This window comes from Bifidobacterium cebidarum (assembly GCF_009193305.1).
GTDB classification, from domain to species: Bacteria; Actinomycetota; Actinomycetes; order Actinomycetales; family Bifidobacteriaceae; genus Bifidobacterium; species Bifidobacterium cebidarum.
Window position 1 is genome coordinate 1 of the sequence record NZ_WBVS01000013.1, and the last position, 53,939, is coordinate 53,939.

A 53,939-nucleotide genomic window follows, 5' to 3' on the forward strand; every position below is an offset into this window, starting at 1 on the left:
CAGGCCATCCAGAACCTGGTGATCACGGGCTCCCTGATCACGATCATCCCCTTGGTCATCGCCTTCCTGTGCCTGCAGAAGTACTGGCAATCCGGCCTCGCCGCAGGCGCCGTCAAAGAATAACCGAATAATTCACCATCGGCTCCCCTGGCATAGCGAGGGGAGCCGGCAACAACGACATACGAGGAAACATCATGGCAGCACGTAGACCGTTTCAGTGGCCGGCACTGTTGACGAGCGACGGTCGAGGCATCGCTTACGGCGGTGATTACAATCCCGATCAATGGCCGGATAGCGCCATCGATGAAGATATTCGGCTCATGCGCTTGGCACACGTCAATACCGTGGCATTGGCGATTTTCAGCTGGGATAAGATTGAACCACGCGAAGGCGAGTTCACCTTTGATTGGCTTGACCGCGTCATCGCCAAGCTTGGCAAGGCCGGCATCGCCGTCGACCTTGCATCCGCCACCGCTTCCGCTCCGATATGGCTGTATGTCAAGCATCCGGAAGTACTGCCCATCGATAAATACGGGCATACCGTCAATCCCGGTTCCCGTCAATCCTGGCAACCCACAAGCCCGGTATTCAGGGAATACGCGTTGCGACTGTGCCGCAAGCTCGCCGAGCGCTACAAAGACAATCCCTATGTGACCGCCTGGCACATGGGCAACGAATACGGCTGGAACAATCGGTACGACTATTCAGACAACGCCCTCAAAGCGTTCCGCTCATGGTGCAAGAAAAAATACGGCGACATCGAAACGCTGAACGCGGCATGGGGTACCGCGTTCTGGTCCCAGCATGTCAATGATTTCAGCGAAGTGCTGTTGCCGCGCCATATGGGCGGCGATGCGATGGTCAACCCCGCCCAACAGCTCGACTATGAGCGTTTCGGCAATGACATGCTGCTCGATTTCTACAAGGCCGAGCGCGACGCCATCGCCGAAATCTGCCCGGACAAGCCATTCACCACGAACTTCATGGTCTCTACCGATCAATGCTGCATGGATTACGCCCAATGGGCGGGTGAGGTGGATTTCGTGTCCAACGACCACTATTTCCACGAGGGTGAATCCCACCTGGACGAACTGCTATGTTCGGATGCGCTGATGGATTCGCTTGCCTTGGGCAAACCTTGGTATGTGATGGAGCATTCCACATCCGCCGTGCAATGGAAGCCGCTCAATACTCGCAAACGCCACGGCGAACTTATGCGTGACGCCTTGGCGCACGTGGCCATGGGTGCGGATGCCATCAATTTCTTCCAATGGAGGCAATCCGCATCCGGTGCTGAAGCATTCCACTCGGCGATGCTGCCGCACGCCGGCGAGGACTCCAAGATTTTCCGCGGCGTATGCGAGCTCGGTGAAGCGTTGCAGACCTTGTCGGCAGCCGGCATACAAGGCAGTGAACTCGAGCGGTCGGATACGGCGATTCTGTTCAGCGCCGAATCGGAATGGGCCACGCGCAGCCAGACGTTGCCGAGTATGAAACTCAACCATTGGCATGATGTGCGCGACTGGTATCGGGGTCTGCTGGATGCCGGACATCGAGCCGATGTAGTGCCGCTGGCCTATGACTGGAGCGACTATCGCACCATCATTCTGCCCACGGTGCTGATGCTGTCCGATAATGACGTCCAGCGTATCGCGGCCTTCGCGCAAGCTGGCGGCACGGTGATCATCGGCTACGCTACAGGCATCATCGACGACTTGTTCCATGTTGGTCTCGGCGGCTATCCAGGCGCCGGGCAAGGGCTTCTGCGTGACATGCTCGGCATTCGCAGCGAGGAATTCAACATCCTTGGAGACGAAGCGGAAGATGAGCCCCATGAGATACGGCTCACCAACGGAATCACGTCAAGGCTCTGGCAGAACGATGTGACCTTCATAGCCACCGATACTGCGGTCGTTGCCGCGTATACGGGTACCGAAGCCGCCGACTGGGAATTGGATGCCGTTCCGGCCATCACCAGCCATCCATACGGCAAAGGAACCGCCATCTACGTTGGTTGTGATATGGACCGGCATGACATCGCCTTGTTAGTAGGCGCATTCGGTATCGAAGCCGATGACTCACGTGCCGTGCACACTATTCGCCGCACGGCGGATGGCGTCAGATTCGATTGCTATCTCAACCGCGATACGCAGCCGGTGAGTGTAACGGACATTGACGGTGACCCCATCATCGCCTACCGGTGCGGGAACGGTTCGACGCACGGCGAATATGTGCTTCAGAGAAATTCCATACTCATCACCAAACGGGTAGAATGACGCTATTGTCGAATCAACGCATGACCTAGCGAGGAGATTCACGTGAGCGAGGCGCATCCTGGGGCGAAAAAGCGCGTAACGTTGCGCGACGTGGCTCAGACGGCCGGTGTCTCACTCAAAACCGCCTCGAATGTGATTAATGGCTCCGGGCGCATGAGCAGCGAAACCAGAACCAAGGTAGAGGTGGTTATCAAGGAACTCGGTTATCAGGTGAATGTGGCAGCCCGTAATTTGAGCCGCAACCATACCGGGTTCATCACGCTCGCAGTGCCTTCGCTTACTCCGCCATACTTGGCTGAGCTTGCCAATCGCATCATTGACGCCGCACGCCAGCATGATTACTCCGTATATGTGACCACCTATGCGGAAGGGTCGGCCAAAGGCGCTCGGGATTTGCTGAAGAAATTCAATTCCACCGTGTCCGACGGCATGATTTTGTCCATGAGCGAGGTGGAGAACATCAGCAAGAAGGATTTGGCCGTTGACTTCCCCCTGGTGGTGGTCGGTGCTCGCACCACATGGGGTATCGCCGATCATGTGACCCCGGATGATGTGAATGCCGCGGCTCAGGCAGCAGGTTATCTGTATGATCATGGATCGAATAGGTTGGCGGTTATCGGAGCTCGTGACGCCTATGACGAGGCCGCATTATTGCAATCGGTGGAAGGCAACGCACAGCTGCGATTGCGCGGTGTGATTGAAGAGGCGCATCGCAGGGGACTGGCCATCGATGCGCGATTGGTCGGCACCACCGATCAGGATTGGACCATTGGCGCCGGTGCCCGCGTAACCCAGAAACTGATTGACTCAGGTGTGCCGTTCGACGGGGTAGTGGCGTTGAACGATCAATTGGCCATCGGCGCGCTGACGGCGCTGCGCATATCGGGGTATGCCGTGCCGGAACAAGTGCAGGTGATCGGCTTCGACAACATCGAGGAAGCCCCATATCTGCAGATTCCGCTGACCACCATGGACTCCCGCCTGGAATGGACTGCGCCGACCGCTGTGGAGCGTATTTTGGGCCGCATCCGAGGCGGGATTACTCAGCCGGAACTATTGACCTGCTCCTCCAGGGTGATTGCGCGAGCCACGACGCGCTAGATTGCGTGTGCTTGCACATGCAGGGATTGGTTATGCGTTGCGCTTGCGTTCTCTGCTACCTGCAAAGCGCCAACAAACCGCGAATAGCAGTGATCCCTCCGACCGCCGGCCAGGGGGATCACTGCTCTATTGTTCGTCCGATACCGATCACAGGGCGCCGAAGCCCACGGCATGCTTGGTGTCGGAGCCGATGATGGCGTAACCCAGAGCCTTGGCGGGAACGATGATGCGACGACCCTTGTCGTCGGTCAGGTCGATGGTTGTTCCCTCGGCAACGGCCTGAGCGATGGCGCTGCTTACCTCATCGGCGGACTGCTCGGTGCTGAAATTCACCGGACGAGCTACATTCTCAATGCCCAGTTCGATATCCATAATGCTCCTTGATATATGAAATGGTTCTCTGCTCTATTGTGCCGTACGCTCACAGGTTACGCCTGTGGCGTGGAAACCTGTTGATTGGCGATGGTATTGCCCTCATGGTCGTAACCGTTTAACCCGGCCCGAGCGTCGCGCAGAGCGCGTTCCTCACGCTCAAGCAACGGAATCACCGTGGTCTCCGCGGAATTGAACGCCTGAGGCTCATGCTCGCCCGTATCGTCATCGTCCACATCTGCGTCAGGCTTTTGCTGATGGGCCTTCATGCTCTGGCTCTCGGCAAGCGCATCGCTGATGGCCTTACGGGAGGCTTTCTCACGTTCGTTCAGGTCGATCAGTTCCCTCAACGTGATGGTGGACGAGGAGCTCGGGCGTGCTCCGTCTACGGGCTGTGGCTTGGTGGAACCTGTAGCCGTCACCGGACGATTGGCGGTCTGGTCGTCGCTGTCCGCAGCGACTTGGGAGGCATTGCGCACCGCCGCCGTGGTGAGCTTCGGCGTCACATCCACACTGCCGGCGGCAACGATGTCAGCGGAACCGGTGCGGTCCGGATCCTCGGCGTCGTCGTTGCCCTTGATGCCGTCGCCGGCCTGTTGGGGTGCGGACGCCGCAGTTGAAGCGGCAGAGGTTTTCCGCGCGTCATCATTGAGCAGAGTGCCGACCGTGATAGTGGACGGATTGTTGCTGGGCTTGCTGGCAGAGCTCGACTGCGAGGATGTGGTGGCCGACTTATGACTGATCACACCCAACTGATGCGCGAGACGTTCCACCTGCGCCTTGAACTGCACGATACGGTCGTTATCGGCGCGGTTCAACGCCTGGATGAATTCGCCCACCTGTTCCATCTGCAGCCAGAGGTTGGCGCGCAGCATGATGAGGTCGTCCAAACGGGATCCCATCATGCGGCCATAGGCGGAAAGCACGGCGTTGCGGTGAGACTCATCCAGTTTGCCGAAAATCCATGCCAGATCACGAGCCGGATCATTGACCTGCATATCCTGCCAATTGGTGATCGCCGTGATGGTGGAGCCCGAGAACAGCAGGTCGCCATCGGAGAAACCGCCATGCACCGTGCAGGTGGTGAACGACCATAAACCTTCGGTTTCAATGATGCGAGCCCAGCTGTTCGTAATCTCCTGAGGCACATGGCCCGCCGAACGCAGACGGCGAATCCAGGCGATGAGCTGGGCGCGAATCTGCCCGGTGGAGAACACGGGATACTTGGCGGCCTTGAGAAAAGCGGTGGGAAGCCGATGAATCGCACCTAACGCGGTACCCACCGCGGTGCAGTCATCCAGCGTGAGCAGATCAAGAGGGCGAACCTGACCCTCATTATGCGCGGCGATCATCACCGTCGTCTCACCGGTGGGGCTTGGCTTCTGGTTCGGCTTCGTCGCAGCGGCGGCAGGGGACTGGTCCAACGCCTGCGCCGTTGAACTCGCGCCCGGCTGCGGCACATTGCCTGGTGCGAACGCAATGACATGATCCAATCCGAAGCCGAGACCGCCCGGCTCGCGAGCGGCATCCAGCGTCTGGGCCGCCTGCACGCGCCGAATCAGGCGGGCACGGCCCTCCTTGGTATCGGTGGCGTATACGTCGTACAGTTTGCCGGAGGCGTCCTGCACAACCGCCTGGTCAATGCCTTTCGCCTGATCGGTGGCGCTTTGCTGGGTGCTCTCCCGCACTCCGGCAACGGCCAGGTTCGGCAGAACGGCCGAGCTCAATGCCGCCAACATGTAATTGCTTCGTCTCATCACCCTTCCACACTAATACATGCCTTGCGCTTCAGGGGCATGACGCGGGGCGAAAAGTTCGTGAAATGGACGCCGCTGCGTCTCGCACGGCAACGTGCCACAATGGAGGGCATGGAACAGGCGCAGAAAATCCTTGAAGGGCTCGACGAACGGCAACGTGCCGCGGCCACCACGCTCAATGGGCCGGTGCGTATCATCGCCGGTGCCGGCGCCGGTAAAACACGCACCGTCACCCGCCGCATCGCCTATGCCTGCGCCACGGGAGCGTGGAAACCGGAGCGTGTGCTCGCCGTAACCTTCTCCGTGAAGGCCGCCGCGGAAATGCGTGCACGACTCGCGCAACTGGGGCTCGCCGAGGGTGCAAGAGAAGGCTCATCCAAGGCTGCGGGCCATGGTGCTGCGTCCGCGGCGGTCACCGCCGCCACATTCCATTCCGCGGCGCTGCGTCAGCTTAACAGCGTCTGGACGGACGTGTGCGACGCCCCCTTCCCCCATCTGATCGAAGACCAACGTGATGTGGTGTCCCGCGCCGTCACGCGAGTCACCGCCGTCGGCGATACCGATCCACTAATGGTTCGTGACGTACTCGCCGAAATCAACTGGGCCAAAGTCTCTCTCGTGTCGCTTGAGGATTATGCCCGGGTATGCGCAACCGCGCATCATATGCCACCCGCCGGATTGGAACCCGCACGATTCGCCGATATCTATGGCGAATACGAGAAGGAGAAAACCTCTCGCGGGGAAATCGACTTCGACGACATCCTGCTGCTGGTATGCCATATCATGGATGATTTTCCCGAAGCCGCCGCACGAATCCGTTCCTCCATCGGCTGGCTGACCGTGGACGAATACCAGGATATTTCCCCGCTGCAACACCGTCTGATGATGCTGTGGCTCGGTGCAGGGCCGGATGGGAAAGCCGCGATGAATCGCAATGTGTGTGTGGTGGGGGACCCGGCGCAGACCATCTATTCCTTCGCCGGCGCCTCAAGCTGGGATTTGCTGCGATTCTCCGAAGAATTCGGCCCGCTTGCCGCGGACATCGATCTCAATACCGATTATCGATCCACGCCGGAAGTCGTATCGCTCGCCAATGCGGTGCTCGACAAGTCGCCAAACCGCGAGGACTACCTCAAACTGGTTTCCGCCCGGACGTCCGGTCCTCGGATCAGCAGAACGGTATACGACACCGATTTCGAGGAGGCGCAGGGAGTGGCCGCACGCATACTGCGACTGATTCGCCAAGGGGTGAAACCATCCGAATGCGCTGTTCTGACACGTATCAACGCCCAACAGTCCGTGTTTGGTGTCGCACTGCGTCAAGCAGGATTGAAGTTCCGCGTACGTCGAGACGCCGGGTGGCAATCATCGGCGCTCACCGATGATGCTGCATCGAAACGGGCCTTGCTCGAAGCCATGGGACTCAATGCCAACGGTATCGAGTCCGCTGATGATCCGGGCGTGACCATTTCCACGATTCATGCATCCAAAGGTCTTGAATTCAATCACGTATTCCTTGTCGGATGCTCCGAAGGTCTGCTGCCGTATGGCGCACCGGGATCAGGCGACGCGCTGGAAGAGGAACGTCGCCTGATGTATGTGGGCGTCACTCGTGCCCAGGATTCGCTGCATGTCTCATATGCCAGGACCAAGGACGGCTATGGCGCCCAGCAGCGCCAGCCGTCCCGGTTCCTGTGACCCCAGAGCCACGGTTGACTATTGATGACTTTGACTATTGAGCGCCGTTGCCCGTGTCGTTGTCGGAGGTGCCGCCATCACTGCTGCCATCGTCGCCTTCGTCAAGCAGCTTCGACAATTCGGCGTCCCAGTCAATATCGGAGGTCTTGCCGTCCGCTGCCGGATGCCCGGGATGAGCGTCACGGGAAGCGTCGGAGGCGTCACTGGCCGTCGTATTGGAAGACTGCGGGCCAGCTGGTGCGTCCGAAGGCAAACTCGGCAGCAGATCGGGGTGCGACCATTTGGCGTCGCGGCCTTCGGCGCCTTCCGCAGCCGTGATCATCTCCCATAGTCCTGCGGCTTCGCGCATACGCTTCGGGCGCAATTGCAGGCCAAGCAGGCTTTCGAATGTGCGTTCGGCAGGACCGCCCATGGCACGTTCGCGACGCATCATTTCACGAAGCTGTTCGATATGCGGCAGATGCGCCATGCCGGCACGCCACACCACGCAATCGACCCAACCTTCCACCATGGCCAGCAGGGATTCCAGCGAAGCCAATGCCTCGCGCTGCTCAGGCGTATCTGGAATGCCCACCTTGGTAAGGTTCACCGCACCTGAAATCGACTCGGGATCCATGGAAGCGGCGTCACGTAGCTGCTCTTCCATGGCATCCAAGTCAATCGAAATGCCGCGGGCGTATTTGCCGATCAATGCCTCGAATCGCGGCATCAGCCATGGCACGGAAGCGTATAGGCGCGCATGCGCCATCTCCTGCAGCGCCAGGAAGGAAAGTACCTCAGCCTCAGGAATCTTCTCGGTGGCGTTGAAGTCGGCGAACGCGGCCTCGAACTGCGCGTTCAGCTCGGCATCCTGCGCATTGGCGGTATCGGTGGAATCAGACGTGCCGCCCGCTGCCGGGGCCTGTGCGGAGGTAAAGCCAATCGGGTTGCCGGTGACGGAATCAGACGCATCCGTGGCTCGCGCGTCGCCGGGTGCCTGGCCATTCAGCATTGCAGCGTATTCGGTGGCGTTCTGGGCGATGAGCCCACCCGCCGGGTTTTTGAGCAGTGCAATGCCCTGATCGAAGCTGCCGTGCACCTCATGGCTGAGATTGCCGGCGGCATGGCCCAGCTGCATGGCAAACGAGGTATTGCCCAGCAGCTTCATCAATTGTGCAGGGTCCTTCATGCCATCGGGGATCGGAATCGGCACCGGGCCGGCGAACATGCCGGCGATTTCGCCTTCACCATCGCCCAACATGCCGCCGAGCCGTTCGGAAATCACCGAAGCAAGGGCATCGTTCATGGATTCGGCAACTGGAGCGGCGAACTTGGCCCACTGATCGATGGTGCCTTCCACCCAGGCGGCGCGGGTGAGTACATCCGGCTCGCCGGGAGCGGGATTGAATTCGCAGGCGGTATCCAGCCACAGGTTCGCCTCGCTCATCGCGCGGCGTGCCGCATCGCCGTCCACGGCGGAGACACTGGAATCGGAGCCGGAGGCATTGGCCTGCTGCAGTGCGATGGATTTGGCCAGCTTCACATTGATTGGCCCTTCCTCGACCGTTCGCTGCATGTCGGACATGGTGTTGAGCCCGCCTGCGGTGAACGCCGCCATCATCTGCTGCACTTCGCTTGGATCGGGCAGACGACTCGGATCCTGGCTCATCAATTGTTCGCGGATCTCTTCAGGCAATTGGCTGATCTGCTGCCATGCCATTTCGCCTTGAATCGGGCCGAAGCATTTGATCAGCCATTCGTGAATCGCGTTCTCGTCCATGCGTATCCTTCTTTACCGCGGTATGGGTACCCCAAGATGTGATTACCACAAGTGTAGGCGGTACCCGCGCCGTTCGCCGCGGGCCAAGCGCCGATGATGCCGATAAGGGTCGCGGCTTCCACCCCTTGCCTACACTATTGGATATGTTCGCACGATTCAGGAAGTATGTTGCCTCCCGCTCGCCGCAATATTTCGCAGGGGCCTTGGCCGTGATTGTGGCCATTGCGGTGCTGTTGCTGCCAAGCCCGTATGTTATCGAAATGCCTGGGCCTACTCAGGATGTGCTCGGCAAGGCAGACGGCAGTGATGTCATCGCCATCTCAGGCGACTCGGTCGCCACTTATAAGGACTCGGGCAAGCTGCTGCTGGTCACTGTGAGCGCTTCCGGCGTGCCGGGGTATCCGATCATCAATGCGCAGGCGGTGTGGGGATGGGCGAATCCACATGTGGAGGTCATGCCACGCGAAGCCGTGGTGCCTATCGGGCAGACTGCGGACGAGTATCAGAGCAAAGTCGATGAAGATATGTCCGGCTCACAGAACAAGGCCAGTGCAGTGGGGCTGAAGTATGCGAAGCAGCATGCGAATGAGCTCGGTATAGATGCTGAGGCTCTTGCCAATGCGCATGTTGAGATGCATGTCGATAAAATCGGCGGCCCTTCAGCCGGCATGATGTACACATTAGGGCTCATCGACAAGTTGACGCCCGCCAAAGAAAGTGGTGGAGCGATTATTGCCGGCACCGGCACGATTAACGCCAAAGGCAAGGTCGGCAAAATCGGTGGTATACGGTTGAAGATGCTTGGCGCCAAGCGCGATGGCGCCACGTGGTTTTTGGCGCCGGCGGGCAATTGCGGTGAAGTTGCAGGCCATGTGCCGCAAGGTGTGAGGGACGTGCGCGTCTCCACGTTGGATGAGGCCTACCAGGCGCTGGTGGCCATAGGAAAAGGGCAGGGCGAACGGTTGCCGCACTGCAGCGCATGATGGCTGTGCATCAGATTGCGTGGTCAATCAGCGAGATTTTTTATGAAAGTTAACGCGATTGTTCGCTAAGGCTTGCTAATGTGTGCTCTGTGAATCAAACGGCATCACAGAACGCTGAAGAATTTGGGTTTGAGCCTGGCGACATCGTCCAGGAATGGCTATGGGACGACGACGTGGATGATTCCATCCGCGCCAAGATCGAAGACCTCACGGGCGAAGACCTCGTGGACGAGGATTACAACTCCGCCGTGGATGGAGTCATTCTGTGGTGGCGCGATGGCGATGATGAGGATGAATTGTCCGACACCATCGTCGACGCCTGCGGTGTGCTGGATGATGATGCTCCGCTGTGGGTGCTGACCCCCAAGCCGGGCCGTCCGGGGGCTGCAAGCTCCTCCACCGTGCAATCCGCGGCCCAGACCGCTGGCATGAATGCCGCCACTCCGCTGACCGTCAGCAAGGATTGGAACGGCATCCGCCTGCGCGCATTCGGCAAAGGCCGCTGATTTTCCTTAGCGCTTCAGTCCGCAAGCCAGCGCTCCGTGCGGCACGCCCGAACAGGGGAAGTTGACAGACTGTGCCTGCCATGCGCTATTGTGGACACCCGCGGGCAATTAGCTCAGTTGGTTAGAGCGCCACCTTTACACGGTGGATGTCGGGGGTTCGAGTCCCTCATTGCCCACAATCGAAGACCATTGGAAACAAGCCGCTTTGCCTTACGGGAGTAGGGCTGAGCGGCTTTTTCGTATTTATAAATATTTGCCGATATTGAGCATTATTTCGAAAAAATGTGGGCAAAATGTGGGCAAGACATGCCCCAATGTGGGCCATGCCTTTTGCATCATGCCCGTGCCGACATAACCGGTCCAGCGTGGAGTGCAATAAACTGTGAAATTCCATCAAGTGGCAAAGGCTGAGTCGTAACAGTCACGTAGAGTGGTGGGCAGAGTGTTTTATCCAGCAGGAGGTTGACCAACCGATGGCGAAGGAAGTTCGTGAAGGGGACGGCAAGACCGGAATCGCGCGTGCCGGCAAGCGCAAGCTGGGGTACGATACCGCGCAGGTGGACGCTTTTTTGGAGCGCGCGCATGCCTTATATGACAGCGAAGGCATCAATCTCACCCAGCAGGACATTCAATCTGTTTCGTTTGATTTAGCCAAAGACGGTTATGTGATCAGCCAAGTCGATGCGACGTTGAACCGCCTCGAGCGCGCGGTGGTCGATAAGCAGACCGCATGGGAGATTGCGCAGCAGGGCCGTGTGGCGTGGAAGGCGCAAACGGAAAAGCTGTACCAGGAAGTCGCCTCGCATGTGGAGCGCGCTCCGCGCGAGCGATTCAAGCCCGGTGAACCTAAGCATCCCTCATACGACAGGAAGCAGGTCGACCGTATCGCCGACCAGGTGGTTGATAAGGCGGCAGCGTCACTCGGCGTTGATGGCGTCACCCAAGATGACGTGAAGGGGCTGGCCGACCTCAACGCCAGCGCAGTGAACAATGTGATTTTCACCCAACGCAAAGGCAAGAAAGGCTATGACGAGCGTCAGGTCGATTATTTCCTCAACGTGTGCGTTCAGCTACTCAGCCGTCTGGAATCCTATGCCCGCGTGGGTGACTATGTGACCGGTGGCGCCGCATCTCCGGAGCAGAGCGCTCCCGTCGATTCGGCCGCAACTGCTGTAGTCGCCGCTGACGGTGTCTCCCCATTGATTGCCACAGGCGCCCAGCGTGCCACTGCACAGGCGCCCGTCGATGCGGTTCCCTCCGGCGAGTCCTTCGATGCGTTGCGCAAGGCTGAACAGAATCTGTTCCCGGCCCCGGCTGCTCCTCAGGCAGCGGTGGCCCCGGCTGCTCCTCAGGCAGCGGTGGCCCCTGCCGCTGTCAATCCCGCTCCTGTGGCATATGCCCCCGCCGCTGCGGCGCCGACGGCCGCGACCGAGCAAACCGCGTTGACGGCCCCTGCTGCCGTTGCGCCGCAGGCTCCGGCATACCAGCCGGCTCCGGAAGCTGAATCCTTGCCGTCGTTCCAACCCTCAACCCATCCGGTTTCCACGGCTGAGGCACCGGTTACGGTTTCGGCTTCCGATGCCGCGGCCGAGAGCGAGACCACTGCCGCCGCATCTGCACCGGCACCTGTGATCGTGGACGCGACCGAAAACAACTCGTCCCTGGCCGCGCTGGCCCATATGGCTGAGGTCTCCCAGGAGCTGCCGACTGTGGATGTCTCCTCGTTCACGCCCAAGATGCCAAGCCTCGATACCCCGAATGCGCTGAAGCTCAACGATACGCCGGCCGTAATGCCCGCATCATTCGCTCCGGCAAGCAAGCCCGCGCGCATGACGAACGCCACCCCTTCACCTGTTCCGGAAACGCTGCCACAGCATCCTGCGGCGGCGGCAGCACAGCCGGAACCCGCGCCGGCGGCACAGTCGCAAACACAGCCTCAGCCCCAGTCGGTACACGAACCGGCTGAGCCGAAGAAGGATGCTGAAACCAACAAGCCCGGCAACCTCTTCCCGCTTATCCCCAACCTGGACGATGATTTCGGCGTATCGATTCCGGACCTTTCATTCCCTACTTTGAACGATGACGATATGAAGAAGGAACAGTGAGCGAAGTCTCTCATCGTAATGTCGTACTCCTTGGCTCCACAGGCTCCATCGGCACCCAGGGTCTGGATGTCATCAAACGCCATCCTGAACGTTTTACCGTAACCGGTTTGGCTGCGGGCGGCACACATATCGAGCTCCTGGCCCAGCAGGCGGCGCAATTTCACGTGCCCCAGGTCGCCGTGTTCGATGCCTCCAAGGTCAAGGCGCTAGAAGAAGCCCTGATCCAGGCCGGTGCATCGCATACACAGGTCAGCGGTGGCCCGCAAGCGGTGATCGCATTGGCCGCGTCCGGAGCCGACGTGGTGTTGAACGGCATCACCGGATCAATCGGGCTCGAACCGTCAATCGCGGCGCTGCAGGCAGGCTCCCAACTGGCTCTGGCCAACAAGGAGTCCGTGGTCGCAGGTGGTCACTTGCTGTTTGGCTCGCAGGTTCGCGACAACCAGATTAACCCGGTCGATTCCGAGCATTCCGCGATCTGGCAGTCCCTGCGTTCCGGCACCCACGGCGAAGTCTCCAAACTGGTGGTCACTGCTTCAGGTGGCCCGTTCCGAGGCTGGAAGCGCGCGGATATGCAACATATCACCCCCGAACAGGCGTTGCATCACCCCACGTGGAACATGGGCCCTGTGGTGACCATCAACTCCTCGACGCTGATGAACAAGGGTCTTGAGGTCATCGAGGCTTCCCGGTTGTTCGATATTCCTCCGGAGCGCATCGATGTGACGGTCCATCCGCAGTCCATCGTCCACTCCATGGTTGAGTTCGTGGATGGTGCCACCATCAGCCAGGCCTCACCGCCGGATATGCGCCTGCCCATCGCGTTGGGACTTTCCGCCCCGGACCGCATGAATCATGTTGCTGCGGCGTGTGATTGGACCAAGGCCGCCACATGGACGTTCGAGCCGTTGGACAATGAGGCGTTCCCCGCCGTGCAGTTGGCCCGCCATTGCCTGGCCGCATCCGAAAAGCATACGGCGGTGCTCAATGCTGCCAATGAGCAGGCCGTGCATGCGTTCCTTGATCATCGGCTGCCATACTTGGGCATTGTGGACACGGTCAAAGAGGTTCTGAACGAGATGGACGCCGAACTGCGCGGCAACCCGTTGTTCGCCGACGTGGAGGAAATGAACCAACTGGAGCTTGAAGCCCGCAGACGCGCGGATGTTCTGATAAGCAAGTAGCAGTTTCTTCTCGGTATCCTCCTTTGCCAGCGTGCGGGAGATCCAAGAACATGAAAGGCATCAGCTTGAATCCTGTAGAGAAGCCGTTCCGTAAAACCGGCGATCCGATTGCGCTCACCAGCGAGTCGCCGCTGCACCCGAGGCGTAAATCCCGCCGCATCATGGTCGGACCTGTGCCGGTCGGCGGTGGAGCCCCCATCTCCGTGCAGTCGATGACCAATACGCTCACCGCCAACGTGGGCGCCACCTTGCAGCAGATCGCGGAGCTTACCGCAGCCGGTTGCGATATCGTCCGTGTGGCCGTACCAAGCCAGGACGATGCCGATGCGTTGCCGGAGATCTGCAGGAAGTCACCGATTCCGGTTATCGCCGACATCCATTTCCAGTCGAAGTATGTGTTCCAGGCCATCGATGCCGGTTGCGCGGCCGTTCGTGTGAACCCGGGCAATATTCGCAAATTCGACGAGGTGGGACCCTCCATCTGCAAGGCGGCGACCGATGCCGGCATTTCGCTGCGTATCGGTGTGAACGCCGGTTCGCTCGATAAGGAACTGTATGCCAAATATGGCGGCCCGACTCCTGAAGCGCTGGTGGCCTCCGCGCTGAAGGAAGCCCACATGTTCGAGGATGTCGGCTTCCATGATTTCAAGATTTCCGTCAAACACCATGATGTGATCACCATGGTGGAAACCTATCGACTGCTTGCTTCCAAGGGCGATTGGCCGCTGCACCTCGGCGTCACCGAAGCAGGGCCGGCATGGCAAGGCACCATCAAGTCCTGCTTGGCCTTCGGCGCATTGCTGGCCGAGGGCATTGGCGACACGATTCGTGTATCCCTTTCCGCCCCGCCGGTGGAAGAGGTCAAGGTTGGCTGCAAGCTGTTGGAATACATGGGATTGCGCCCACGCAAGTTCGACATCATCTCCTGCCCGAGTTGCGGCCGCGCCCAGGTGGATGTGATTCAGCTGGCCTCCGCGGTGACCGAGGGGCTCAAGGACATCACCGCACCGATTCGCGTGGCCGTCATGGGCTGCATCGTCAACGGTCCGGGCGAGGCTCGAGAAGCCGACCTCGGTGTGGCCTCCGGCAACGGCAAGGGACAGATCTTCATCAAGGGCAAGGTCATCAAGACAGTGCCGGAAGACCAAATCGTCGATACCTTGCTTACCATCGCCAACGATATCGCCGCGCAGATGGAAGCTGAAGGAAAGGTCCCCGCAAACGCCACCGGCCCGGTGGTCGTACCCATCCAACACCCCGGCCGCTGACGTCATTCGAGTGTCCGATCAGAAGCAACAGCATGCAGTAAAGCCGTGGACCCGTGGCCACCGGCTTATGGTGAGCCTGCCCATTTTCATCATTCTGATCGGCATTCTGGTCTCGATTTCAAACCTCACCACGGTGCCATGGAACATCGAGCCCACAGGCCAATCGATGGCCACATTGAGCAGCGATACCGATGTGACATTCGATGTTCCGGACGGGCGAACAATGCCCGCCAAAGGGACGTACAAGGTCGCCGAACGATCGGTAACGCTGAACATCGCTCGGGACGGTTCGCTGGCCAAGCGGCAAGGCGAGAGGAACACTGCCGGTGCCGACGGCGTGCAGGCGGTCAAAGTGCTGATCCGCGAGCCTCAGGGAGCTGCGGACGCACATCCGGCGGTGGTGTTCATGCATGGCGCAGGCTATGGTACCGCCGACAACTCCTTCGGGGATGTGGCATCCGATCTTGCTTCAGCCGGCTTCGTGACAGCAGTGCTGGATAAGCCGGTGTGGAACACCACCGACATCAACCGCGACTATCCGGCATCAGCCAAAGCCTACGATCAGGTCATCGATTATTTGCGTGGACTTGATACCGTCAACGCGAACCAAGTCGGCATCTACGCCACGTCGGAATCAACCTGGATCTCCTCGTATCTGCTGGGACTCGACCATCACATCGCATTCCAGATTCTCTTAAGCCCGATGGTATTTTCGCCTCGTCAATCATTGGGTTTTTTCGTCACCCAGGATTTCACGTTGGTCGGCGCGAACGATGGGTACCAATCCATTGTGCAGCGCCTGTTCAGCGTTGATGCGGCATTGTTCGGCCTGACCAACCTGGATTTGAGCACACTCAATCCCACCGCCTACTCCATCCCCACCTATGTGGCATACGGGTCCAAGGATGTGATGACGGCCCAAGTGGAGGGGGTGCGCGCGATTTTATACAACGCGCACGAAGCCGGCAACTGGAATGTGACCGTGCGCAGCTATCCGGTGGCCAACCACGTACTGCGGTTGGGAGATGAAGCCGAGGAAGGCACACCATTCGCGGATGCCTACGTGGATGACCTCATCGACTGGACAGTGGGCACCACGCAGGGTTTGACGCAAACCAGTGAACGCGTGGCCGGCACGAACCTGTATCAGTCCATTGGCCTGCCAGGTGCGTTGAAGGCGCGGCCGACAGGGACAATATATGGCGTGATACTGCATGCCACCATGGTGCTGTTGTTGCTGGCCTCGACTGTGATGGGTCTCGTGGCATTGATTCGCAAGCTGATTTCGGATGTGCGCTGGCGCGGACGGCGTCGTATGGCATTGCGTCAGGGCATGTCCGTTCCCACTAGACCGGCGATCTTGGGATTCGCCCATGGCTTCGGCAATGCGTTGCTCACGTTGACGCTTTCCACGCTCGCCACATTGGCGATCTTCTTTGCTGGCCTCGGCCAGGTGGTTATGGGTGTGGTCAAACTCGCCTGGGGTGGAGCCCCCACGGAAACACCGGGGGTGATGTATTGGAGCTGGCCGGTAATCCAAGTGGTGTCCATCGTGGTGGTGTGGGCATGGTCGCGCGTATTCATGCGATTGATTGAAGTGGCCTGGCAACGCGGGCTTATTCAATGGCCGCCACGCAAGGATGCGGTCAAAGACATCATCACCGGCCAGGAGCCGGTGCTCGCCTCCACAAGATTCGGTCGCATCCTGTTCTGGCTGGTCACGTTCACCATGCTCTATGTATTGCTGTTCTTCGCCTTCTGGGGCCTGTTCATATACTGAGCCTGATAGACTTGGGGTTGAGAAGATCAATCGAATCGTCGCATGACAATGTGGTTATGCATGAGGTGATTCGCATGAGGGAAAGAAGCATCTCATGTCAACCTCTAATTCCAATGCAACCGTTTCTGAATCGTCCGGCAATGGCGGAGGCGAACCGTCAAAGACCGTCACTGCAGCACAATTGTGGCCTATGTATCGTCTTGCGCTCAGCATTGCGATTGCTGTGATTGTAATAATCAGTTTGGCATTTCCATTTGGCGCGCGGCTATATGCCGAACAATCGATTCCTGATTCGTCTGTACTCAATACACGGCAGATCGCGGCAGTGCCCCAAGGCGCCAAGAAAATCAATGGTATGGGCACCAGGCCGTTGCCGCTGCTCGATGATGCGGCAACGCAGGCGGTGAAAGATAAGAATGAGCAGGCTGTGACCGATGCCGGCAAAGCGGTGTTTGGTGATGATTGGGATTTCGTGGTCACGACTGCGTACCAGCAAAATTCAGGCGGGTATTTGCAATCCATCAATACTGCCGCCCAATCGCAGATAGCTAATGCGTTGCAGACGATGGACGCCAACAAAACCGATGATGTAGTCAATTTGATGGGACTTCTGGCATCGTTCGGCGACTATCGTGCCAACGCTTCATACAACTCAGATGAACATAGTGACTTGCCAGGCTATGGCGCGGCCAACGCCGACTACATAGTCATTGCCGTGTCTCTGGCCTATGAGGCTCCTCGCACATTCAATACCTGTGATGTGCAGTTGCAATCCGCTAAAGTATTGGATCTGTTCTATCCCTCGCATGGAGCGGATGTCATTAGCGCATACGATAAAGCGGCCACATTATGCAATGATGATGCCACGCCCGAAGTAGCCAAAATCCAATACTTGATGGCCATGTCGCAGGTAGGTTGCGCAACGGATGACACGGTTGGGTATGACGTTCTGGCTAACAATAGACAATGGGATGAGATCGACAAGCAGCTCGATACTCTGATGAAGAATCACAATACAATACCTGCCGCATATACAGTGGCAGGCGATGTCTATACCGCGGTGGCGGATGATATCAGTCCAGAAGGTTATGGCAATTTCCTCATTCAATATTTACGCAGGAACGCAATCACCGCATATGAGAATGCGCAGAAGCTCTCTACGCTGCCGCAAATCGAAAGTTCCCTGGCCACTGCATATTCCAACGCAGGAGAATACGAGAACGTGGTGAAACTACTCGACGGCAACGATAAAGTGCTGGCCGTTGATGCGACTCGCAGCGTATATGCAGATGCTCTGGCGCATACCGGAAAATTCAGCCAGGCTGCGAAAGTCGAAGCCAAGTTCATGTCGACCTATGGCAAAGAACAGAGCAATACCGTGCGAACGGAAATCGCGAATGGCCTGGGATGGCCTGTAACCCAGACGGATAACGTCCGCGATGTCATGCTGTCCCCGAACTGCGGCGCTCCTAGTGTCGTACAGGATTTCACCTATATTCCCGAGTATCGCGACATTAGGGATGTAACACTGAACTCCGACGAGAACGATGCTGTGGATGCTCAGTACCAGTTGGCTCGAGATGGCTCTTGGAGGTTGCCGAAGCTTTCTCGTGCGCCGGAAAATTACATCATTTACCTGCTGTTGGCTGGCGAATATGACACTGCCAAGCAATATTGCCCGGGCGATGAGTTCTCTTCCAGCAAGTTTTGCCTTGTGGCATATAGTGGCAGCAACACGACGCCTGAAGGTCCGTTCGGTGATTCCACCATCGCGTTGGTGGACATGATGCAGAATCTCTGGCGATATTACGGGCAGCGCGATAAAGCCAAGGAGACACTGGAGCGATCCACAAGCGTTTCGGCGGCAATACTCAATGATCGTTTAGGGGAGATTCTTTTCCTCGATGAGGATTATGCCGCTGCCGCAAAGCAGTTTGAACAAGCGGCGGAAGGCTATCAATCCTATTGTTATGGTCTCAGCGGGTCGGTGACCAGCCCCGCGTGGGCGAAACTCCGTCAGGCCACGGCATTGCGCATGGCCGGCAATGTGGCTGACGCGCGCGTTGCGGCGGCAGATGCCGAGTCGTTGATCGGCGTTTGCTCTGCGGCCTTGGCATCCCCCGTGACCTCCAATTTCGAGGAGAACGAGCGTACCGCCGAACAGGCATATATCAAACAGGAACAAGCCCAGAACTATTACGACCAAAAGCAGTATGATGAGGCGTTCGATTTGGCCACGCAAGCTGTTCCGTTGCGTGACGCATCAGATGCTGATTCCTTGAAAAAAGCGGTGCGTGGCGCTATGGAACAACTTGCGTCCGTATCGGCGTTCGCGGCTGGCCATTATCAGGCCGCGGAAGTCTGGGCCACCAAAGCCTTGGTCTATGATCCCAAAAGCCCGCTGTATCAGGAGGCGCTCGCCGACGCAAAGCGTGCTTTGGCGGAGGAATCGGATTCATCATCGGGTGGATCGGATGATGCATCGGATACCGGTTCATCCGAGTCTTCCGATACCGATGCCAGCGCCGACGGAGACAGTGATGAGCAATCCAAAGAGAAGGAGTCCATCACCAATGCGGACGAGCTGATGGAAAACTATCGCGATGCGTTGCAATCCAACGGTTCGTTGTTCTCTTCATGGAACAATCTTGGCGTATTGCAGGCGCGGCAAAACGATGTGGATACCGCTGTCAACTCGTTCGAGAGGGCTGTTGCCGCCAAACCGGACTATGCTCTGGGCTGGTTCAATCTGGCTGTCGCCGAATCCATGCGCGCCAACCCGGTGTCGTTCCTGCGCTCGCAAGGCGCTTTCGGCAAAGCGGGCAGTCTTGACTCGGAGTTGAAGAACGCCGATAGGGAATTCGTGTTTGATGACAATACATACAGCTCGAAGATTGATGTGTCCAAAGCGATTCCTGAGAACTTCCAGCTTGCCGAAAGCCTGCGTTCCGCACCACGCATGTTGACTGCCAGTTTGGGATTGCTGGTAATCGGCCGCATCATCATGGCCCTTGCCGGAGATTGGATTACCGGCAAGGTCAGTGAGGATGTGACGCCTCTGCTGGATAGGACGCGCAAGCGTATTATGGCGCTGTTGCGTCCACTTGGTGGTATGAACGCAGAAAGAGTCTCAGCGGATGGGTCTTCGAGTTCGACGGCAGCTGCAACCGCTGTGGCCACGGGTTCCGCCACGCGGCAATCCGGCCCTTCGTTTCCCGCCAAAATCATCAGCGGACCATTGCTCACCATGGTCGTGTCGTTCATATCCTTGGTATGGATCAGTGGTGCTTCGTCGGTTGCCGAATATGTGCTTGCTGGTGTGATTTCGCTGGCGTTGTTGCTTATGCCAGCTGTCGCTGCAGCATGGGTGGGCAAGAACCAAGACCATATCGACCATCATCGTTCCTTCTGGCCGGCTTCGGTAATCACTGTGATACTCACGCCGTTCCAGCTGGGCTTCGCGCCGCCCTCACCGATTGACGCGTCGGTTGACGGCAAGGAAATGGCCTGCCGTAAGGGGCGTTGGGGCATGGGTGTGCTTGGCGTCGTGACTATCGCCATGTGTGTGGTTGCCATGGTTACTTCCGTGCCGATGATTCGCATGGCCTCCGCAACTGCGCTGGTGGTAATAGGCTCGGCATTGACGCCGGTCGACCCGTTGGATGGTGCTCGGATCGATCTGCCGAAATGGCTCGACTGGCTGATTACCATAGCGATGACCGTCACCACGATTATCACCGCCATGAACATCCTCTAGCCATGCAACTCCATTCGCTATGATGGATGGCGCTGCGATAGTAATGGGAGGATGAGCATATGGGCTTGTACCGAGACGAGGGCGTGATATTACGCACCGCCAAGCTCGGTGAAGCCGATCGCATCATCACGATACTGACCCGTGGCCACGGCAAGATCCGTGCCGTGGCCAAAGGTGTCCGCCGTACGAAGTCACGATTCGGTGCGCGGCTTGAACCGTTTATGCGCGCTGATCTGCTCATCGCCGAAGGCCGTGCGTTGGATACCGTTTCCCAAGCGGAATCCATAGCCGCGTATGGTGCGGTGATTGCCGTTGATTACAATGCGTATGAGGCAGCGAACGTCATTGTGGAAACCATCGATAAGCTCGCCAGCTCAGAACATGAATGCGTGCCGGCACAATATCAATTGCTCATCGGCGCATTGAACGCGCTGGCCAAACACGCGCATGCACCTCGTGCAATCAGCGGATCGTATGTGATGCGTGCCTTGTCCTTGGCGGGATGGACACCGCGTATGGGCACCTGTGTAGTGTGTGGGCAGCGCATGGGATCCTATTTTTCCATTGCCTCCGGTGGCGTGATGTGCGAGGCTGATCACACCACCGATGCGCGGCGGATTCCGCCACGGGCATTGCAGGAATTCCAGGCCTTGGTCCAAGGCGACTGGACAGTGCTTGATGGCGTGCCTCTCCAGCGTGTCACCGAAGAGTTGGTTGAAGATTGGGCGGAGTATTATCTGGAACGCCCGATTCGTTCGCTGCGCTTGATAGATTCATAACTATGGCTTTTGAGAACGTTGATTACACGTCATTGGACATTCCCGCTGCACCGTTCAGCGATCCGTCCCGTATCCCTGATTTTCCGAAGAATAAAGTGCCCCGCCACGTGGGCGTGATCATGGATGGCAATGGCCGTTGGGCCAAGCAGCGTGGCATGATTCGCACCAACGGTCATCAGGCCGCAGAGCCGGTGGTCTTCGATACCATCGCCGGCGCCATCGAAGCCGGTGTGCGTTACCTGAGTCTGTATACGTTCTCCACCGAGAATTGGAAGCGCTCGCCTCAGGAGGTTCGCTTCCTGATGGGATTCTCCCGTGAGATCATCCACCGTCGTGTGGCGCAGATGGATGAGTGGGGCGTGCGCGTACGCTGGTCCGGCCGCCGTCCGAAGCTGTGGAAGTCTGTGATCGATGAGCTTGAAGTGGCGATGGAGCGCACGAAGAACAACAAGGTCATCGATGTGGTGTTCTGCATCAACTATGGTGGCCGTGCGGAAATCGCCGATGCGTGTGCGGCCATCGCCCGCGAGGTGCGCGACGGCAAGATCTCCGGTGACCGCGTCACCGAAAAGATGATTGCCGATCATCTCTACAACCCGGATATTCCGGATTGCGATCTGGTGATTCGTACCTCCGGCGAGCAGCGCACCTCGAACTTCCTGCCGTGGGAGGCTGCCTACGCCGAACTTGATTTCGTACCGGAACTCTTCCCCGATTGCGGCCGTGAGGTGCTCTGGCGCGCCATCGACGATTACATCCATCGTGATCGCCGATTTGGCAATGCCAAATGAAATGAATGCATGGTCGTGTTTTTAGCGGCTGGTGGGATATGCGTTGTTCGACTGTAAGCAGCGCAGGCGTGTGCTATGCTCTGCGAGCATGCGCCGGAGCGAGGCCAAACGGCCTTGAGTGTGTCGAACAACGCATATCCCACCAGCCGCTTTCCGCAATGCAGTGAATTTCTCTGCGCTTGGTTTGTTACTGATCCAGGTCTTCGTCCTTGCCGTTGCCGAGAGTGAGCCATTCGACTAGAGAGATGAGTGCCAAAAGGATTGCGGTTTCGGCGATGACGACTACGGTCGCGGAGAAAATCAGCGGCGTGCGGAATGAGTTGAATGCGGCCTGCAGCCAGATGCCCAAGCCGTTCATGGCACCAAGATATTCGGCGGTTGCGGCGGTGCCGAAAATATAGGCCGCGGCAATGCGAACACCGCCGAAGATCTGGCGTGCGGCCACGCGCAGCTTGACGTGCAGTAGCGTCCATGTGCGTGTGGCGCCGCACGTCAATGCCACATCTTCGTAGAATCCCGGCACGGCGGTAAGGCCGCGTGCGGTCTGCACAGCAATGGGGAACGTGGCAAAGACGGCCACAATCACGATTTTCCCCAATGGCTCGAAGCCGAACCAGATCATAAACAGCGGTGCCACCGTGATAAGCGGTATGGTCTGCGCCGCAGCCAGGAGTGGGTAGAGCGCGCGGTACATCGTTTTGGAGATGTACAGGCCAATGCCGATGAGCATGCCGACAATAATCGCAATGGCGAAGCCGGTGACGCCCTCATACGTGGTGATAGCCGCAGCGGTCATCAAATCCGGCCAGGTATCAATCATCGAGGCCACGATTTGGGTAGGGGAGGCGAGTACGCGTTCGGAAATATGGCCGGCCTGAACCGCTACCTGCCAAATCACCAGTAATCCTCCAATGGTGATTGCTGGCGGAACGATGCGGGCGAGCCAGGATTTCAGTTGCTTCATAGGAGTCAAGGTCTTTGCAAGATAGATTGGCTCCCCTCACTGAGGGGAGCCAAAGTAATGAAATCAGGCCACGTAATCGTTGGTGGCGAGTTCCTTGGCCTGCGGGGCCTCGGCTGGGTCCTTGCCGTCCTTGTCCTTATAGGTGCCGGCCTTGTACTGGAAGTCCAGATACGGTTGGGCATCATCGAAGTTCACAGTACCGGGCAGGTTCTTGGCGTCATCGGTGGTCCAGTAACCGTTCTTGGCGATCTCTTCCATGGAGGTGCGGGTCAGCTTGGAATCAAGCTGGGCTTCCTTGGCCTGGGCCACGAGGATATCAGCCGCCTTGTCCGGGTTGGCCAGCGCGTAGTCGTAGCCCTTCTTGGTGGCGGAGATGAACTTCTTCAAGGCATCAGCGTTCTTGGAGTCCTTCAGCCAGGAATCATTGACAGCGAAGCCAAGCTGATCCGGGTTGCCCGGAACACCCCAGTCGGAAGCCACGAAGCAGTTCAGGGCCGGGCCGTTAAGTTCGCTTTCCACGCCTTCCCAGGTCACGTAGAAGCCGCCGAAGTCGCCTTTGCCGGAAGTCAGGGTCTCGAAGGTGTTGGTGCCAGCGGTGGCGGTCTTGATCTCACCGGTGCCACCGGCGTACTTGATCATCTGCTGCACCACAGCGGTCTGTTCGGCGGAACCGAAGCTCACGAAGGTCTTACCGGAGAGGTCCTTCGGGGTCTTGATATCGGTGCGGGAGGCGAGTGCGCACCAGCGGGCCACCGGCTTCTGGGTCAGGTCGAAGACGAACTTCAGCTTGGCGCCCTGGGAGTTGAAGGCGGCCACGTTGCTCAGTGTGGTGAAGCCCACGTTGGCCACGCCGTTCTCGACGCTGGTTTCCGCGCCGGCCTGAGCGGTCGGCAGGATCTTCACGTTGACGCCGGCATCCTTGTAGTAGCCGAGCTTCTGGGCCACGTACAGGCCAATGTGATTGGTGTTCGGCGTCCAATCCAGCATGAACGACACGGTAGGAGTGCTGGAATTGCTGGAATCGGCGGAATTGGTGCTGCCGCATGCAGCCATGGTCAGGGACAGGGCAAGTGTTCCGGCGGCGGCCGCGAACGTGGTCAGGCCCTTCTTGATATTCATCATCTTCTCTTTCACCTTGCTTTCTGCGCATGTTGCGCTTTCGGCCTGATGCTCATGCGCGGGAAGGTGAGGAGCCCGCGCGAGACATCAAACCATACACCCGAATGACTCATACGCTGATAGCAGCGTTGAGCGGGTGTTATTCAACTGATGTGGGCGCGGTTGCTGCCACCAACCGCGCGAACGGCTCCCAGTATAGCCGTACGCTTGGAAGCCTCGTGCGATACAGAAAATCCCGCTGACCTGGGCCAACGGGATTGAGGGGTTGTTACTCCAGTCCAATCGATTTCAGATGGTGCAGCTTCAGCGAGCTCACAGTCAGTGACCCGGATTCGGCGGACAACTTGATGGCTCGTGGACCTTCTGAAGCAAACGAATACTCGCTCAATACCTGGTGGCCACCGTTCACATAGACTTCCACGGAGCCACGGTCCACGAACACGCGCAGATCAAGCGTGTCGGCGGCAAGCTCGGCTTCCGTGAGCGGTGCCGTACGGTAGCCACGGTCGCCGTGCTTCATGGTCTGACGATCCACCACCACACGGCCCAGCTGGTCGTCGTATGCGACATACAGGTAGGCGCCGTCATTGGTGGCGTGCACCTTCAGGCCGGCGCGCTCGGCGGTGGTGTGCTTCAAATCAATGGACAGTTCGATTTCCACGGCCTCGGCATCATCGGAGATGATGCGCTCGCCATCACCATCCAGCGTAATAGAGCCATGGTCGAACGTATCCTCACGGAGCTCTTCCATCTCGGCCACCGGAGCGGTGACCACATCGCCGTCCGCGCTCAAGGTGATTTCGCGAGGCAGGGTGAGCTGGCCGCACCAGCCGTCGTCCATCATCGGAGCCGGGTCCATGAACGGCGCCATCCACCCATAGACGATTTGGCGGCCATCCTCGCCGCCGGCGTTGAACGACTGCGGCGCATAGTAATTATGCCCGCAATCCCACGGGCGGAATTCGGTTTCCGGTTTGAACTCGCCGCCCGGTTCCCACGTGCCGATCATATAGCCGGCGTTGCTCTCGTTGCGGTTCGCGAAGCCGTTCGGCTTGGACCCCATGGCGGAGAAGCCGATAACCCACTTCTCGTTGCCGTCCTTGTCTTTGAGCGGGAAGAAGTCCGGGCATTCGAGCATGAACACATTCGGATCCGGGTGCTCGAACAGCACGCGCTCGTACTTCCAACTCACCATGTCGTCGGAGGTGAACAGCCACATCTGGCCGCGCTTTTCGGCGGAGGAGACGCCGAAGGTCATATACCAGGTGTCGCCCGTCTTCCACACCTTCGGGTCACGGAAGTGATGCCAGACCTTATCGGTCGGGCAGTCGATGATCATGCCCTGCTTGGTGGCGGATGTCAGCTCGTCGTTGTCCGGGGTGGCGAGCAGCTGCACCTGCCAGTCGTCGGTACGGTCGGCGGGGTTGCGCCAACGGTGGCCGGTGTAGTAGAAGCGCAGCTGGCCGTCATCGCCGATGGCTGCAGAGCCGGAGAAGACGCCGTGCTTGTCTTCCTCGAGCGAGGGGGTGAACATGATTGGCTCGCGTTTCCAATGAATCATGTCCGGAGAGGAGACGTGACCCCAGTGCATCGGACCCCAATGCGAGCTGTAGGGGTGCAACTGGTAGAAGACATGCCAGCGGCCTTTGTAGAAGCACAGGCCGTTCGGATCGTTGATCCAGCCGGCGTTGGATGCGATGTGATACTTCGGGTACCAGCGGTCATTGCGCTTGGGTTCCAATGCGGCAAGGCCTGCTTCGGCCTTGGCCAGCTCGGCCTTGTGATCGAGAATCGGATGAAGCTGAGGAGACTTCGGAGTGAAATCGGTCATAACGATCCTTTGTTTGACTGGAGCTGCTGTGTTCCACAGTGAGTAGCGCCGTTGCGTGTGATTGTGGGTTATTCAGTTGACATTATGCGCCGTCAATCGATTTACGTCAATCGATTGACGAATTCAGTGTGTCTGAGTTGTAGCCGCTGATTATGCTATTGACGCACGGATTCCTTTTCGATGAGCGCGCAGTGGATTTTCGCTGGCACCGGCGTATTGAGCGGCGGCAGGAGAGCGGTGGCGCTTGGCCATTCCATATCGGCCAGCGGGCTTTCTTCAATCAGTGATACCAGCTTGGACGCGGCCCAATATCCCATCTCGAAATGAGGCAGTTCCACGGTGGTGAGCTGTGGCACAAGTGTGTCGGCGAATACGCGATGATTGTCTACACCCACCACGGAGATGTCGCGCCCTACTGTGAGTCCTCGGCGCGCGGCGCATTCGTAGACGTACCAGGCACGAGCATCGTTGAAGCAGAAGAATCCATCTGGTTGTGCCGAGTCGAAAAGTGCGTTGACCGCTTCTAACGCAGGTTCGTTATTGCCTACATGCACAATGCGATGCTCATCAAAATCTCGTCCGGCTTCGGCAAGGGCTGCCCGATATCCTTCCAAACGACCTCGCTCGGCGATAATCGGATCTTCGGCGCCCACATATGCGATGCGTCCACAACCCGCGGCAATCAGTCGTTTGGTGGCATCATACCCGATATGGAATTCATCGGGTTCCACACTGGGAATGACGCCTTTCTCATCCGTGGCGTCCACCAGTACCAGTGGCGTGTCCTTGAGTGCTTTCGGTACGTCGGTAATTCGGTTCGACATCTTCGCGTATAGGAAACCGTCAGTGCCGTAGCGCTTGAGCGCTGCGATTTCCTCGGCTTCATTCTGTGCTCCGTCGGTGCTTACCACGATCAACATGTAACCGAGTTCCCGTGCCGCGGTTTGCGCGCCCAGAATAATGCCGCCGGCATATGGGGTTGTGGCCACGTCTTCGCTGATGAAGCCAAGCATATGAGTGCGCCCGGTGCGCAACGAGCTGGCGAGAGGATTGGATTGATAGCCGAGTTGTGAGGCGATGGCGCGCACCTGATTCGCTACATTGCCTCGCACACGCCCCTCGTCGCGGTTGTTCAACACCAGCGACACGGTAGAGACGGATACGCCTGCCTGTTGTGCAATCTCCTTCATCGTAACCATAAGGTCAAACGATACACCTACTACAGATTTCGGACCGCTCCGATGAACAACGGCACATCATCCGGCGTGGTCAACATATAGAGGAACGGCCTGTCTGCCGTGAACTCCACAACCTGCTGCTGAGCTGGCGCTCCAGCGGCCTCTGCTCCCGCTTGAGTGAACGCGGCTGCTTTCGCCCCCTGCTCGTTCACCTCGATGCGAGTGCCTTGGATAATCGATCCGATGAACAGTCCACTGTCGGCTGAGTCGGTCATCTTGCTCAGATCCGCGGTGTCGGGCGCAAAAACGTCGCTGATGCCAAGCTTCTTCAATGCCTCAGTCGTGTCATCGGAAGCAAAAGTACTGTCAATAGTGAATCGTGGCAGGCCAACGTTGACCAAAGCCGGTTCGGCGGCAACTCCCCATCCTTCAGGAGCATCGGTCATGCATCCATACTGATATGAAGATCCCAGGCAGGTGCTCAAAGCCCAGCGCAGCTTCTCGGTGTCCTGAATGATGTCGTCGAAGCTGCCGGCTGCGGGGAGCAGCACAGTCAGCGCACCGCCATTGTCGAATGGTATGGAGATGCGTTGCCATGTGCTGTTGGAATCGTGCGCCCAGACCAGGCCATGGAATGTCTGATGCATCATCGGCACTTCATGATCGCCGTTGGTGCCATGGAAGGTCTGCCTATCGGTGAGTTCAGGCTCGAACGGGTCCTGCCATCGCCCATCCGCAACCACGGTATTGATGATGGAGATGACTTCGTTGCTCTGCAAAGTGATGCGCGGTTCCAATGAACCTTGGGTATGCTGATTGATCCATCGGCTCATGCGCTGCGCCGCGGCATCATTCAATGGCAACGACTGCACGTCTGCATCAAAGACAGTCTCAACAGTTGTTTTGAAATCCTCGTTCAGTGTGTATCGATTATCGACCCACACTGAATTCGCCGTGCTCATCTGTGATTGTGAGCCGCTATAGCGTCCGTTGATGGAGCTCAGTAGCGATTGATAATCGGCGGTGTTCAACGATTGGGTGCCTAAGGCCTTTTCCATCTGCGAGCGGGTCTCGCCATCCGCCCCTTGCGCGGCAAGCGCCAATGCCATCCACATCGAGGCGGGGGAGTAGTTCACATTGCCTTGAGCGTTCTGAGACGGATTCATCTGTAGGAATGCCGTAGCGGACCGATACGCAAAATCAGAGGAACTGTCAACCGCGGAATGCGTAGCGGATTTTGCCGCTGGTTTGAACAATTGCATGGTGAGCAGTCGACCATCGCCAACAGTCCACCACACGCCGCCGCATGCGCAAGCGATAAGCGCGACCACCAGAATAATGGCGATATGAACCTTGTGCTTACATTTGTGCTGCAGCGTGCGGTGGTGGACGATACCGTGGTTTTCCATCATGGACTCTTAAGCGTGCCGAATCCGTGTGATGATCCAACGGATGAAAAGAGCCACTCCGAATCCCGCAAATGAGGCGATGGTAAACACCAGCAGGAAATACCACACTTGATCCATCGTGGACCAGTTGATATACCACGTACCCATATTGGTGCAGGCGGAATCAACTGCACAGTCGTCATACGGAGTGATCAGCGCGAACAGCAGCGGCAACGCAATCGCCGAACACAATAGTGGGAACAGCAGCGCTCGCCATGGGCGCGCGAATGCCGTAGCGCGAGATGCGTATATGGCATTCGCCAGCAACAGTACCGGTGGAATAACGAAGTTGATGAGCAGCGCGCCGCCCATTCTAGCCTCGCCGCCTACGAGAATGGTTATCAGCAACAGACCGTATGCGAATGCTACAGCGGCGATACAGCCGATGAATCGGGCTTCGCGATGTGAGGAACGAGATGAACTATATTGCGAGGTCATGGCATGTCTCCTCTCCATTGAAAACGGCATGCTGACAGTTCCATAATAAAACGGGCTTGACGGCAACACGAATCGTTGCAGTCAAGCCCGTTATGCGGTGGTGCTATTCGCGGTTACAGAAACCTCACTGTGCTCAGTTCACCGAACGGCGAGCGGTCTCCACGCCGAAGATGCCGACGATAAGCATCGAGGCGATGGCGATGGCACTGATGGAGACGAAGATGGACGTGGCACCGAGGTTCATGAGCATCCAGCCCACCACCATAGGCATCAGCACGTTGAGCAGCTTGGCGATGGCGTTAGCCACACCCACGCAACGGAAGCGAACCTTGGTGGCGAACAGTTCAGGGGCGTACACGGCCACCACGGAAGCCATGAGCACATAGAGGCACATCATGAGCAGGAAGCCCACGATGATGGCGCCGACAGTGGAGGTCTGGAATGCGTAGAGCATACCGAACACACCAGTGAAGAGGAACGCCGGAACGATGGTGCGCTTGCGGCCGATGCGGTCGATCAGCAGGGAGCCGATGAGGCAGCCCACCGGAGCGCCGAGCATCATCATCGTGGAGGTGGTCAGCGAGGAGGAAAGGTTGATGCCGCGCTTGACCAGGATGGTCGGCACCCAGGAGGTGAAGGCGTAGGAGCACACGTTGGTGGCGCTCACGGCCACGATGGCCACGAGCAGGCAGATGCCGAGCGAACGGCCGCCGGCGTTACGAGTCGATTCCGCGGCAGACTTGGCGGCAGACTCAGCCGGTTCGGATCCATTGGCCTCAAGCTGCTTGACGATGGCATCGGCCTCGTCATAACGGTTGTGCACGGCAAGCCAACGCGGGGATTCCGGAATATCGCGACGCAGCCACCAGATCACAGCGGCAATAAGACCGATGCCGACGAATAGCGGACGCCAGCTCCAACGAGGAATGATGAACGCGCACAGCAGCATGGCGATTGGCACGCCGCAGTTGGCAACGAGCGAAACGATGGCGCACCAATGGCCACGGCGATTCATCGGGGCGAATTCATTGACCATGGCGAAACCGGTGACGATTTCAGCACCAAGGCCGAGACCTGCGCCCAGGCGGCAGAGGGAAAGAATAGCCATGTTCGGGGCGAATGCGCCGAGGAAGGTGAAGCCACCGAAGAGCAGCAGGTTGATTTGGTAGGCCACGCGGCGGCCCTTCAGATCGCCGACGAAGCCAGCCAGCAGGGAGCCGACCAGGAGACCCAGGAAGCCAGCGGACATGAACGTGGAATTCTGGGCCACAGTGGACCAGTGGGTGGACAGTGCACTGGAAGCCACGGCACTGCCGATGTACACATCGATGCTGTCCATCAGCATGCCGGCAGCCACCAGGGCGACGATGCGATAGAACATCGGAGTCTCATGCGCGCGATCCATGCGCGAAACGATTTCTTCTACCTGAGCATGATTCTCGGCGGTGCGAGCTTTGGTGGTGTTCATCACGGAATCATGGGAAATCTGCTGTTCAGCAGCAGTCATAGTGAGCGCCTCTTCTTACATCCTGTTGCAAGGCAACCGCTCAACGGTACATTGCCGTGCAACGAACTCATAGCGCGGGTTCGACGTCGTTTGCCCTCCCATTGTGTGGGATGCGCATCGATTTCAAGCCTACGTCTTGAATTCACCTACCGAGCCAACATTGTGAGCTGGCTCACGTACGTCAGAAAAGAACTATAGGAGCGTTTCCTGTCGGCTCCCGGAGCGGGTCACATTGTGAACGAATATGGAATGGGGTGTCTCACTATGAGACATCCCATTCCATTCATATGCGTTTTACCGCTGATGCTTTTCCGCCAGAATCTCATCCACCAGCTTCGGCTTTTCAGTCAGCTGGCCGGTGAAACCGGGGCGAATGTCCATGTGCAGCACCAGAGACGTACGGTAGCCCTGCTCGGCAAGCTTCTTGGCCGCCTCGCCGGCCACTTTGAGCACATCGTCGAGATTGCCCTCCACATTGGTGAACAAGGCGTTTGTCTCCTGCGGCAAGCCGGATTCGCGGATCACCTCAATAGCCTGGGACACATAGGGGGACACCTCGGAACCCACGCCGGCTGCGGAAACTTGGATCGCTGCCACGGTGTTGAGATATGGCTTGCCGGTTTCAGGATCAATCGGCACTTCCTGTTTCACGGCATTACGGTCAAGAACCATATTCGTCCTCTCAGCGGTACTTCCAGAAGTGGTCCATCGGACCGGAGCCGTGGCCCAGGTCCAGCTGGGCCTTCAGCGCGCCGGTCAGATACTTCTTTGCGTGCTTGATGGCCTTGGGCAGCGTATCGCCCAGAGCCAGGTAGGAGGCAATCGCGGAGCTCAGCGTGCAGCCGGTGCCGTGGGTGTTCGGGTTGTTGATGCGCACGCCATCGAACCAAGTAACCGTACCGTCGTTTTCAGCGAGCACGTCGTTGGCGTCCTCGGTGCCGTGGCCGCCCTTGACCAGCGCAGCGCAGCCGTATTGTTCGCTGATGCGGCGAGCCGCCGTCTCCATATCCTCCTGATCGTGGATCAGGGTGTCGGTCAGGGCTTCGGCTTCCGGAATATTCGGTGTCACCACGGTGGCCATGCCGAACAGGCGGCCGGTCAGTGCGGCGATGGCGTCATCGCTGATGAGCTTGGCGCCCGAGGTGGCCACCATCACCGGGTCGAGCACGATGTTGGTGGCATGATGGGCGGTCAGCCGGTCGGCGATCACGTTGATGATGTCCACGGAGGAGACCATGCCGATTTTGACAGCGATCGGCGGAATGTCCTCAAATACCATGTCGATCTCATCGGCCAGGATATTCGGCTCGGTGTCCTGGATGGAGCGCACGCCGGTGGTGTTCTGCGCGGTGAGCGCGGTGATGGCGCTCATGCCGAACACACCACATGCCAGCATGGTTTTCAGATCGGCCTGCATACCGGCGCCGCCGGATGAATCGGAACCTGAAATCGCAAGTACTGCCGGCAAAGTGGTGCTCATAATTTCTCCTTCAAAACTCGTAACACGTAACGAGCGTAGCGAGGTGGCTGTACGTTTACTGTGCCTTCTGGTACAGCTTCGAGCCGCCCTCCTGGAACTTGCGGCTCATCTCGGCCATACCTTGAGCGATATCATCCGCGTTGGTGCTCGGCGCGGCGCTGGTCGCCAGTGCGCCGCGGGCCTCCTGAGCGGATGGAATCTTGCCTGCCAGCGTATCCTGAACCAGCTGTTCCTGAGCGGCCGCGCCGCCAAACTGCTTACGGATGTTCTGGGAAATGGCCATCGAGCAGAACTTCGGGCCGCACATCGAGCAGAAATGCGCCATCTTGGCCGGCTCGGCCGGCAGCGTATCGTCATGGAAGGCGATGGCCGTATCCGGATCGTAGCTCAGGTTGAACTGGTCGAGCCAGCGGAACTCGAAGCGGGCCTTGGAAATCGCCAGATCGCGGTCCTGCGCGTGCGGGTGATGCTTGGCGATGTCGGCTGCGTGGCAGGCGATTTTGTAGGCGATCACGCCCTGCTTCACGTCATCCTTGTTCGGCAAGCCAAGGTGTTCCTTCGGCGTCACATAGCACAGCATGGCGGTGCCGTAACGGGCGATTTCCACCCCGCCGATGGCGGAGGTGATGTGATCGTAGCCGGGGGCGGTATCGGTGGTCAACGGTCCAAGCGTATAGAACGGGGCATCCTTGCAGATGGCCTTCTCCATTTCGATGTTCATACGCACGGTGTCGAACGGAATATGGCCCGGGCCTTCGATCATCACCTGGACATCCTTGGCCCAAGCACGCTGGGTCAGCTCGCCCAAGGTCATCAGCTCGGCGAGCTGTGCGGCATCGTTGGCATCGGCCAGCGAGCCCGGACGCAGTCCATCGCCCAGGGAGAACGCCACATCGTACTTGGCGAAGATATCGCACAGTTCATCGAAGTGGGTGTACAGGAAGCTTTCCTGGTGGTGTTGCAGACACCATTCGGCCATGATGGAGCCGCCACGGGAGACGATGCCGGTCACACGGTTGGCGGTCAGCGGCACGAAGCGCAGCAGCACGCCGGCGTGGATGGTCATGTAGTCCACGCCCTGCTCGCACTGTTCGATCACGGTGTCGCGGAAGAGCTCCCAGCTGAGCTTGGAAGCATCGTCCTCCACCTTCTCCAGTGCCTGATACATCGGCACGGTGCCGATCGGCACGGGGGAGTTCCTGAGGATCCACTCACGCGTGGTGTGGATGTCGTTGCCGGTGGAAAGATCCATCACCGTGTCGGCGCCCCATTTGGTGGCCCAGGTGAGCTTCTCCACCTCCTCGTCGATGGAGGAGGTCACGGCGGAGTTGCCCATGTTGGCGTTGAGCTTGGTCAGGAAGGCGGATCCGATGATCATCGGCTCGGCCTCCGGATGGTTGATGTTGCACGGCATCACGGCGCGGCCGGCGGCCAGTTCGGAGCGTACGAGCTCCACGTCACAGTTCTCGCGCTCGGCGACGTACTTCATTTCCGGCGTGATGATGCCGTGACGGGCGTACCACATCTGGGTCACCGGATGGTCCTTGGCTCGCATCGGCTGATGCTTGCGGCCACGCCATTCCTTGGTGGCGCGGCCGCGCTTGATGGCGCGTTTGCCGTCATCGCCGAGGTTGCGGCGGCGGCCTTCGTATTCTTCGATGTCGCCGCGATCGCGAATCCAATCGAGACGAAGCGGCTTGAGGCCTTCCTTCGGGTCGCACTTGGGGCCTTCGGTGTTGTAGTCGATGAATGGCGGGTTCGGACCCACGCCGGGGGTGTCGGAGAGCTTGATTTCGGTATACGGCACTTCAAGGTCGTAGGAGCCGAACTGGTTTTCGAAATGCACCGACTTGGTCTTACGGATGTGTGCCTTGTCGCGCTGCTTGGAGCCGCGGGCGGCGATATCCACACGTTGCTGCTTGGCGAGTTTCTGTGCTTCCTTGGCCTGCTTGGCGTTGGTGAACTTCTTCTCGGCGGCCTCAGCGCCTGCAGCTGCGGTACCCTCCTGGGCGGCTTGGGTGTCGGCGGCCGGCGTGTGGGTCACGATGCGTGGAGCGTATCCATGCTTGGCATCGCCGCGAACGGCCTTCCATGCCTCGACCATGGCCCTGGTGGTGGCTTCCGGGTCATCGGCGCCGGCGATGGCCGACACCACGAACCAGCCGGCTGCCTTGGTGCCGGCGAGCATCGCCATGTCCTTGATGGTCACGCCGCCACCGACCACTACCGGGAAATCGCAGGCGGCGCAAATGGTGTTGATCTGCTTGGCGTCCAGCGTCTTGCCGGAACCGTCGTTGCCGCCCACGGAGGCTTCGGGCTTGGTGGTGGAGACATGCAACGGACCCGCGCCGATGTAGTCAATGCAGCCATCGGGCAGTTCGTTGATGAGCTTGACCAGGCTTTCGGTCTCAGCGGAAAGACCCACGATGGCCTCGTCGCCGAGCAATGCTCGGGCTTCGCGCGGCTCCATATCGGTCTGGCCGATGTGCACGCCGTCCACCTTGATGCCTTTGCGGCGGGCCTGCCAGACCACGTCGGCGCGGTCATCGATCACAAAGGCCACGGAATCGGACTTGTTGTTGTCCTCGATGATCTGTGCGATGTCCTGAGCCATGGCGGTCAGTTCGGAGGCATCAGCCTTCTTGGCGCGCAACTGGATGAACGTGGCGCCGCCGCGCAGGGCCTGATCGACGACGTCCGTCAGCGGTCGGCCTTTGCAATCGTCGGGGCCCACCACAAAGTATGCGGTCAGGTCGAACGAGTCACGCATGGATGCGTATGGATATTCGTTGCTCATTATTGTTCCTTTGGTCGCTATTGAGGAAGTCTGAAAAGGGATATGAAAGGGCTGTCAGCAATCGCTTGCATTGTCCTCGGCCCCCTCTGATGAGGGAGCCGCCAGCGAAGCTGACTGAGGGAGAGATTTCAAACAAAGGCAGTCTTCAGTCCGTTACTAAGGAGCATCGCCTACTGCACTACAATGTCGCTACCGGCTACCTGCTCGGCCGTCACATTCCACAGGGCGTCAAGAAAAGCCACCTGGAACGATCCCGGTCCCTTGGACTCGGCTTCGGCCACTTCGGCTGCGCGGTCGTAGAGCAAGGAAGCGGCGAGTGTGGCAATGAGCGGTTCGGCGACGGCGAGATAGGTGGCAGTCACGCCACCCAGCGAGCAGCCTGCACCGGTGATCTTGGCCATCATCGCACTGCCGCCGGGCAGACGATAGGTGTGTTCGCCGTCGGTCACCAAGTCGATTTTGCCGGATACGGCCACTGCGGCCTTATGCTTCGGTGCCGAAGCGGCAAGGAACTGAGCCAGCAGCTTCGCCGGCTGGGCGGCGGCATCCACCTCATCCACGGACTCCACGCCGGCCGGGCGGCTCGCGTTATCCGCATCAAGTAGCCCCCACATATTAGCCAAGGCGATGACTTCGGAAGCATTGGCGCGAATCACCGTTGGAGGAGCGGCCTTGAAGGATTGCAGGATCGCGGTGCGAGTCTTGCCGATACCAGCGGCTACAGGGTCAAGCACCCACGGCTTGCCAAGGTAATTGAGCCGTTGCGCAATGGATGGCAACGCATCCTTATAGAACGGCAGCAATGTGCCCACGTTGATGTAATTCGCGCCTGCGATCTTCGCCGTTTCGATTACATCATCCGGCAGGAAGCTCATGGCTGCCGTGCCGCCGGCGGCCAACTGTGCGTTGGCTACGAGATTGATGGTGACGAAATTGGTGAATGACTGTGCCAATGGCGTCTTGTCTTTTACGTCTCGCACTGCCTGCGCTATTGCTTCGCGCAGTTCTGCCAAAACGTTCTGATGAGTGTTGGTACTACAATGGTCGCGCGAATCGTCGCTCATATCACTGCTCCCTACGATGGTCTTAACCAACAGGTTCTAAGGGTTAGGCGTTGTGCCATTCTCAACCCGCCGTTGACGCGGGTTCCCCTGCATTACAGTGATGACGCTATGCGTGTATGCGGACATCTTCTTTACAAATACGAACAGAATCGTTGATTTTTATGTGATTGCTCTGGCGCGTCGCCGCTCCGCGTGGTATTAAGACGGGTTTCGATTGCGGCGCGCGTGTAGGATAAAGCTCGTTTGCGTGAGATCGTAAGTGTTCGGGAGGAAAGATGACTCATCAATCTGCTGTTGACGTTGAACAGATTAAGGAATATTCGCACGCGTTCAACGCCGATCGCGCCAACCTCGTGGCGGCCAATGCGGCCGTTTCCACCGGCGTACTTGCCGCAGCCACCGACTACCGGGGCCTGCGCGATCTGCCTCGCGACTTCTCCATCGAGCTGAAGCAGGGGTCGATTACCAATCAGGAGCGTTCGGGTCGTTGCTGGATGTTCGCGTCATTGAACACGCTGCGCTATGAGCTCATGCACCACTGGAACCTTGAGGACTTCGAATTCTCCGAAACCTACCTGTTCTTCTGGGATGCCATCGAAAAGTCCAACACCTATCTTGAGCATGTGCTGGAAACCTTGGACGAACCTACCGACTCGCGCATCTTCGAGGTCATCAATGATGGCCCATCCGACGATGGCGGCTGGTGGCAGATGTTCGCCGCACTGGTCAATAAGTATGGTTTGGTACCAAAGTCCGCCTATCCGGAATCCGCGAATTCTCGCGACTCGGATGCGTTCAAGCAGTATCTCAACACCAAGCTGCGTGAATTCGCCGCCGAATTGCGTCGCCGCCATGCTTCCGGCGAATCGGTGGAGGCACTGCGCGAGGTCAAGCACCAGGACATGGCCACGGTGTACCGCATCTGCGCCATCGCGCTCGGCGAGCCGCCGGCAACGTTCGATTTCCTGGCGCGAGTCAAGGACGACGATGATGACAAGGACGGTGACAAGTCGGGTAAGAACGACAAGGCCGAACAGTCCAGGTCGGAATCCGGCAAGGACGAGCGCAAGCAAATTCGCGAAACCGGCATCACCCCGCTTCAGTTCTACAAAAAATACGTGCCGGTGGACGTGAACGATTTCGTGACCATCTCCAACGCGCCGATGGCTCGCACTCCGTTCGGCAAGCGCTACCGCATCCGCTACACCGCGAACGTGATCGAAGCCGGCGACATGGAATTTGTCAATGTGCCGCTGGATGTGTTCAAGAAGGCCTCCGTCGATCAGATCGCAGCCGGCCACCCGATTTGGTTCGCCTGCGACTGCATGCAATTCGCGCTGCGCGGCGAAGGCGTCTTCGATCGCGGCACTGTGCGCGTGGATCAGCTGTTCGGCACCGAATTCACCTTCGACAAGGCGGACGGTCTCGAATACGGCGACCGTCCGAGCAACCATGCCATGACGCTCACCGGTGTGAATCTGGATGACAACGGCAAGCCGAACCGTTGGAAGATCGAAAACAGCTGGGGCAAGGATAACGGCAAGGATGGCTACTATGTGGCCTCCGACGCATGGTTCGACCAGTTCGTCACCGAGCTCATCATCCGCAAGGACGTGCTTGACGAGGCAACGCTGGCCATCGCGCAATCCGAGCCCGTCGAACTCGAACCGTGGGAACCGCTTACGCGCCCTTGCCGCTGATGCCGAATATTCCATATATAGAGATGTAGGGGAGTGCCGCTATCCTGAAGCGGTTGTAAGCAAGTCCCCAAACCGTTCAAACCAGAAGGTGCATTGTGGCTCAATCCAAACTCGATGAAGTCGTATCCCTCGCGAAGCGTCGCGGCTTTGTATTCCCCGCCGGCGAAATCTACGGCGGCACTCGTTCCGCTTGGGATTACGGTCCCCTCGGCGTCGCGCTGAAGGACAATATCAAGCGCGAATGGTGGCGTTCCATGGTCGTCACCCGCCCCGACGTGGTCGGTGTGGATACCTCCATCATCCTGCCGCCCGAGGTGTGGGTGGCTTCCGGCCATGTGAGCGTGTTCAATGATCCGCTCGTCGAGTGCCTGAACTGCCACAAGCGCAACCGTGCCGACAAACTCGAGGAATCCTATGCCGAGAAGCACGGCGACAAGATGCCCGAGAACGGTATGAAGGACATCGTCTGCCCGAACTGCGGCACTCGCGGTGAGTGGACCGAGCCTCGTGACTTCAACATGATGCTGCGCACGCATCTCGGCCCGGTCGAGGACGAGAACAGCCTGCACTACCTGCGCCCGGAAACCGCGCAGGGCATCTTCGTGGACTTCAAGAATGTGATGACCTCCTCCCGTTCCAAGCCGCCGTTCGGCATTGCGAACATGGGTAAGTCCTTCCGTAACGAGATTACCCCGGGCAACTTCATCTTCCGCACCCGTGAGTTCGAGCAGATGGAGATGGAGTTCTTCGTCAAGCCGGGTACCGATGAGGAATGGCACCAGTACTGGATTGACGCTCGTACCCAGTGGTATCTGGATCTCGGCGTCAAGCCGGAGAACCTGCGCCACTATGAGCATCCGAAGGAAAAGCTGGCCCACTACTCCAAGCGCACCGTGGACATCGAATACAAGTTCGGTTTCCAGGGTTCTGATTGGGGCGAGCTCGAAGGCGTGGCCAACCGTACCGACTTCGACCTGTCCGCACACGCCAAGCATTCCGGCGAGGATCTGAGCTACTTCAACCAGGCCACCGGCGAAAAGTATGTGCCGTATGTCATCGAGCCTGCTGCTGGTCTGACCCGTTCCCTGATGTGCTTCCTCGTGGACGCCTACGACGTGGACGAAGCCCCGAACACCAAGGGCGGCGTCGATAAGCGCACCGTGCTGCGTCTTGATCCGCGTCTGGCCCCGATCAAGGCCGCAGTGTTGCCGCTGTCCAAGAAGCCGGAGCTGCAGGAAGTGGCCCATAACCTGGCCGCCGACCTGCGCTTCAACGAGTGGATGATCGATTACGACGAGTCCGGAGCCATCGGACGTCGCTACCGTCGCCAAGACGAAATCGGCACCCCGCTGTGCATCACCGTGGACTTCGATACGCTTGAGGATCACGCCGTGACCATCCGCGAACGTGACACCATGGCCCAGGAGCGCGTCTCCTTGGACAAGGTGGCCGACTATGTTGCAGCCCGCATCAGCGAAAAGCGCACTCGTGTGCCGCTGAAGCCTGTTGAAATGGGCGGGGAGCCCTGGCCTGCCTCCGGCATCCAGGAAGCCGGCGGCCTGTACTGATCGGCAGACAAGAAAGATACCGATTCTGGCTCCCCTCCATGAGAGGAGCTGTCGCACCAGTCAGCTAAGAGGAAACCTCATAAATCACGAAATCCTCTCAGCTCTGCAAGGCAAGACAGCTCTCCTCTCTGAGGGGAGCCGAACTATGTAGGAACAACGTGACAGACAACGCCGAAACCATAATCAGTGAGCCGCACGAGACCGAGAACTTCGATCCGCGTACGGATGCGCAGGAACGTCCGAATGAGCCGGTGCATATCGCTCCGGTGCAGCTCGGCAAGATTACCGTGCCAACGCCGGTGGTGCTTTCTCCCATGGCAGGAGTGACTAACTGGCCCTTCCGCGTGATTTGCGAGGAATATGGTCCAGACGGCTTGTACGTTGCGGAAATGATTACCGCCCGTGCATTGGTGGCTCGCAATCCCAAGGCCCTGAGACTATGCCATTTTGCGCCGAGCGAGAAGATTCGTTCCTTGCAACTATATGGCGTCAACCCCTCCATCACCGAACAAGCCGCAAAAATCGTGGTCGACGAAGGTATGGCCGACCATGTGGATTTGAATTTCGGTTGCCCGGTACCTAAGGTGACCCGTCGAGGCGGCGGCTCGGCCCTGCCGTGGAAAACTGACATGTTCACTGATTTGATTGCCCGTGTGGTCGCCGTATGCGAGCCGGCAGGCATTCCGGTAACCGCCAAAATCCGTGTCGGCATCGACCATGAGCATGAGACCTTCCTCGAAGCGGGACATATCGCGCAGGAGGAGGGCTGCAAGGCGGTAACGCTTCATGCCCGTACCACTGCAGAATACTATGGTGGTCATTCCGATTGGTCCCGTATCGGCGAGCTGAAGGAACGCCTCGATATTCCAGTGTTCGGCAACGGCGATATTTGGGGTGCCGAGGATGCGCTGGCAATGGTGCGTGAAACCGGATGCGACGGCGTTGCGATTGGACGCGGATGCCAAGGCCGTCCATGGCTGTTCGCCAATATCAAGAACGCTTTTGAAGGCAACCCGGAGCGCCTCAATCCGAACCTTGGCGAGGTCTGCCGGGTAATCCACCGCCATGCCGAATTGCTTACCCAGTTCTATGATGACGATGAAATGATGGCCGTACATGACTTGCGCAAGCATATCGCCTGGTACTTGAAAGGATTCCCTGTAGGCGGTTCTACGCGAAAAGCCTTTATGGAATGTGAGAACCTGGCCGATGTCGATCGCGAGATTGCTCGCCTTGATCCCACCATTGAATATCCGCCGCGAGTCATCGATAAACCGCGTGGCCGGGTGCGTTTTGCCAAGAAAGTGCACCTTCCCTATGGCTGGCTGGAATCCCGCACCACCTCCCATGCGGAGCGCGAAGCATTGTTCGGTGATGACCCGATGGATGCCAGTTATTAAAAAATATTGCACAACACGCACTAATCCATGTGCGAATTGACTCCACGAGTAGCCCAGTTGCGCTACTCTTGGGTGTAACCGTGAAGTGACAGGAGCCAAACGTGAGCGAGATCGCCCAGACTGAGTTCAACGACAAGACCAACATCAAGGTCGTCGGCGTAGGCGGAGCCGGCGGCAATGCCGTTAACCGTATGATCGCCGAAGGATTGCAGAACGTTGAATTTGTGGCGGTAAACACCGACGCGAAGGATTTGCTGCGATCCGACGCCGATGTCAAGATCTCCCTGTCTGATAAGTCCAGCCGTGGTCTCGGCGCCGGTGCCGACCCTGAACGTGGAGCAAAGGCGGCGCAGGACCACCAGTCGGATATCGAGGAATCCCTGAAGGGCGCCGATATGGTCTTCGTCACCTGTGGCGAGGGCGGCGGTACCGGTACCGGTGCCAGCCCCATTGTGGCCCGCGCCGCACATCAGCAGGGTGCCTTGACCATCGCCGTGGTCACGCGTCCGTTCAGCTTTGAAGGTCCGCAGCGTTCTGCATCCGCCGATTACGGCATTGAGAACCTGCGTAAGGAAGTCGATGCCCTTATCGTCATCCCGAACGATCGCCTGCTTGAGCTGTCCGATCGCTCCATCGGCATCATCGAGGCCTTTAAGACCGCCGATACCGCACTGTTGGCCGGCGTTCAGGGCATCACCGATTTGATTTCCATGAATTCATACATCCATGTGGATTTCTCCGACGTGAACTCCATTCTGCGCGGAGCCGGCACCGCGTTGTTCGGCATTGGCTCGGCTCGGGGTGAGGATCGCGCGACCCAGGCCGCCGAAATCGCCATCAGCTCCCCGCTGCTGGAGGAAAGCATCGAAGGCGCTCATGGCGCACTCATCAACATTGCCGGCCCGACCGATCTGAAGCTGCAGGAGGCCTCCGCTGCCACCGAACTGGTGCGCAAGGCCATTCACCCTGAAGCTCAGATCATTTGGGGTCTTGCCTTGGATGATGCTTATGGCGATGAAGTGCGCGTCACCGTGATCGCCGCTGGATTCGACCATGTATCCGCTCAGGATGCCGACGACCAGGAAGTGGTGACTCCGGTGGTGCCTGCCCAGGCTGCAAAGCCCGCCGCATCTCCTGCAGCTCCGGTGGCACAGCCTGTTCCGACCGCACAGCCTACGACTCAGCCCACGTTTGTGCCCACCACGGGGGATTCCGCGTCGTTGCCGTTCGATGATCCGACTTCCGAACATCCGACCATTTCTCTTAACGATCCCGCAGGCGATCTCGACATTCCTGATTTCCTGCGCTGAAAGGACTAATCCATGGCTGGGTTCATGAAGAACGCGATGTCCTACCTGGGCATGAGCGACGTGGCCGATGACGATGATGAGTTCGTCGAGGAAGAAGAGGAGCAGCAAAAGCCTCAGCCGAAACCGACGTTTGATTCCGATCACACGGTGACTCCGATGGCTCAGACGTCCACGACCACGAGTCCGTCGGCGAAGACCACGCCGTTCCAAGGCGGCGGGCGAGTGAACCGCATTACTACGATTCATCCCAAGTCCTATGAGGATGCACAGCTGGTTGGCCGTGCTCTTCGCGATGGCGTGCCGGTGGTCTTGAACCTGACCGGTGTCTCTGAGGCAGTGGCCTATCGTATCGTCGACTTCTCCGCCGGTGTGGTGTTTGGCGTTCGTGGATCTCTTGAACGTGTGACTCCGCGTGTGTTCCTGCTCAGCCCGGCTCAGGTCAACATCAAGGTTGAGGAACCTGCAAATACGGCTTCCGCCCGTGACCTGTTTTCTGATTGATCTGACTGAGTTGAACGCTTTTCGCTGATATTGGCCGATTCCCGCAAAGGGGTCGGCCAATTGTCATTGTGCTCCCAGCAAACTTTTCAGATCCGCTTGTTAGGCTTACGCCCATGTTGTCCTTTGGTTTTGCACTTATCGGCCGTGTGCTTGGCGGTCTGATCAATGCCTATATCACCGTGCTCATAATCCGTATGGTGCTTGATTGGGTTTCCATCCTGGCCCGCAACTGGTATCCACGTGGGCTCGTGGCCCAGCTCATCAATATCGTGTACACGATCACCGAGCCGCCGTTGCGTTGGCTGCGCCAATATATCAGGCCGTTGCCGCTTGGAGCCATTAGCTTGGATATGAGCTTTTTGGTGCTGTATTTCGGCCTAGTGATACTCGAGAGCGTGGTGTACATGATTTTCTGATGCATAAATCAGTCGATTTTCAGCGCAATACGGCATGTCGCGCCTTGAAAATTGGCACAGAACCCTCATGAAACGATGGGGTCGTGATAGCATCAATACTTGATACCAACGTAAGCGAGGGCAAAGCCCCAAAGCGAGGTGCAATATTTATGGCTCTGTTGACGCCGAAGGATATTAGGGAGCACACCTTCCAGACCGTGCGATTCAAGGAAGGCTACGATGTCGACGAGGTTGACGACTTCCTCGATCAGGTCACGGAGACGGTGGAGGCTCTGGGACGCCAGGCTGTAGCCGGCGGACAGGCGACTCAGGCTCTGGGTCCCGACGTGACCAATCTGAATGCCAAGATTTCCGAGTTGACCGGTCAGGTGCAGCAGCTCCAGGCGGAGAATGCCGAGCTGAAGAAGGCGGCTGCACAAGGTCCTCAGGCTTCCGCCGAAGGCGAGCAGGCTGCACAGCTGGCAGCTACGAAGCTGAGCGAAGCCGAAGAATCCAACCGTGCTCTCGCCGCTCAGAACGACCAGCTCAAGGGCCAGGTTGATCAGCTCAATGCTCAGATCGACCAGCTCACCGCTCAGGCCGCTCAGGCTTCCGGCAATCAGGAGGCCGTGGGCCAGCAGATTGCGGCCATCCAGAAGGAACGCGATCAGTTCCGCGCTGCCAATGAAGAGCTGTCCCGTCAGCTTGCTGCCGCTCAGCAGCAGGGCGGCGTTGCTCAGCAGCAGGCTGCTCAGATTCAGGAGCTGTCCCGTCAGCTTGAAGAGGCCAAGCAGCGTGAAAACCAGCTGCGTGCCCAGGTTTCCAAGGTCGAGCCGAGCACCGAGACCGGCTCTCTGCAGAAGATCGCTGGCGCCGCCTCCATGCCGGGCAGCGAGCCGGAGCGCGCCACCGCAATGCTGACTTTGGCTATGCAGCTGCATGATCAGTACGTGGAGAAGGGCAAGACCAAGGCTAAGGAAATCACCGAAGCCAGCCAGAACAAGTACAACGATCTGGTCACGAAGGCCAACACCTACTCCGACCGCACCCGCTCCGAGGCTGACGCCTATCGTGATCGCGTGCACGCCGATGCGGATGCTTACTCCAAGAGCACCCGTTCCGATGCCGATACCTACTCCGAGAACACCCGCGCCGACGCCGACGCTTACTCCGAGAAGACCCGCCAGGATGCCGATAAGTACTCCAAGACCCAGCACACCGATGCTGATGAGTACGAGGCAGATGTGCAGCGTCGTGCAGCGGAATACGACAAGCAGACTCGTTCCGCCGCCGATACCTATGCACAGCAGGTTCGCGACAACCTGCAGAACCAGTCCAAGGTCATCGAGGGCAATATCCAGAGCCTCAAGCAGTTCGAGACCGAATACCGTGCACGCCTCACCGAGTTCCTTGGTCAGCTGGCAGCTCAGGTTTCCGAGTCGAACAACTACCAGGACCAGACCTCGTCCAAGGCTAACTGAGCGTAGGTAGGTTAGGTCGTATGACGAACCAACAGGGACGGCTGCGCATTCGCGCGGCCGTCTTTGCATGTGTAGCTGCAGCCGCCTTGATCGTTGATCAGCTCACCAAAGCGTGGGCCATGGCGGCGTTATCCGATGGCCAGACCATTGAGGTGATTCCAAAGCTGCTTTCCTTTACCTTGGTCCGCAACCCCGGTGCTTCGCTGGGCATGGGCTCCGGTGCAACATGGGTGATTTCCCTGTTAGCTATCGCAGCATGCTGCGCGTTGCTGTATTGCGGGTTGCTCACGGTGTCGTTGAAATGGACCGCCGTGCTGTCCCTTGCGTTTGCAGGTGCATTCGGCAACCTCATCGACCGTGTCATGTATGCCGATGGATTCCTTAACGGCAAGGTCGTGGATTTCCTGAACTACGGGTGGTCGGTTGGCAATGTGGCCGACGTGTATCTGGTCGTTGCCGGCGTTGCCATTGTGATTCTGATTCTGCTCAATGAGCCATTTTCCACTAAGGATTTGCAACCTCAACAGGGTGACGACACTGACGCAAAGGTGGGCGCCGAGTAATGAATCGTATGGTTCCTGCTCCTGATGCGCTCATCGGCAAACGATTCGATATCGCCGTGGCGAAAATGCTTGGTATTTCCCGTTCCAAGGCCGCGGATTTGATTGATTCCGGTCAGGCTCGTGTGCTTGGTCGAGAGGTCGCTCGATCCAGTACCTTGGTTGCGGGAGAAACCGTAGAATTCGATTTGGTCGAGGAACGTGCGGAACCTGAGCCTATCGCCAACGATATGGCGGTGGCCTATGAGGATGATGATGTCGTTGTGGTCGACAAGCCTGTTGGCGTTGCCGCTCACGCATCAGTGGGTTGGACCGGGCCTACGGTGCTGGGTTCTTTGCGCGATCGCGGTGTACACATCACTGCTCTCGGTGCGGCAGGGCGTGAAGGTATCGTTTCCCGCCTGGATGTGGGGACGTCGGGACTGATGCTGGTTTGCAAATCCGACCTGGCCTATATCGAAATGCGTAGGCAGTTCGCCGAACATGAGGTCAAGAAGACATATCATGCGCTGGTCCAAGGATCATTGAAGCAGAACAAAGCCACTATCGAAGCGCCGATTGGACGAGCCAAGGTTTCCGATTTCCGATTTTGTGTGACTCCTGCCGGCAAGCCTGCCGTGACTCATTGGGATGTGATGGAGCGTTTCGGGCATGAAGCCACGTTGGTATCGGTGAACCTGGAGACTGGACGCACCCACCAGATTCGCGTGCATTTTTCTTCGATTGGACATCCGCTATGCGGGGACCCGATGTATGGCGCCAATCCTGTGCTGTCCGAGGCGCTTGGCCTGGATCGCCAGTGGCTGCATGCCATGAAGCTTGAATTCCGCCACCCGCGTACCCGTATGTGGACCACGGTGGAATCCCATTACCCAGCTGATTTGGCGCAAGCGCTCGAAACCATGAGAGCCCGTCACGTGGATGTCCCTATCGTTTCCTGATCATTGTTTTTTGCCTGTATTGTTCCCAATATCCTCTGACTGTAGGTTTTTGAACGTTCACTGTAGGTTTTTGAACAAAAAACGTTGGAAATCCTACAGTTAGTGTTCAAAAACCTACAGTCAACATGGACTGAGCACAGTGTGCGGTATGGTGGAACGCATGGCTGAAATGGGGAACTTCGTACATCTGCACAACCACACGCACTATTCGTTGTTGGATGGTGCCTCGAAGATTCCGGCATTGGCGAAGCGCGTAGCCGAATTGGGCATGCCTGCCGTCGCCATCACCGATCATGGCAACATGCACGGTGCCTATGAGATGTACACCAATTGCGTCTCCAACGGGGTCAAGCCGATCATCGGCATCGAGGCATATGTGACCCCGGAAACCGCCCGTCAGGATAAATCCCGCGTGCACTGGGGCACCGAAGCCCAACGTCGCGACGACGTCTCCGGTGGTGGTTTGATTACCCACATGACCATGTGGGCCGAGAATGATGAAGGTCTGGTGAACCTTATCAAAGCTTCCTCAGTGGCCAACCTCGAAGGTCGCGTGATGCGCTACCCGCGTATGGATAAGGAAGTATTGGCCACGTACTCCAAGGGTGTGATTGCGTCCTCCGGATGCCCGTCCGGCATCATCCAGACGCGTTTGCGTTTGGGGCAGTTCGATGAAGCCTTGCGCGCAGCCGGTGAGTTTCAGGACATCTTTGGCCGGGATAATTTCTTCATTGAGCTGATGGACCACGGGCTTTCGATTGAGACGCAGGTGACCAAGGATCTGCTGACCATCGCGAAGAAGCTCAATGCCCCTATTTTGGCGACGAATGATTCGCATTACGTGCATGCCGAGGATGCAGGTGCCCAGGATGCGATGCTGTGCATCAATTCAGGTTCGCGTCTGGATGATCCGGACCGGTTCAAGTTCGATGGTACAGGCTACTACATCAAGACCGCCGAGGAGATGCGCACCCTGTTCAAGGAATTCCCCGAGGCATGCGACAATACGCTTCGAATCGCCGAACGTTGCAATGTGATGTTCGACGACCATGAGGACGGTGCGTTCATGCCGAAATTCCCCTGCCCCGAGGGGTGGGATGAGACCTCCCTGTTTTTGAAGAAGGTGGAGGAGGGGCTGGAGAAGCGCTATGACGGCAACCCTCCGCTTGAAGTCTTGAAGCAGGCGGATTATGAGTGTGGCGTGATTTGCCAGATGCAGTTCTGTGGCTACTTCCTGGTGGTCGCGGACTACATCCAGTGGGCCAAGGACCATGGGATTATGGTGGGGCCGGGCCGTGGCTCGGCGGCAGGCGCAATGGTCGCCTACGCAATGGGTATCACCGAGTTGGATCCGCTGAAACATGGCCTGATCTTCGAGAGATTCCTGAATCCGGAGCGAGTCAGCCTGCCGGATATCGACGTCGATTTTGACCCTGAGGGCCGCGCCCGTGTGATCGAGTATTGCGGTGAGAAATACGGCACCGATAAGGTCGCGCAGTGCGTGATCTACGGCACGATCAAGACGAAGCAGGCGTTGAAGGATTCCGCCCGTATCATGGGCTACGAGTTCTCAGTGGGCGAGAAGGTCACCAAAGCGTTGCCTCCGGCCGCCACGGGTGGCAAGGATATCAGCCTGCACGATATCTTCGACCCGACGGCGAAACGCTATGCGGAGGCCCGTGAGTTCCGCGAGATGTACGAATCAGATCCGGATGCGCGCCGTATCACCGACGAGGCCAAGGGCATCGAGGGGCTGATTCGCCAGACGGGTGTGCACGCATGCGCCACAATCATGGGTAGTGCGCCGATTACCGATACATCGCCGTTGCTGGAACGTACGGATGGTACGATCACTACCACGTTCGAATACCATACGTGCGAAACGCTGGGACTCGTCAAGATGGATTTCCTTGGTCTTTCCAACTTGACGGTGATTCATGACACGCTCCGGAACATTGAGGCGAACGGCAAGCCGGCCATCGATTACACGAAGATTCCATTGGACGACAAGCCCACGTACGAGCTGCTGTCGCGCGGTGACACCTTGGGTGTGTTCCAGCTCGATTCCGATGGCATGCGCTCCCTGCTCAAGACATTGAAGCCGGATAACTTCAACGATATCTCCGCACTGATCGCCCTGTACCGACCGGGCCCGATGTCGATGGACTCGCACACCAACTATGCCAAGCGTAAGAACGGTTTGCAGAAGATCACGCCGATTCACCCGGAGCTTGAGGAGCCGCTGAAGCAGGTGCTCGACGAGACATACGGCCTGATTATCTACCAGGAGCAGGTGCAGTCCGCCGCCCGTATCCTGGCCGGCTATTCGTTGGGCAAGGCAGACGTGCTGCGTCGAGCCATGGGTAAGAAGAAGCCGGAGGTACTGGCCAAGGAGAAGGTGCCGTTCTTCGCCGGCATGAAGGAGCACGGCTACTCCGAGGAGGCTGCGAACGCCGTGTGGGACATCCTGGTCCCGTTCTCCGGTTATGCCTTCAATAAGGCCCACTCCGCCGCCTACGGTCTGATTTCATACTGGACCGCGTATTTGAAAACCCATTACCCGGTCGAGTTCATGGCCGCTTTGCTGCAGGGCGCCGCCACCAACAAAGACAAGACCGCCTTGTACCTTGGCGAGGCACGTCGCATGGGCATTCAGGTACTCTCGCCGGACGTCAATGAATCAGTGTATGAGTACTCCGCAGTCGGCGACGTGGTTCGATTCGGTCTGGGTGCCATTCGCAACGTAGGTGAGAAGGCCGTGGCGGACATCATTGCAGAACGAGAAGGGCCACGCGGCAAGTTCGTGAACTTCATGGACTTCATTCGCCGCGTGCCTCTGACCGCATTGAACCGCCGTCTGGTGGAATCGCTGATCAAGGCCGGCGCCTTTGACTCAATCGACCCGAATCGTCGTGCTCTGTTCACCGTGCACGAGGCTGCCATCGATTCGGTGGTGAGCCTGAAACGCAAGCAGGCCGAAGGACAGTTCGATCTGTTCTCCGACGACGAGGATGGGGGAGCCGAGGCCATGGGCGACGCCTCCGTCACCGTGCCGGACATTGAGGAGTGGGACAAGAAGACGAAGCTCAACTTCGAACGTGAAATGCTGGGCCTGTATGTCTCCGACCATCCGCTCTCAGGCATGCAGGCAGTGCTGGCGGGACTCAGGGAGATGTCGATCGCACATTTGATTGACCGTGCCAAGACCATGCCGGATGGCCAACAGGTCACTTTGGCGGGTTTGGTGACCGGCGTGGACCGTCGCGTCTCCAAGAAGGGCAATCCCTGGGCCATCGTCACCATCGAAGATATGGAAAGCTCCATCCAGTGCATGTTCTTCGGCAAGGTGTATGAGGCCGCTGCAGCCGAGCTTGCCGTGGATGCTGTGGTGCAGATTCGTGGACAGGTGGAACTGCGCGACGAAACCGTGTCCTTGAGAGCCACGGAAATGCAAGTGCCTACCTTGGAAGCCGAAGATGAGCGCCCGCTGGTGATTACGCTGCCTACGATGGCTTTGGAACGCGATCGCATGGCCCGTCTTGGCCAGGTGCTGGCCAGCCATCCTGGATACAGCGAGGTTCATCTTGCCGTAATGGATGAGAAGGGCAATGCGCAAGTGCTGACGTTTGGCGATCGATTCCGTGTGAAACGTGATACGTCGCTTTTCGCTGAAATCAAGATCCTCTTCGGTCCGAGCTGCCTGCCCGCCGCTGCGTGATTCGGGACTACCATACCGAACTGTGGCCAACACAAGAGACGAGCAAAACGGACAGGACGAACAACGCTGGATAGCTGAGACCTTGGAACGATTGTCTCATTCGAAGTTCCGCGCCAGGTTCGTGCTCTCGGATAAGGACCGTGCCTACGCGCGCGCAAAAGGCAAGACAGTCATCAACCGCCATGCGCATGAGATGCTGCGCGATCGCGTAGGTGCCGCCGAACCGAAAAACGATGGCAAGCAGACGCCGTGGCGCGGTCACCCGGTGTTCACCGCTCAGCATGCCACCGCCACCTGTTGCCGAGGGTGCATCGAAAAATGGCATCATATCGTCCAAGGTCGTGAACTGAGCGATGAGGAAGTGAATAGACTCGCGGATTTGGTCATGGCATGGATCGAGCGTGATTTGACTCACCATCCAGTGCAGTAGTCGGACAGGATACTAGCCAGAAGAACGTCGCAAACTTACAATGGGCGAGGAACATTGGTCGCATTGAAGGGAAGCGATATTGATGAGCCAGCAACTCGAATCGCCATCAATCATGTTGCAGGACAAGAGCAAATCCGTCATTCCGCAAATCGGATTCGGTACGTTCCAGATTCCTCCGGAAGATACCCAGCGCGCCGTAGAAGAAGCATTGGAAATCGGTTACCGACACATCGATACCGCAGCCGCCTACTACAACGAGGAACAGGTTGGCGACGCGCTCAAAGCGACCGGCATGGCAGATAAGGTTTGGGTGACCACCAAGCTGCGTAACTGCGATCAGGGCTATGATTCGGCGATGGTGGCATTTGAGGAATCACGCAGGAAGCTCAAGGTCGATGTCATCGACATGTACCTGATTCACTGGCCATTCCCGGCAGCCGGTTTTTATAAGGAAACCTGGCGTGCGCTATTGAAACTTCGCGATGAAGGTGCCATTCGCGTACCTGCCGTCAGCAACTTCCTACCTGAGCATCTACGTGCCATCATTGAGGATTCCGGCGAAGTGCCCGCAGTCAATCAGATCGAGGTGCATCCGCGATTCAGCCAGCCGGGCAATCTTGCATTCTGCAAGGCGCATGGCATCGTGGTCGAGGCATACAGCCCACTTGGCCACGGCAAGGATATCGAATCCGCTCCAGTGGTTGCTGCGGCGCAAGCGCACGGCGTGACCCCCGCGGAAGTGGTGCTGCGTTGGCATACACAGGAAGGTCGCATCATCATTCCGAAGTCGAAGCATGTGGAGCGTATGCGTCAGAACCTTGCCAGCGCGAGCTTCGACCTGACGTCTGCCGAATTGGCCGCCATTGATGCATTGGATGAGCCGAACGGCAATGTGAGTTCCAATCCGGCCACGTTCACGCATTCCCAGTCGTGGGCCGACCAGCACGTGCGCGGCAATATCTGAGACGCTTTCCATTGTTCCTCAGCGCGAGCTGATGATTGCACAGGCATAATGCCGCACAACGCCGAGAGTTGCCTATGGCAAACTTGGCAGTAATGCGACATTATGTCTGTTAAAAGGTTGACGTAATGTCAATAAATTCTCCAAAGGAGGAGTGCCATGTACTATTCCAACGGTAATTACGAAGCCTTCGCCCGTCCAAAGAAGCCTGCGGGAGTTGATCATAAGCATGCCTACATCATTGGTACCGGACTCGCCGCGTTATCTGCAGCATGCTATCTGGTGCGCGACGGTCAAATGCCCGGCGATCATATTCATATCCTTGAAAAGGATCCGGTGCCGGGCGGCGCTTGTGATGGCGCGGATATTCCGGGGCTGGGCTACGTGATGCGCGGCGGACGCGAAATGGATAACCATTTTGAGGTTATGTGGGATTTGTTCCGCTCGATTCCATCCATCGAAACCGAGGGTGTAAGCGTACTGGACGAATACTATTGGCTCAACAAGGAGGACCCGAACTATTCCCTGTGCCGTGCCACCAAGGATCTCGGCAAGGATGCGGGGTTCCAAGGCAAGTTTGGTCTGAGCGATAAGGCTTCGCAGGAAATCATGAAGCTGTTCTTCACGCCTGACGAAGAGTTGTACGACAAGCCCATCACCGATTTCTTCGATGATGAAGTGCTGAATTCCAACTTCTGGCTGTACTGGCGCACGATGTTCGCATTCGAGAACTGGCATTCCGCGCTGGAGATGAAGCTGTACATCAAGCGTTACATCCACCACATCGGCGGCCTGCCTGATTTCTCGGCATTGCGCTTCACCCGTTACAACCAGTACGAGTCAATGATTCTGCCGATGGTCAAGTATTTGGAAAGCCATGGTGTGCAATTCCAGTACAACACCAAGGTGGAGAATGTGGAATTCGCCATCGGCGGTGGCGACGGTCCTAAGCGCGAGCACACCGGAGTGGGGCAGGACACGATTCTGAAGATTCAAGCCACCTCCGGTGTCTTCAAGCGCAATCCGTACAGCTCTCCTACCAAGAAGCTTGCCGTGCGCTTGGATATCGATCATGAAGGGGAGAAGTCCTCGATTGATTTGACCGCGGATGATCTGGTGTTCATTACGAATGGCGGCTGCGTGGAAAACTCCACCATGGGCTCCCAGAATTCGCCGGCCGCATGGAATCCGGACTTGAAGCCAGGTGGCGGTTGGGATATGTGGCGCAATATTGCCAAGCAGGATCCGAGCTTCGGTCATCCGGACAAGTTCTGCTCAGATCCACAGGCCACCAAGTGGATGAGCGCCACTGTCACCACGCTTGATAAGGAGATTCCTCCGTACATTCAAAAAATCTGCAAGCGTGATCCGTTCACCGGTCATGTGGTTACTGGCGGCATCGTAACCGTTACCGATTCCAACTGGCTGCTGAGCTGGACGCTGAATCGTCAACAGCAGTTCCGTGACCAGCCCAAGGATCAGCTGTGCGTATGGGTTTATGGTCTGTTCCCGGACAAGCCCGGCAATTATGTGAAGAAGCCGATGACTGAATGCACCGGTGAGGAAATCTGTGAGGAATGGCTCTACCACATGGGTGTGCCGACCGACAAAATCGAGGCGCTCGCCAAGAACCATGCGAACACGGTTCCGGTGATGATGCCGTACATCACGGCGTTCTTCATGCCGCGCGCGGCCGGCGATCGCCCGGATGTGGTGCCGGACGGTGCCGTGAATTTCGCATTCCTCGGACAGTTCGCCGAAACCCCGCGTGACACGATTTTCACCACTGAGTACTCGATGCGCACCGGCATGGAAGCTGTGTACACCTTACTTGATGTGGATCGCGGCGTGCCGGAGGTATGGGGCAGCGTCTACGACGTGCGCAACCTGCTCAACGCCACAGTCAAACTGCGCGATGGCAAGCCGGTGACCGAAATGAAGCTCAACTTCATCGAAAAGGCAGTGCTTGGCAAGGTATTGAAGAAGCTTGATGGCACCGATATCGCCACCCTGCTCAAGGAATACCACGTCATCTGATGAGTTGCCATTACCTTGGATCCCTCTGACGGGACCGAGCCGTGAAGCAAACAGCCCATCTCATTGGCTCCCTCTGATGAGGGAGCTGTCAGCGGCAGCTGACTGAGGGAGAGACCCCGCAAACAGAAAGGCATTACACGAATATGACTGCACCGCGAACTTGGACGATTCGGCACGCTGGTATTGCAGACCTTGATGCGTTGGCCTCTATTGAGGCGGAATGCTTCCCTGCTGCAGAAGCGGCAAGTCGCGCAGCAATCCAAGCGCGGTTGCAGTCATATCCGGAATGCTTCTGGCTTCTGACGGACGGGGACCGCATTGCATCCTTTATCAATGGCTTCGCGACCAACCGTGCCGATCTCACCGATGACATGTACGAGGATGCTTCGCAACACGACCCTCATGGCGAATGGCAGATGATATTTGGTGTGGATACTGCCCCGTTATATCAGCATCATGGGTACGCCAGCATGCTGATGCAACAAGTCATTGAGGATTCACGTGCGCGTGGACGTAAAGGGCTTGTACTCACGTGCAAGGATCGGTTGGTCGGTTTCTACGCGCGATTCGGATACAAGGACGAGGGTATATCTGATTCCACGCATGGCAACGTGGCTTGGCATCAGATGCGTTTGACGTTCTGATTGGCTTCTTTATTCCTTCCAGATAGAAGAGGGATGGTCAGTATAAGCAGACTGGAGCGAGTTGAACGTGGAATGAATTATTGCGACATGCCGGTAAATGATGAATTATGCTCCACGGTGGCGCAGAAAACGGGCGTAATGTGACAGATAAGGCGTGATTCTACTGATTTTCGACACGCCGATGGAACGCCGGCGTTGCAACGTTTTTGGCGCATTTTAGTATGCCTGATTTGCGTTTGTTTTGGTTGTCGTGTAAGTTATTCACCTGTTGCCGCTCGGCACGGCGGGTTCCGGTTCCTGATGGTTCGGGGGTTGGCTTGCTGGTGTGGTGGTGGTTTGAGAACTCAAGAG

The 53,939-nt window shown here is 58.0% G+C and carries 41 protein-coding genes, 1 tRNA gene, 1 pseudogene and 1 riboswitch; of the genes and pseudogenes, 28 read left to right on the top strand and 15 right to left on the bottom strand.

Annotated elements, in window-relative coordinates; translation table 11 throughout:
- The 3 genes and pseudogenes from F7D08_RS09240 to F7D08_RS09250 form a co-directional block, all read left to right on the top strand.
- Positions 1-123: pseudogene (locus F7D08_RS09240) on the top strand (carbohydrate ABC transporter permease); the annotation flags it as partial.
- Positions 124-194: 71 nt separating this feature from the next.
- The gene (locus tag F7D08_RS09245; protein WP_152210351.1) at positions 195-2,276 is read left to right on the top strand and encodes a beta-galactosidase; all 2,082 of its coding nucleotides are present in this window, start codon (positions 195-197) and stop codon (positions 2,274-2,276) included.
- 42 nt (positions 2,277-2,318) lie between these two features.
- Positions 2,319-3,377, top strand: a complete 1,059-nt coding sequence (locus F7D08_RS09250) for a LacI family DNA-binding transcriptional regulator (protein ID WP_152210352.1) — start codon at positions 2,319-2,321, stop codon at positions 3,375-3,377.
- 147 nt (positions 3,378-3,524) lie between these two features.
- Here F7D08_RS09250 and F7D08_RS09255 read toward each other — a convergent pair whose 3' ends face one another.
- Together F7D08_RS09255 and F7D08_RS09260 are read right to left on the bottom strand one after the other, a co-directional pair.
- The gene (locus F7D08_RS09255; protein ID WP_100494327.1) at positions 3,525-3,749 is read right to left on the bottom strand and encodes a DUF3107 domain-containing protein; all 225 of its coding nucleotides are present in this window, start codon (positions 3,747-3,749) and stop codon (positions 3,525-3,527) included.
- A gap of 56 nt (positions 3,750-3,805) precedes the next feature.
- On the bottom strand, positions 3,806-5,506 hold the full coding sequence (locus F7D08_RS09260) for a phosphotransferase (protein WP_152210353.1): 1,701 nt from the start codon (positions 5,504-5,506) through the stop codon (positions 3,806-3,808).
- Positions 5,507-5,617: 111 nt separating this feature from the next.
- Here F7D08_RS09260 and F7D08_RS09265 point away from each other — a divergent pair, with 111 nt between their 5' ends.
- A complete protein-coding gene (locus tag F7D08_RS09265) occupies positions 5,618-7,204 on the top strand; it encodes an ATP-dependent helicase (protein ID WP_152210354.1) in 1,587 nt (528 codons plus the stop codon).
- Positions 7,205-7,238: 34 nt separating this feature from the next.
- On the opposite strand, the gene F7D08_RS09270 is transcribed toward F7D08_RS09265, so the two are convergent.
- On the bottom strand, positions 7,239-8,963 hold the full coding sequence (locus tag F7D08_RS09270; RefSeq protein ID WP_152210355.1) for a zinc-dependent metalloprotease: 1,725 nt from the start codon (positions 8,961-8,963) through the stop codon (positions 7,239-7,241).
- A 143-nt stretch (positions 8,964-9,106) separates the two neighbouring features.
- Here F7D08_RS09270 and F7D08_RS09275 point away from each other — a divergent pair, with 143 nt between their 5' ends.
- From F7D08_RS09275 to F7D08_RS09320, 10 genes are all read left to right on the top strand, one after another.
- On the top strand, positions 9,107-9,946 hold the full coding sequence (locus F7D08_RS09275; protein ID WP_152210386.1) for a YlbL family protein: 840 nt from the start codon (positions 9,107-9,109) through the stop codon (positions 9,944-9,946).
- Positions 9,947-10,035: 89 nt separating this feature from the next.
- Positions 10,036-10,452 carry a DUF3052 domain-containing protein gene (locus tag F7D08_RS09280; protein ID WP_152210356.1) on the top strand — a complete coding sequence of 139 codons (417 nt, stop codon included), beginning with the start codon at positions 10,036-10,038 and terminating at the stop codon, positions 10,450-10,452.
- A gap of 102 nt (positions 10,453-10,554) precedes the next feature.
- A tRNA-Val gene (locus F7D08_RS09285) sits at positions 10,555-10,628 on the top strand.
- 297 nt (positions 10,629-10,925) lie between these two features.
- Entirely contained in the window at positions 10,926-12,557 is a 1,632-nt protein-coding gene (locus F7D08_RS09290) for a DivIVA domain-containing protein (RefSeq protein WP_152210357.1), read from the top strand.
- Positions 12,554-13,741, top strand: coding sequence for a 1-deoxy-D-xylulose-5-phosphate reductoisomerase (gene dxr / locus F7D08_RS09295; RefSeq protein ID WP_152210358.1), 1,188 nt, complete (start codon positions 12,554-12,556; stop codon positions 13,739-13,741). The genes F7D08_RS09290 and dxr overlap by 4 nt, the downstream gene beginning before the upstream one ends.
- A gap of 50 nt (positions 13,742-13,791) precedes the next feature.
- Entirely contained in the window at positions 13,792-15,009 is a 1,218-nt protein-coding gene (ispG, locus tag F7D08_RS09300) for a flavodoxin-dependent (E)-4-hydroxy-3-methylbut-2-enyl-diphosphate synthase (RefSeq protein ID WP_152210359.1), read from the top strand.
- A gap of 67 nt (positions 15,010-15,076) precedes the next feature.
- A complete protein-coding gene (locus F7D08_RS09305) occupies positions 15,077-16,789 on the top strand; it encodes an alpha/beta hydrolase family protein (protein WP_152210387.1) in 1,713 nt (570 codons plus the stop codon).
- A 241-nt stretch (positions 16,790-17,030) separates the two neighbouring features.
- On the top strand, positions 17,031-20,546 hold the full coding sequence (locus F7D08_RS09310; RefSeq protein ID WP_193316289.1) for a tetratricopeptide repeat protein: 3,516 nt from the start codon (positions 17,031-17,033) through the stop codon (positions 20,544-20,546).
- Positions 20,547-20,605: 59 nt separating this feature from the next.
- A complete protein-coding gene (gene recO / locus F7D08_RS09315) occupies positions 20,606-21,325 on the top strand; it encodes a DNA repair protein RecO (RefSeq protein ID WP_152210361.1) in 720 nt (239 codons plus the stop codon).
- Between the two features lie 2 nt (positions 21,326-21,327).
- Positions 21,328-22,116, top strand: a complete 789-nt coding sequence (locus F7D08_RS09320) for an isoprenyl transferase (RefSeq protein WP_152210362.1) — start codon at positions 21,328-21,330, stop codon at positions 22,114-22,116.
- A 187-nt stretch (positions 22,117-22,303) separates the two neighbouring features.
- Here the strand turns inward: F7D08_RS09320 and F7D08_RS09325 are convergent, their stop codons facing one another.
- From F7D08_RS09325 to F7D08_RS09375, 11 genes are all read right to left on the bottom strand, one after another.
- Positions 22,304-23,080, bottom strand: a complete 777-nt coding sequence (locus F7D08_RS09325; RefSeq protein ID WP_152210363.1) for an ABC transporter permease — start codon at positions 23,078-23,080, stop codon at positions 22,304-22,306.
- A gap of 63 nt (positions 23,081-23,143) precedes the next feature.
- A complete protein-coding gene (locus F7D08_RS09330; protein WP_152210388.1) occupies positions 23,144-24,199 on the bottom strand; it encodes an ABC transporter substrate-binding protein in 1,056 nt (351 codons plus the stop codon).
- Positions 24,200-24,467: 268 nt separating this feature from the next.
- Positions 24,468-26,030 (bottom strand): glycoside hydrolase family 32 protein, encoded by a 1,563-nt coding sequence (locus F7D08_RS09335; protein ID WP_152210364.1) that lies wholly within the window; start codon positions 26,028-26,030, stop codon positions 24,468-24,470.
- 155 nt (positions 26,031-26,185) lie between these two features.
- On the bottom strand, positions 26,186-27,229 hold the full coding sequence (locus F7D08_RS09340; protein ID WP_152210365.1) for a LacI family DNA-binding transcriptional regulator: 1,044 nt from the start codon (positions 27,227-27,229) through the stop codon (positions 26,186-26,188).
- Between the two features lie 20 nt (positions 27,230-27,249).
- Positions 27,250-28,620, bottom strand: a complete 1,371-nt coding sequence (locus tag F7D08_RS09345; protein WP_226803471.1) for a serpin family protein — start codon at positions 28,618-28,620, stop codon at positions 27,250-27,252.
- A 6-nt stretch (positions 28,621-28,626) separates the two neighbouring features.
- Positions 28,627-29,094 (bottom strand): hypothetical protein, encoded by a 468-nt coding sequence (locus F7D08_RS09350; protein WP_152210366.1) that lies wholly within the window; start codon positions 29,092-29,094, stop codon positions 28,627-28,629.
- Between the two features lie 133 nt (positions 29,095-29,227).
- Positions 29,228-30,601: an MFS transporter gene (locus F7D08_RS09355; protein ID WP_152210367.1), complete on the bottom strand. Its 1,374-nt coding sequence runs from the start codon at positions 30,599-30,601 to the stop codon at positions 29,228-29,230.
- Positions 30,602-30,895: 294 nt separating this feature from the next.
- Positions 30,896-31,273 (bottom strand): thiamine-binding protein, encoded by a 378-nt coding sequence (locus tag F7D08_RS09360; protein WP_152210368.1) that lies wholly within the window; start codon positions 31,271-31,273, stop codon positions 30,896-30,898.
- 10 nt (positions 31,274-31,283) lie between these two features.
- The gene (gene thiD, locus F7D08_RS09365; protein ID WP_152210369.1) at positions 31,284-32,081 is read right to left on the bottom strand and encodes a bifunctional hydroxymethylpyrimidine kinase/phosphomethylpyrimidine kinase; all 798 of its coding nucleotides are present in this window, start codon (positions 32,079-32,081) and stop codon (positions 31,284-31,286) included.
- Between the two features lie 55 nt (positions 32,082-32,136).
- Positions 32,137-34,878 carry a phosphomethylpyrimidine synthase ThiC gene (gene thiC, locus F7D08_RS09370; RefSeq protein WP_152210370.1) on the bottom strand — a complete coding sequence of 914 codons (2,742 nt, stop codon included), beginning with the start codon at positions 34,876-34,878 and terminating at the stop codon, positions 32,137-32,139.
- 170 nt (positions 34,879-35,048) lie between these two features.
- Positions 35,049-35,942, bottom strand: a complete 894-nt coding sequence (locus F7D08_RS09375) for a hydroxyethylthiazole kinase (RefSeq protein WP_152210371.1) — start codon at positions 35,940-35,942, stop codon at positions 35,049-35,051.
- Positions 35,934-36,041: riboswitch (TPP riboswitch) on the bottom strand. (Overlaps the previous gene by 9 nt.)
- A gap of 176 nt (positions 36,042-36,217) precedes the next feature.
- Here F7D08_RS09375 and F7D08_RS09380 point away from each other — a divergent pair.
- The 14 genes from F7D08_RS09380 (at position 36,218) to F7D08_RS09445 (ending at position 53,588) form a co-directional block, all read left to right on the top strand.
- Positions 36,218-37,642 carry a C1 family peptidase gene (locus tag F7D08_RS09380; RefSeq protein WP_152210372.1) on the top strand — a complete coding sequence of 475 codons (1,425 nt, stop codon included), beginning with the start codon at positions 36,218-36,220 and terminating at the stop codon, positions 37,640-37,642.
- Positions 37,643-37,737: 95 nt separating this feature from the next.
- Positions 37,738-39,210: a glycine--tRNA ligase gene (locus F7D08_RS09385; RefSeq protein WP_152210373.1), complete on the top strand. Its 1,473-nt coding sequence runs from the start codon at positions 37,738-37,740 to the stop codon at positions 39,208-39,210.
- 158 nt (positions 39,211-39,368) lie between these two features.
- A complete protein-coding gene (gene dusB / locus F7D08_RS09390; protein WP_152210374.1) occupies positions 39,369-40,610 on the top strand; it encodes a tRNA dihydrouridine synthase DusB in 1,242 nt (413 codons plus the stop codon).
- A gap of 101 nt (positions 40,611-40,711) precedes the next feature.
- Positions 40,712-41,920, top strand: a complete 1,209-nt coding sequence (gene ftsZ, locus F7D08_RS09395; protein WP_152210375.1) for a cell division protein FtsZ — start codon at positions 40,712-40,714, stop codon at positions 41,918-41,920.
- A gap of 12 nt (positions 41,921-41,932) precedes the next feature.
- The gene (locus tag F7D08_RS09400; protein ID WP_152210376.1) at positions 41,933-42,421 is read left to right on the top strand and encodes a cell division protein SepF; all 489 of its coding nucleotides are present in this window, start codon (positions 41,933-41,935) and stop codon (positions 42,419-42,421) included.
- Positions 42,422-42,534: 113 nt separating this feature from the next.
- Positions 42,535-42,837 carry a YggT family protein gene (locus F7D08_RS09405; protein WP_152210377.1) on the top strand — a complete coding sequence of 101 codons (303 nt, stop codon included), beginning with the start codon at positions 42,535-42,537 and terminating at the stop codon, positions 42,835-42,837.
- 149 nt (positions 42,838-42,986) lie between these two features.
- Entirely contained in the window at positions 42,987-44,297 is a 1,311-nt protein-coding gene (locus F7D08_RS09410) for a DivIVA domain-containing protein (RefSeq protein WP_152210378.1), read from the top strand.
- A gap of 20 nt (positions 44,298-44,317) precedes the next feature.
- Positions 44,318-44,860, top strand: coding sequence for a signal peptidase II (locus tag F7D08_RS09415; protein ID WP_152210379.1), 543 nt, complete (start codon positions 44,318-44,320; stop codon positions 44,858-44,860).
- Positions 44,860-45,798, top strand: a complete 939-nt coding sequence (locus tag F7D08_RS09420; RefSeq protein ID WP_152210380.1) for an RluA family pseudouridine synthase — start codon at positions 44,860-44,862, stop codon at positions 45,796-45,798. The genes F7D08_RS09415 and F7D08_RS09420 overlap by 1 nt, the downstream gene beginning before the upstream one ends.
- 160 nt (positions 45,799-45,958) lie before the next feature.
- Positions 45,959-49,516 carry a DNA polymerase III subunit alpha gene (dnaE, locus tag F7D08_RS09425; RefSeq protein WP_193316290.1) on the top strand — a complete coding sequence of 1,186 codons (3,558 nt, stop codon included), beginning with the start codon at positions 45,959-45,961 and terminating at the stop codon, positions 49,514-49,516.
- A gap of 22 nt (positions 49,517-49,538) precedes the next feature.
- A complete protein-coding gene (locus F7D08_RS09430) occupies positions 49,539-49,946 on the top strand; it encodes a DUF4186 domain-containing protein (protein WP_152210382.1) in 408 nt (135 codons plus the stop codon).
- 82 nt (positions 49,947-50,028) lie between these two features.
- Positions 50,029-50,910, top strand: a complete 882-nt coding sequence (locus F7D08_RS09435; protein ID WP_152210383.1) for an aldo/keto reductase — start codon at positions 50,029-50,031, stop codon at positions 50,908-50,910.
- Between the two features lie 156 nt (positions 50,911-51,066).
- The gene (locus F7D08_RS09440; RefSeq protein WP_152210384.1) at positions 51,067-52,944 is read left to right on the top strand and encodes an oleate hydratase; all 1,878 of its coding nucleotides are present in this window, start codon (positions 51,067-51,069) and stop codon (positions 52,942-52,944) included.
- 143 nt (positions 52,945-53,087) lie between these two features.
- The gene (locus tag F7D08_RS09445) at positions 53,088-53,588 is read left to right on the top strand and encodes a GNAT family N-acetyltransferase (RefSeq protein ID WP_152210385.1); all 501 of its coding nucleotides are present in this window, start codon (positions 53,088-53,090) and stop codon (positions 53,586-53,588) included.
- A gap of 160 nt (positions 53,589-53,748) precedes the next feature.
- On the opposite strand, the gene F7D08_RS09890 is transcribed toward F7D08_RS09445, so the two are convergent.
- A partial coding sequence (locus tag F7D08_RS09890) for a hypothetical protein (RefSeq protein ID WP_226803472.1) occupies positions 53,749-53,939 on the bottom strand: 191 nt, incomplete at its 5' end.

Coding starts and splice junctions, on each gene's coding strand:
- F7D08_RS09245 (WP_152210351.1), top strand. CDS start 195: ATGGCAGCACGTAGACCGTTTCAGTGGCCGGCACTGTTGACGAGCGAC.
- F7D08_RS09255 (WP_100494327.1), bottom strand. CDS start 3,749: ATGGATATCGAACTGGGCATTGAGAATGTAGCTCGTCCGGTGAATTTC.
- F7D08_RS09260 (WP_152210353.1), bottom strand. CDS start 5,506: ATGAGACGAAGCAATTACATGTTGGCGGCATTGAGCTCGGCCGTTCTG.
- F7D08_RS09265 (WP_152210354.1), top strand. CDS start 5,618: ATGGAACAGGCGCAGAAAATCCTTGAAGGGCTCGACGAACGGCAACGT.
- F7D08_RS09270 (WP_152210355.1), bottom strand. CDS start 8,963: ATGGACGAGAACGCGATTCACGAATGGCTGATCAAATGCTTCGGCCCG.
- F7D08_RS09275 (WP_152210386.1), top strand. CDS start 9,107: ATGTTCGCACGATTCAGGAAGTATGTTGCCTCCCGCTCGCCGCAATAT.
- F7D08_RS09290 (WP_152210357.1), top strand. CDS start 10,926: ATGGCGAAGGAAGTTCGTGAAGGGGACGGCAAGACCGGAATCGCGCGT.
- ispG (WP_152210359.1), top strand. CDS start 13,792: ATGAAAGGCATCAGCTTGAATCCTGTAGAGAAGCCGTTCCGTAAAACC.
- F7D08_RS09305 (WP_152210387.1), top strand. CDS start 15,077: ATGGTGAGCCTGCCCATTTTCATCATTCTGATCGGCATTCTGGTCTCG.
- recO (WP_152210361.1), top strand. CDS start 20,606: ATGGGCTTGTACCGAGACGAGGGCGTGATATTACGCACCGCCAAGCTC.
- F7D08_RS09320 (WP_152210362.1), top strand. CDS start 21,328: ATGGCTTTTGAGAACGTTGATTACACGTCATTGGACATTCCCGCTGCA.
- F7D08_RS09325 (WP_152210363.1), bottom strand. CDS start 23,080: ATGAAGCAACTGAAATCCTGGCTCGCCCGCATCGTTCCGCCAGCAATC.
- F7D08_RS09330 (WP_152210388.1), bottom strand. CDS start 24,199: ATGAATATCAAGAAGGGCCTGACCACGTTCGCGGCCGCCGCCGGAACA.
- F7D08_RS09335 (WP_152210364.1), bottom strand. CDS start 26,030: ATGACCGATTTCACTCCGAAGTCTCCTCAGCTTCATCCGATTCTCGAT.
- F7D08_RS09340 (WP_152210365.1), bottom strand. CDS start 27,229: ATGGTTACGATGAAGGAGATTGCACAACAGGCAGGCGTATCCGTCTCT.
- F7D08_RS09345 (WP_226803471.1), bottom strand. CDS start 28,620: ATGATGGAAAACCACGGTATCGTCCACCACCGCACGCTGCAGCACAAA.
- F7D08_RS09350 (WP_152210366.1), bottom strand. CDS start 29,094: ATGACCTCGCAATATAGTTCATCTCGTTCCTCACATCGCGAAGCCCGA.
- F7D08_RS09355 (WP_152210367.1), bottom strand. CDS start 30,601: ATGACTGCTGCTGAACAGCAGATTTCCCATGATTCCGTGATGAACACC.
- F7D08_RS09360 (WP_152210368.1), bottom strand. CDS start 31,273: ATGGTTCTTGACCGTAATGCCGTGAAACAGGAAGTGCCGATTGATCCT.
- thiD (WP_152210369.1), bottom strand. CDS start 32,081: ATGAGCACCACTTTGCCGGCAGTACTTGCGATTTCAGGTTCCGATTCA.
- thiC (WP_152210370.1), bottom strand. CDS start 34,878: ATGAGCAACGAATATCCATACGCATCCATGCGTGACTCGTTCGACCTG.
- F7D08_RS09375 (WP_152210371.1), bottom strand. CDS start 35,942: ATGAGCGACGATTCGCGCGACCATTGTAGTACCAACACTCATCAGAAC.
- F7D08_RS09380 (WP_152210372.1), top strand. CDS start 36,218: ATGACTCATCAATCTGCTGTTGACGTTGAACAGATTAAGGAATATTCG.
- F7D08_RS09400 (WP_152210376.1), top strand. CDS start 41,933: ATGGCTGGGTTCATGAAGAACGCGATGTCCTACCTGGGCATGAGCGAC.
- F7D08_RS09405 (WP_152210377.1), top strand. CDS start 42,535: ATGTTGTCCTTTGGTTTTGCACTTATCGGCCGTGTGCTTGGCGGTCTG.
- F7D08_RS09410 (WP_152210378.1), top strand. CDS start 42,987: ATGGCTCTGTTGACGCCGAAGGATATTAGGGAGCACACCTTCCAGACC.
- F7D08_RS09415 (WP_152210379.1), top strand. CDS start 44,318: ATGACGAACCAACAGGGACGGCTGCGCATTCGCGCGGCCGTCTTTGCA.
- F7D08_RS09420 (WP_152210380.1), top strand. CDS start 44,860: ATGAATCGTATGGTTCCTGCTCCTGATGCGCTCATCGGCAAACGATTC.
- dnaE (WP_193316290.1), top strand. CDS start 45,959: ATGGCTGAAATGGGGAACTTCGTACATCTGCACAACCACACGCACTAT.
- F7D08_RS09435 (WP_152210383.1), top strand. CDS start 50,029: ATGAGCCAGCAACTCGAATCGCCATCAATCATGTTGCAGGACAAGAGC.
- F7D08_RS09440 (WP_152210384.1), top strand. CDS start 51,067: ATGTACTATTCCAACGGTAATTACGAAGCCTTCGCCCGTCCAAAGAAG.
- F7D08_RS09445 (WP_152210385.1), top strand. CDS start 53,088: ATGACTGCACCGCGAACTTGGACGATTCGGCACGCTGGTATTGCAGAC.